Origin of the sequence: Acinetobacter sp. NBRC 100985 (assembly GCF_000241225.1) — a bacterium.
GTDB classification, from domain to species: Bacteria; Pseudomonadota; Gammaproteobacteria; order Pseudomonadales; family Moraxellaceae; genus Acinetobacter; species Acinetobacter venetianus.
The window spans coordinates 1-57,671 of record NZ_BAEB01000021.1 but is presented as its reverse complement, the minus strand read 5'-3'; the positions used below and the strand labels follow the sequence as shown (position 1 = coordinate 57,671).

Annotated in this window: 53 protein-coding genes and 4 tRNA genes (1 of these 57 running past the window's edge); 15 read left to right on the top strand and 42 right to left on the bottom strand. The window is 39.0% G+C overall.

Going from position 1 to position 57,671, the window contains the following annotated elements; all coding sequences use genetic code 11:
• Together ACT4_RS17265 and ACT4_RS06825 are read right to left on the bottom strand one after the other, a co-directional pair.
• Window positions 1-45: the beginning of a hypothetical protein gene (locus ACT4_RS17265; RefSeq protein WP_007480922.1), read on the bottom strand. It extends 126 nt beyond the left edge of the window; the window shows 45 of its 171 coding nt (coding positions 1-45); its start codon is at window positions 43-45; its stop codon lies off the left edge, out of view.
• A gap of 223 nt (window positions 46-268) precedes the next feature.
• On the bottom strand, window positions 269-1,309 hold the full coding sequence (locus tag ACT4_RS06825) for an AraC family transcriptional regulator (RefSeq protein WP_007480921.1): 1,041 nt from the start codon (window positions 1,307-1,309) through the stop codon (window positions 269-271).
• Window positions 1,310-1,491: 182 nt separating this feature from the next.
• On the opposite strand from ACT4_RS06825, the gene ACT4_RS06820 reads away from it, so the two are divergent.
• Both ACT4_RS06820 and ACT4_RS06815 read left to right on the top strand, forming a co-directional pair.
• A complete protein-coding gene (locus tag ACT4_RS06820; protein ID WP_007480919.1) occupies window positions 1,492-2,379 on the top strand; it encodes a hypothetical protein in 888 nt (295 codons plus the stop codon).
• Window positions 2,380-2,396: 17 nt separating this feature from the next.
• Window positions 2,397-3,293 (top strand): alpha/beta hydrolase, encoded by an 897-nt coding sequence (locus ACT4_RS06815; protein WP_007480917.1) that lies wholly within the window; start codon window positions 2,397-2,399, stop codon window positions 3,291-3,293.
• 644 nt (window positions 3,294-3,937) lie between these two features.
• Here the strand turns inward: ACT4_RS06815 and ACT4_RS06810 are convergent.
• A complete protein-coding gene (locus ACT4_RS06810) occupies window positions 3,938-4,486 on the bottom strand; it encodes a TetR/AcrR family transcriptional regulator (protein ID WP_007480916.1) in 549 nt (182 codons plus the stop codon).
• Window positions 4,487-5,524: 1,038 nt separating this feature from the next.
• On the opposite strand from ACT4_RS06810, the gene mqo reads away from it, so the two are divergent.
• The 3 genes from mqo to ACT4_RS06795 all read left to right on the top strand — a co-directional run bounded on the left by mqo (window position 5,525) and on the right by ACT4_RS06795 (window position 8,980).
• The gene (gene mqo, locus ACT4_RS06805) at window positions 5,525-7,165 is read left to right on the top strand and encodes a malate dehydrogenase (quinone) (RefSeq protein ID WP_007480914.1); all 1,641 of its coding nucleotides are present in this window, start codon (window positions 5,525-5,527) and stop codon (window positions 7,163-7,165) included.
• 80 nt (window positions 7,166-7,245) lie between these two features.
• Window positions 7,246-8,487 (top strand): MFS transporter, encoded by a 1,242-nt coding sequence (locus ACT4_RS06800; protein ID WP_007480912.1) that lies wholly within the window; start codon window positions 7,246-7,248, stop codon window positions 8,485-8,487.
• Window positions 8,488-8,524: 37 nt separating this feature from the next.
• The gene (locus ACT4_RS06795; protein WP_007480911.1) at window positions 8,525-8,980 is read left to right on the top strand and encodes a hypothetical protein; all 456 of its coding nucleotides are present in this window, start codon (window positions 8,525-8,527) and stop codon (window positions 8,978-8,980) included.
• 47 nt (window positions 8,981-9,027) lie between these two features.
• On the opposite strand, the gene ACT4_RS06790 is transcribed toward ACT4_RS06795, so the two are convergent.
• On the bottom strand, window positions 9,028-11,088 hold the full coding sequence (locus ACT4_RS06790; RefSeq protein WP_004881361.1) for a choline transporter: 2,061 nt from the start codon (window positions 11,086-11,088) through the stop codon (window positions 9,028-9,030).
• Window positions 11,089-11,507: 419 nt separating this feature from the next.
• Here ACT4_RS06790 and betI point away from each other — a divergent pair, with 419 nt between their 5' ends.
• The 4 genes from betI to ACT4_RS06770 all read left to right on the top strand — a co-directional run bounded on the left by betI (window position 11,508) and on the right by ACT4_RS06770 (window position 16,222).
• Window positions 11,508-12,134: a transcriptional regulator BetI gene (betI, locus tag ACT4_RS06785; protein WP_007480908.1), complete on the top strand. Its 627-nt coding sequence runs from the start codon at window positions 11,508-11,510 to the stop codon at window positions 12,132-12,134.
• Window positions 12,127-13,596, top strand: a complete 1,470-nt coding sequence (betB, locus tag ACT4_RS06780; RefSeq protein ID WP_007480907.1) for a betaine-aldehyde dehydrogenase — start codon at window positions 12,127-12,129, stop codon at window positions 13,594-13,596. Before betI ends, betB begins: the two co-directional genes overlap by 8 nt.
• A gap of 77 nt (window positions 13,597-13,673) precedes the next feature.
• Window positions 13,674-15,368, top strand: a complete 1,695-nt coding sequence (gene betA / locus ACT4_RS06775; RefSeq protein ID WP_007480906.1) for a choline dehydrogenase — start codon at window positions 13,674-13,676, stop codon at window positions 15,366-15,368.
• Between the two features lie 62 nt (window positions 15,369-15,430).
• Window positions 15,431-16,222, top strand: a complete 792-nt coding sequence (locus ACT4_RS06770) for a TorF family putative porin (RefSeq protein ID WP_007480905.1) — start codon at window positions 15,431-15,433, stop codon at window positions 16,220-16,222.
• 55 nt (window positions 16,223-16,277) lie between these two features.
• Here the strand turns inward: ACT4_RS06770 and ACT4_RS06765 are convergent, their stop codons facing one another.
• Together ACT4_RS06765 and ACT4_RS06760 are read right to left on the bottom strand one after the other, a co-directional pair.
• On the bottom strand, window positions 16,278-17,447 hold the full coding sequence (locus tag ACT4_RS06765) for a zinc-binding dehydrogenase (protein WP_007480903.1): 1,170 nt from the start codon (window positions 17,445-17,447) through the stop codon (window positions 16,278-16,280).
• A gap of 263 nt (window positions 17,448-17,710) precedes the next feature.
• Entirely contained in the window at window positions 17,711-19,315 is a 1,605-nt protein-coding gene (locus ACT4_RS06760) for a GMC family oxidoreductase (protein ID WP_007480901.1), read from the bottom strand.
• 385 nt (window positions 19,316-19,700) lie between these two features.
• On the opposite strand from ACT4_RS06760, the gene ACT4_RS06755 reads away from it, so the two are divergent.
• Window positions 19,701-20,870: a helix-turn-helix transcriptional regulator gene (locus ACT4_RS06755; protein WP_007480900.1), complete on the top strand. Its 1,170-nt coding sequence runs from the start codon at window positions 19,701-19,703 to the stop codon at window positions 20,868-20,870.
• A gap of 53 nt (window positions 20,871-20,923) precedes the next feature.
• Here ACT4_RS06755 and ACT4_RS06750 read toward each other — a convergent pair whose 3' ends face one another.
• The 15 genes from ACT4_RS06750 to rpe all read right to left on the bottom strand — a co-directional run bounded on the left by ACT4_RS06750 (window position 20,924) and on the right by rpe (window position 31,413).
• A complete protein-coding gene (locus ACT4_RS06750) occupies window positions 20,924-21,391 on the bottom strand; it encodes a DMT family transporter (protein WP_007480898.1) in 468 nt (155 codons plus the stop codon).
• Between the two features lie 330 nt (window positions 21,392-21,721).
• Window positions 21,722-21,798 (bottom strand) — tRNA-Pro (locus ACT4_RS06745).
• A gap of 4 nt (window positions 21,799-21,802) precedes the next feature.
• Window positions 21,803-21,878: transfer RNA gene (locus tag ACT4_RS06740), tRNA-His, on the bottom strand.
• A 35-nt stretch (window positions 21,879-21,913) separates the two neighbouring features.
• A tRNA-Arg gene (locus tag ACT4_RS06735) sits at window positions 21,914-21,990 on the bottom strand.
• A 70-nt stretch (window positions 21,991-22,060) separates the two neighbouring features.
• Window positions 22,061-22,137: transfer RNA gene (locus ACT4_RS06730), tRNA-Pro, on the bottom strand.
• 142 nt (window positions 22,138-22,279) lie between these two features.
• Window positions 22,280-23,344, bottom strand: coding sequence for a quinolinate synthase NadA (gene nadA / locus ACT4_RS06725; protein ID WP_004881386.1), 1,065 nt, complete (start codon window positions 23,342-23,344; stop codon window positions 22,280-22,282).
• A 142-nt stretch (window positions 23,345-23,486) separates the two neighbouring features.
• Window positions 23,487-24,707, bottom strand: a complete 1,221-nt coding sequence (argJ, locus tag ACT4_RS06720; RefSeq protein ID WP_007480896.1) for a bifunctional glutamate N-acetyltransferase/amino-acid acetyltransferase ArgJ — start codon at window positions 24,705-24,707, stop codon at window positions 23,487-23,489.
• Between the two features lie 355 nt (window positions 24,708-25,062).
• Entirely contained in the window at window positions 25,063-25,551 is a 489-nt protein-coding gene (locus tag ACT4_RS06715) for a methylated-DNA--[protein]-cysteine S-methyltransferase (protein ID WP_007480895.1), read from the bottom strand.
• Window positions 25,552-25,569: 18 nt separating this feature from the next.
• Window positions 25,570-25,887: a multidrug efflux SMR transporter gene (locus tag ACT4_RS06710; RefSeq protein ID WP_004881392.1), complete on the bottom strand. Its 318-nt coding sequence runs from the start codon at window positions 25,885-25,887 to the stop codon at window positions 25,570-25,572.
• A gap of 163 nt (window positions 25,888-26,050) precedes the next feature.
• Entirely contained in the window at window positions 26,051-26,596 is a 546-nt protein-coding gene (locus tag ACT4_RS06705; protein ID WP_007480892.1) for a hypothetical protein, read from the bottom strand.
• A gap of 4 nt (window positions 26,597-26,600) precedes the next feature.
• Window positions 26,601-27,104, bottom strand: a complete 504-nt coding sequence (locus ACT4_RS06700) for a hypothetical protein (RefSeq protein ID WP_007480891.1) — start codon at window positions 27,102-27,104, stop codon at window positions 26,601-26,603.
• An 82-nt stretch (window positions 27,105-27,186) separates the two neighbouring features.
• Complete coding sequence (locus ACT4_RS06695; RefSeq protein ID WP_007480889.1) at window positions 27,187-28,080, bottom strand: copper resistance protein B; 894 nt, start codon at window positions 28,078-28,080, stop codon at window positions 27,187-27,189.
• The gene (locus ACT4_RS06690) at window positions 28,067-29,845 is read right to left on the bottom strand and encodes a copper resistance system multicopper oxidase (RefSeq protein ID WP_007480886.1); all 1,779 of its coding nucleotides are present in this window, start codon (window positions 29,843-29,845) and stop codon (window positions 28,067-28,069) included. The genes ACT4_RS06695 and ACT4_RS06690 overlap by 14 nt, the downstream gene beginning before the upstream one ends.
• 88 nt (window positions 29,846-29,933) lie before the next feature.
• A complete protein-coding gene (locus ACT4_RS06685) occupies window positions 29,934-30,359 on the bottom strand; it encodes a hypothetical protein (RefSeq protein ID WP_007480884.1) in 426 nt (141 codons plus the stop codon).
• Window positions 30,360-30,726: 367 nt separating this feature from the next.
• Window positions 30,727-31,413, bottom strand: coding sequence for a ribulose-phosphate 3-epimerase (gene rpe, locus ACT4_RS06680; protein ID WP_004881404.1), 687 nt, complete (start codon window positions 31,411-31,413; stop codon window positions 30,727-30,729).
• 185 nt (window positions 31,414-31,598) lie between these two features.
• Here rpe and ACT4_RS06675 point away from each other — a divergent pair, with 185 nt between their 5' ends.
• A complete protein-coding gene (locus ACT4_RS06675; RefSeq protein WP_004881406.1) occupies window positions 31,599-31,874 on the top strand; it encodes a DUF2218 domain-containing protein in 276 nt (91 codons plus the stop codon).
• Window positions 31,875-31,903: 29 nt separating this feature from the next.
• On the opposite strand, the gene fghA is transcribed toward ACT4_RS06675, so the two are convergent.
• From fghA to ACT4_RS06640, 7 genes are all read right to left on the bottom strand, one after another.
• On the bottom strand, window positions 31,904-32,749 hold the full coding sequence (gene fghA / locus ACT4_RS06670; protein ID WP_007480882.1) for an S-formylglutathione hydrolase: 846 nt from the start codon (window positions 32,747-32,749) through the stop codon (window positions 31,904-31,906).
• The gene (locus tag ACT4_RS06665; RefSeq protein ID WP_007480880.1) at window positions 32,718-34,163 is read right to left on the bottom strand and encodes a C13 family peptidase; all 1,446 of its coding nucleotides are present in this window, start codon (window positions 34,161-34,163) and stop codon (window positions 32,718-32,720) included. Before ACT4_RS06665 ends, fghA begins: the two co-directional genes overlap by 32 nt.
• A 208-nt stretch (window positions 34,164-34,371) precedes the next feature.
• Complete coding sequence (locus ACT4_RS06660; RefSeq protein WP_007480879.1) at window positions 34,372-35,175, bottom strand: class I SAM-dependent methyltransferase; 804 nt, start codon at window positions 35,173-35,175, stop codon at window positions 34,372-34,374.
• Complete coding sequence (locus ACT4_RS06655; RefSeq protein ID WP_004881415.1) at window positions 35,175-35,996, bottom strand: undecaprenyl-diphosphate phosphatase; 822 nt, start codon at window positions 35,994-35,996, stop codon at window positions 35,175-35,177. Before ACT4_RS06655 ends, ACT4_RS06660 begins: the two co-directional genes overlap by 1 nt.
• Window positions 35,997-36,004: 8 nt before the next feature.
• Window positions 36,005-36,703, bottom strand: a complete 699-nt coding sequence (gene tsaB / locus ACT4_RS06650) for a tRNA (adenosine(37)-N6)-threonylcarbamoyltransferase complex dimerization subunit type 1 TsaB (protein WP_007480877.1) — start codon at window positions 36,701-36,703, stop codon at window positions 36,005-36,007.
• 143 nt (window positions 36,704-36,846) lie between these two features.
• On the bottom strand, window positions 36,847-37,374 hold the full coding sequence (locus tag ACT4_RS06645) for a gamma carbonic anhydrase family protein (protein WP_171054785.1): 528 nt from the start codon (window positions 37,372-37,374) through the stop codon (window positions 36,847-36,849).
• A 32-nt stretch (window positions 37,375-37,406) separates the two neighbouring features.
• Complete coding sequence (locus ACT4_RS06640; RefSeq protein WP_034604782.1) at window positions 37,407-38,012, bottom strand: CoA pyrophosphatase; 606 nt, start codon at window positions 38,010-38,012, stop codon at window positions 37,407-37,409.
• A gap of 131 nt (window positions 38,013-38,143) precedes the next feature.
• On the opposite strand from ACT4_RS06640, the gene ACT4_RS06635 reads away from it, so the two are divergent.
• Window positions 38,144-38,692, top strand: coding sequence for an NUDIX hydrolase (locus tag ACT4_RS06635; protein ID WP_007480873.1), 549 nt, complete (start codon window positions 38,144-38,146; stop codon window positions 38,690-38,692).
• A gap of 44 nt (window positions 38,693-38,736) precedes the next feature.
• Here ACT4_RS06635 and ACT4_RS06630 read toward each other — a convergent pair whose 3' ends face one another.
• The 6 genes from ACT4_RS06630 to ACT4_RS06605 all read right to left on the bottom strand — a co-directional run bounded on the left by ACT4_RS06630 (window position 38,737) and on the right by ACT4_RS06605 (window position 46,843).
• Window positions 38,737-40,710: a hypothetical protein gene (locus ACT4_RS06630; RefSeq protein WP_007480871.1), complete on the bottom strand. Its 1,974-nt coding sequence runs from the start codon at window positions 40,708-40,710 to the stop codon at window positions 38,737-38,739.
• Window positions 40,711-40,729: 19 nt separating this feature from the next.
• Entirely contained in the window at window positions 40,730-41,917 is a 1,188-nt protein-coding gene (filE, locus tag ACT4_RS06625; RefSeq protein WP_007480869.1) for a putative pilus assembly protein FilE, read from the bottom strand.
• Entirely contained in the window at window positions 41,917-43,581 is a 1,665-nt protein-coding gene (locus tag ACT4_RS06620; protein WP_171054784.1) for an OmpP1/FadL family transporter, read from the bottom strand. Before ACT4_RS06620 ends, filE begins: the two co-directional genes overlap by 1 nt.
• 12 nt (window positions 43,582-43,593) lie before the next feature.
• Window positions 43,594-44,730: a transporter gene (locus ACT4_RS06615; RefSeq protein WP_004881427.1), complete on the bottom strand. Its 1,137-nt coding sequence runs from the start codon at window positions 44,728-44,730 to the stop codon at window positions 43,594-43,596.
• 43 nt (window positions 44,731-44,773) lie between these two features.
• Entirely contained in the window at window positions 44,774-45,607 is an 834-nt protein-coding gene (locus tag ACT4_RS06610; protein WP_004881430.1) for a C39 family peptidase, read from the bottom strand.
• 267 nt (window positions 45,608-45,874) lie between these two features.
• Window positions 45,875-46,843, bottom strand: coding sequence for a DUF6160 family protein (locus ACT4_RS06605; protein ID WP_007480867.1), 969 nt, complete (start codon window positions 46,841-46,843; stop codon window positions 45,875-45,877).
• A gap of 504 nt (window positions 46,844-47,347) precedes the next feature.
• Between ACT4_RS06605 and ACT4_RS06600 the strand changes: the two genes are divergently transcribed.
• Window positions 47,348-48,697 (top strand): anthranilate synthase component I family protein, encoded by a 1,350-nt coding sequence (locus ACT4_RS06600; RefSeq protein ID WP_007480865.1) that lies wholly within the window; start codon window positions 47,348-47,350, stop codon window positions 48,695-48,697.
• Between the two features lie 8 nt (window positions 48,698-48,705).
• Here ACT4_RS06600 and hisC read toward each other — a convergent pair whose 3' ends face one another.
• Window positions 48,706-49,791 (bottom strand): histidinol-phosphate transaminase, encoded by a 1,086-nt coding sequence (hisC, locus tag ACT4_RS06595; RefSeq protein WP_007480863.1) that lies wholly within the window; start codon window positions 49,789-49,791, stop codon window positions 48,706-48,708.
• Window positions 49,792-49,854: 63 nt separating this feature from the next.
• A complete protein-coding gene (hisD, locus tag ACT4_RS06590) occupies window positions 49,855-51,144 on the bottom strand; it encodes a histidinol dehydrogenase (protein WP_007480862.1) in 1,290 nt (429 codons plus the stop codon).
• 269 nt (window positions 51,145-51,413) lie between these two features.
• Here hisD and ACT4_RS06585 point away from each other — a divergent pair, with 269 nt between their 5' ends.
• Window positions 51,414-51,845: a carboxymuconolactone decarboxylase family protein gene (locus tag ACT4_RS06585; protein ID WP_007480860.1), complete on the top strand. Its 432-nt coding sequence runs from the start codon at window positions 51,414-51,416 to the stop codon at window positions 51,843-51,845.
• 6 nt (window positions 51,846-51,851) lie between these two features.
• Window positions 51,852-52,721 carry a sigma-70 family RNA polymerase sigma factor gene (locus ACT4_RS06580; protein WP_007480857.1) on the top strand — a complete coding sequence of 290 codons (870 nt, stop codon included), beginning with the start codon at window positions 51,852-51,854 and terminating at the stop codon, window positions 52,719-52,721.
• 42 nt (window positions 52,722-52,763) lie between these two features.
• On the opposite strand, the gene hisG is transcribed toward ACT4_RS06580, so the two are convergent.
• From hisG to ACT4_RS06550, 6 genes are all read right to left on the bottom strand, one after another.
• Entirely contained in the window at window positions 52,764-53,447 is a 684-nt protein-coding gene (gene hisG, locus ACT4_RS06575) for an ATP phosphoribosyltransferase (RefSeq protein ID WP_004881446.1), read from the bottom strand.
• The gene (gene murA, locus ACT4_RS06570; RefSeq protein WP_007480855.1) at window positions 53,444-54,703 is read right to left on the bottom strand and encodes a UDP-N-acetylglucosamine 1-carboxyvinyltransferase; all 1,260 of its coding nucleotides are present in this window, start codon (window positions 54,701-54,703) and stop codon (window positions 53,444-53,446) included. The genes hisG and murA overlap by 4 nt, the downstream gene beginning before the upstream one ends.
• Before the next feature lie 6 nt (window positions 54,704-54,709).
• Entirely contained in the window at window positions 54,710-54,961 is a 252-nt protein-coding gene (gene ibaG, locus ACT4_RS06565; protein WP_004881449.1) for a BolA family iron metabolism protein IbaG, read from the bottom strand.
• Window positions 54,962-55,098: 137 nt separating this feature from the next.
• Complete coding sequence (gene hpf / locus ACT4_RS06560) at window positions 55,099-55,440, bottom strand: ribosome hibernation-promoting factor, HPF/YfiA family (protein WP_004881451.1); 342 nt, start codon at window positions 55,438-55,440, stop codon at window positions 55,099-55,101.
• 167 nt (window positions 55,441-55,607) lie between these two features.
• The gene (locus tag ACT4_RS06555) at window positions 55,608-57,056 is read right to left on the bottom strand and encodes an RNA polymerase factor sigma-54 (RefSeq protein WP_007480851.1); all 1,449 of its coding nucleotides are present in this window, start codon (window positions 57,054-57,056) and stop codon (window positions 55,608-55,610) included.
• Window positions 57,057-57,245: 189 nt separating this feature from the next.
• Entirely contained in the window at window positions 57,246-57,581 is a 336-nt protein-coding gene (locus tag ACT4_RS06550) for a hypothetical protein (protein WP_007480850.1), read from the bottom strand.
• Window positions 57,582-57,671 lie beyond the last annotated feature (90 nt).

Genomic DNA, 57,671 nt, shown 5'->3' with positions numbered 1-57,671 from the left:
ATTGCTTAATAGAAGCTCGCTTGAGTAAACAGTATTATCAAGCATCTCTATAATTTCTTTATATTTAAATCATAAACTTTCATGCACCTTACTTATTAATATAGCAATATCTTTCGTGATTTCTCTTTGCAAGCCACAATATAGAAACCAAGTATTTACAGTTTTTGTGGGTAAACTATAGCCCTGTCTTGCTACAAGATCTAAAACTTTCTGCTTTACTTACTTCAATAGAGAGTAGCTACACTCTATATCACCAGAAATATCCCTTTTATCTATCCTTATCTTGTTCAACATGCCTACGCCACTGACCTGGAGTTATGCCTTTCCAACGTTTGAAAGCTTGAGAAAATGCTGAGTCATCACTGTACCCAGTCCGTACTGCGATTTCATTGATTGATAGTTCGCTATCCTGTAAAAGTTCGCAGGCGAGTTGTTGTTGTACCGAAGCAAATATTTTACGGAAAGATGTTCCTTCTGCTTGGAGACGACGCTTGAGTGTGCGTTCAGAGGTATACAGTAATTTCGCCAGATGCGGTAAATCTGGTACAAGATTTCCAGTTGGAAGGAGTAATTGGGAACGTACCAATTCGACTATACCATAACGAACTCTACGACGCTCTTGTAATGCCGCACACATCTGCTCTCCCAAAGAGGCTGCTAAGGGATTTGCATTTGGAAGACTCAAATTAAGGTCGTGAGCATTCAGCGTCAGAGTATTTCCCTCTGCACCTAATTGCACAGGGCAACGTGCCCAATTCATAAACTCATCACATACTGGATCAACCGTTGAACGTGGAATAGTAAGTTCGACCAAACTTAGTACACAGGTCGCACCTGCTACTTCCGAAATTAGGCGGACTGTACCTGCCAAGTCACGATGAGCTAGAAAGGATCGAACTGGTTCATCTACAGGCGGTGGTTGGAAATTTGCGACAATGTATTGCTCATTTTGATGAATGTCGAACTTGGTAAATGCGGAGGTTAGTTTCTGAAATCGCAATGCTAAGGATAGTGCGTCTCCGACAGTTGCACTACTCATTAGTGCAAGCCCCCAAACACCATATGTGGTAAAGCCGTAACGAAGACCAACTTCCAGACCAAGAAGAGGAGGATTTTTTAATGCCTTGATCAAGTTATTGATCACAAGTAATTCTTGCTCAGCCTGAATCTCGACATTAGGATCAACTAGGTGCTCATGAGCAAGTCCAGTTTTGCGAAGTAATACTTCAGATTGAACCCCATGCTCTTCTCCAAATTTAACCAGTAAATTAACACTGGATGGATCACGAACTGTCAGCCAGTAGTCCATCTCTACCTCTCTTTTGAGCCATGTGGCCTAAATTATAAACTCATTTGGCCTATCTCAACATAGTCGATATCCCCATATTCATTGGTAAGATTATAAGCACAACTTCTAAGGTTTAAGCCATTAAAACCAATATCTTTGACCTCGGAGTAATAGCCTATACATGTGAATGAGCGGAGATTTTAATGAGCATTGCGAAAGAATTAATGAAACGGGCACTGTTTACACGTCTTCCTGAGAATCCAAATCGGGTTAAACCAGTGGAGTCTCGCAATACAACTATTTTTATTATGCTAAAACGGCAGCCTAATTTATCCCAGAGTGAGTTTTTTCAGCAACTATTAACTACAGTGGCTTCTCAAATCTCTAATACGCAAAAAAAACTTGGGTATATGTCTTTTCGACAATTTCACGATGTCAGCATGGGTGGCGTCCTGATGGCTCCCTTTATTTTTGCGAGAAGCTCCGCAGTATCTCATTTCCTGTGCACAATCAGTGGTGTAACTCCAGCAGCACCTTTTTCCGTTAATTATAAACCGCATTTCGATGCGCTGTTAGAGTTGCAATTCGATACCAAGCTTTCATCTCAGCAAATTGAAACACTTAAGAATATAAGTGATTCACTCCATGCTATCGCATCCAGTGTGATATTGAATGAAAGTGATCGACGCTTCACTGTATATGAAAACGGCAGAAGCGACATTGAGAACCCTGTTCATATTACAGTTTTGACCCGATGCCCACTAGGTAAGACGAGACAGCAGGCACAAGACTATTGGATTGATCAACACGCTAAGCTTGTAGTAGATAACGTTAGTTTAATTTCTATGATTGGCTATGATCAGATTCATACCGTCAGAGAACCGTCACTAAATTTTGAAAATCCTTACGACGGTGTAGCATTTATTACCTATAAAGATATCAAACACTTCCTATCGAACTATACCGCGGGTACGGAAACTCTCAGATTCAACAATACGTTGGTGGTTGATGAAATTCAACTAACCGTAAATTCTGATGTTTTGCTATTACGCGAATATCAGATGAATAACTCAACAACACTTTCAAACTGAATAGAGAGTTTACCAATATGACAACCCTACCAAATCGCCGTGATGTCTATTTTTATTCTCATGGCCTCAAATGCCACGGTTGGTTATACCTGCCTGATAGCAAAAAGCCAGCACCAGTTATCGTAATGGGGCATGGTCTAGGTTCTGTAAAAACTATGCGCCTTCCGGCATATGCCGAACGCTTTTGCGAAGCAGGCTATGCTTGTTTACTATTTGACTACCGTCATTTTGGTGACAGTGAAGGGCAGCCTCGTCAGCTATTAGATATTCAAAAACAGCTTGAAGATTGGCAATCAGCCATTGACTTTGTTCGGGACAGTGAGGACGTTGACGGAAATAGAATCGTTTTGTGGGGCACTTCATTTGGAGGTGGTCACGCAATAGCTGCGGCTGCGGCCGACAAACGAGTTTCTGGCGTTATATCACAATGCCCATTCACCGATGGTTGGGCATCAAGTATGGCCATAAACCCTATCTCCTCTATGAAAATCATGCCACTCGCTATTGCCGATCAGATTGGCGCTTGGTTAGGTGCCGAACCCAAATACATAGCAACCAGCGGAAAGCCTCTCTCAAGAGCTCTCATGACTGCGCCAGACGCTCTTTCGGGCTATTTTAGTCTTATGCCCAAAGATAACTCCGTAAAAAACTATGTAGCCGCCCGCATCGCATTAAACATCATGCGTTATTATCCGGGTAGGGATGCTGCCAAGCTCAATTGCCCTGCTTTCTTTGCTGTGTGTTCTACAGATTCGGTAGCTCCGTCGAAGGCAACCCTGCGCCACGTACGCAAGGCACCTCAGGGTGAAATCCATATATACGAGGAAGGTCACTTCGACATTTATCTTGGTGAAGCTTTTGAAAAGGTAGTCACAGATCAACTTAAGTTTCTGCTTCGTATAATGCCAGTGTAGTATGTTTAAAAGCAGTCTTTTTTTGATTGTTCTAGTACAAATCTGCGCAGCCATACATCTATATTGGATAATAATGTGCGCAGATTTTTGTTCAATAATGATGCATTTCGTAGAATTTAATCATACTTACTATTTTCCCACATTAAAAACTTTTTATTAGATTCTTAATTAAAAGAATTCCATGATATGGGAAAATCTTAACTTATGTGACACAAATTCTTAAAAAATCCTAACTTATGGGGCAAAATCAGTTAAGATTATCTGTCACAAAAAACTTAAAGCATTTGATTTATTTAACTAATTTTATCTCAAACTATCTGTCATTTAACGTCTGCTATAAAAAACCGCCGTAAATGGCGGTTTCTTTATAAAAAGTCGACTAATAGAATTTATCAATATTAAGTCCATTAACCATATTTCCAAGATTAATCTTTAATTCCTCCCGGATATGTATCTGAAAGAATTAGTTTATGGATAGATAACAATCAATGGAGTCAGATTTATTGGTTACTGACTAAAAATCCTAGTAAACCACAAAATAAATCGGAAAGACTCATTTAAGTCTCGTGCTGATATTCTTGATAAGAATCCTTACCTAGAAATTTTATCCTAATTATTTAAAGTACGCGGTTGGTTAAGGCTACCTATACAACTAACCTCAACTCCTCTAATAACTTCCCTATACCCACCTCACCTCCTCCCAACAACTGCACCACCGCCCCATCCACTACAAACAGGAACATCTCTGCATCAATTTTAGAGGCATTCAGATTAGCCACTAAAAGCAATTGATAAACCTCTTCCACCAACCATTCTCGATATTCAATCACGACTTGATAAGCCTGAAGATATAGTTTTTCAATCTCAAAAATAGCTTTGAACAAAAGATGGTAAGAACTATTCAGGTCTGCATGTAAAAGATAAATTTCCCTGAGTTTATCGGCTGCCGTGAGGTGTTGGCATGAATAAATAATTGCAAGCACCTCTTGTTTCAGCCACTCTTTTTGTACAGTCATACATATTTCTATAAATCGTTCTTTAGACTGAAAATTATTATAAAACGTCATCTTAGCGATTTTGGTTTGCTGCAAAATAAAGTCTATGCCTGCCCTATGAAAACCATAACTATTAAATAACTGGATTGAAGTCTGAACAACCTGCAATGCTCTTGGTGATAACTCTCGATTTGACATACAAATTCCCATCTACTCATCATTTTTTGTTGTACTTGAATGAGATAAAAATGCCTTTGCTCTCATGCTGAGCAAAAAAGGCATACAAAAGCCCTTAAAGATGGCTTTAGCGCATCTCAATTTTTATTGTCGATATGTTTTTTAGTCGCAACGAACTAAAACTTGAAAGCCAAAAGCAATCAAACCGAATGAAAAACTAATCAGGAAGTGTGAGAATAAAATACATGGCCAACTCCTAAACGATTCGGAACTCTGCCATTGCATTTAAAATTATGGTGGCAGGACGAAAGTGGGTTGACGGACTGGTTGGACCCCAGCACACTCGAAAGTGTCCCACTCCCGTCCTACCGCTACGGGAGGGGACGAGAAGTTTACATGCAAAACTATTCCTCAGAAGAAATAATCCTGATGTAGTCCAAAAACGGTCCGTCAAAACCGACTGGCGATGTAGGCCAGCACTCAAAGAATAATCTCAGAGTTTATGAGTGTCAATCTTGGGTAAATGCTAAGGTCTGAAATTTATTATTATTTTTCCAAAATGATTATATAAAAAATATTTTTTGAAACGCTAAATCAACGAGATTTAATTTTTTAAAACTCTCGACTAATGACATTAAACATGATTCAAATCAGATTTTTAATCATGTAATTTTTCATGTATATATAAATCGATTATTTATGTAGATGGATATATTCGTTGTTTCTCCAGACTTTCTTTAAAAACTACTATATACCTCGTATAGATCGCCCATAAAATAGACAAAAAACCTTATTATCAATAATTTAAACCCAAGCACCATTAGAATATGAAACAATAATATCTATAAGAAACTATTTAAAATGACTTGTAAATCACATATTTTAACATTTGGTAAACAAAAACACTGCCTATTTTAAAGTAAAATTCACAAACTATTTTCTCTAACATCAGTACGGGCAACCCCCTATTTTGATGTGCCTTTGCGCTCACTCATCATTTAAATCTCTTCTCTCTATATCATCCATATAGGGAGTCATTTAATTTTTAAGGTAAATTGAATGAAAAAATTTTGGAAGTACTTATTGGTACTACTCTTAGTACTGATAGTTATTGCTATTGCCTTTCTTTTTAGACCAATTACGTCTAAGGCAATAAAAACTAAAAGCGATGAACCTGTTGTTGATGTTGTACTCATCGGCGGCGGTATCATGAGTGCCACACTTGGTACTTATCTCAACGAATTACAACCTGACTGGAATATCCGCATGTATGAACGTCTTGATGCAGTTGCTCAAGAAAGTTCAAATGGTTTCAACAATGCGGGAACAGGTCATTCAGGCTTTATGGAAATGAACTATACCTCTGAAAAAGACGGTAAAATGGACATTTCTAAAGCAGTGAAAGTTGCAGGTCAATTCGAAATTGCCAAGCAATTCTGGTCGTATCAAGTTAAACAAGGCGTTTTAAATACACCAAACACATTCATCAACCCAGTACCGCACATCGCGTTCGTTTGGGGTGACAATGTAGATTTCATGGAAAAGCGCTATGCAGCCATGATTCAAGATCCTCTATTTGCTGGAATGAAGATTAGCGAAGATGCATCTGAAATTAAGCAATGGGCTCCATTGGTGATGGATGGTCGTGATCCTCAACAGAAGATTGCAGCAACACGTATGGCTGTCGGTTCTGACGTAAACTACGGTGCGATCACAACTCAATTGGTAAATCACCTTGAGAAAAGTCCAAACTTTAAACTCAGAACCTCTACTGAAGTGACTGGCATCAGCAAAAATGATGACAACACTTGGTCTGTCGCTTTCAAAGATTTGAAGTCTGGTGAAGTCAACCATGTGAAAACACGCTTTGTATTTATTGGTGCAGGTGGTGCAGCCATTAAATTATTGCAAATGACTGGCTTACCTGAAGCGAAACAATATGCAGGCTTCCCTGTTGGTGGTGAATTCCTTGTAACTGACAATCCAGCAATCACAGCAAAACATACTGCAAAAGTGTATGGTCGTGCTGATCTTGGTGCGCCTCCAATGTCTGTTCCACATATCGATACTCGTTATATCGACGGTAAAAAATATGTGTTGTTTGGGCCATTTGCAACGTATTCAAACAAGTTCCTTAAACATGGTTCACAGTTAGATTTGCTTGCATCTACCAACAAAAACAACGTTTTACCAATGGCTGCAATTGGTCTACAAAATGCTGATCTTGTTCAGTATCTCGTAAGCCAAGTGTTAATGTCTGATGAAGATCGCTTCAATGAGTTAAGAAAATACTACCCTGAAGCAGACCCTAAAGATTGGCACTTACAGCAAGGTGGTCAGCGTGTTCAGATCATCAAGAAAGAACCGGGTAAACCAGCTAAATTGCAATTTGGTACAGAAATCTTCGCATCGCAAGATAAATCTGTAACTGCGTTGCTTGGTGCTTCTCCTGGTGCTTCAACTTCACCATACATCATGTTGAACTTGATTGAACAAGCATTCCCAGAAAAAGCGAATGGCGAATGGAATAAGAAGTTGCATGAAATCGTGCGTTCTTATGGTCAAGATCTTTCTGCAAATCCAGCATTACTTGATCAAATCCGTCATTACACCAGTTCTACTTTAGGTTTGAACTATACAACTCCTGCAAATTTAACACCTGCGAATAAGGCTGCTAAAGCAGAAGCTGTAGCCCAATAGACCTCTCATAATCCAACTTAAAAAGGGATGAGTTTCGACTCTTCCCTTTTTGTTCTTTTATCGCTTAATTTTTTTTGATCATGTCTCCTACTTCTGCTCAGTCTGCTTTTGCTGCATTTATTAGTCGCGACTTTAGGTTATTGACGCTGAACCAATGCTGTCTTACTTTTGCAGTGCTGATCCAAGAAGTTCTTGTAGCATTTCATTTATATCAAATCACCAAAAATCCACTGATGCTTGGTCTAGTCGGGTTCATGGATTTTCTGCCCTTTCTAGCACTGTCATTGTGGGGCGGCTATATTGCTGATCGTTTTAATCGCCAACGTATCCTACAAATCAGTTTTAGTCTTTCGATTCCATTATCACTCGCACTTTGGCTCAGCTTTGATTCATTCCAAGCACAGCACATCAGCTCAAATGTTCTATTGATTACAACTTTTTCAATCTTATTTTTATTTGGTTGTATTCGTGGAATTTATAGCCCTTGTTTTAATTCTTTACGACCTTTTATCGTTCCAGAACATCTTTATACCAATGCAGCAACATGGACTAGCATGTGCTGGCAAGCAAGCGGTATCCTTGCACCTGTACTCGGTGGATTACTACTGGCACATCTCAACTTGAACATTACCTTTGCTGTGATTTGCAGTTTATTTACTGCTGGAAGTATTGCACTATGGTGTATGCAGCCGAGAGACTTTCCTCAACTCAAAACTGAATCAATCTCCAACAGTCTGAAAGAAGCACTACAATTTATTTTTAAAACAAAAATTATCTTTTGGGTAATGTTCCTCGATTTAAGTTCCGTATTTTTTGCGGGAATCATCACCCTATTGCCTATTTTTGCTCAAGATATTTTACATATCGGCGCAGATGGTTTTGGTGTGTTACGTGCAGCTCCTGCCGTTGGTAGTCTGGTGATGATGGCACTTTTAGTACGCTTTCCTCCTCAGTATCAGCCTTGGCGTATCATGCTAATTGCAATTACGGGCTTCTCTTTATGTACGCTGTTATTTGCTGTTACTAGACACCTCTATTTTTCTGCTGTAGTTCTCATTATTATGGGAGCTTGTGACAGCATCAACATTGTCATTCGTCAAACGATACTGCAACTTATTCCACCCAAAGACATGCTTGGTCGTGTAGCTGCCATTAACGGTATCTTCGTCACCTCTAGCAACGAGCTGGGTGCTGTTCAGTCGAGCGTGATGGCACGTCTTTTTAGCGTGATTCCTGCAATGTTAATTGGTGGTTCACTTTCTTTGGTCTGTGTTTTTCTCGTGAAAAGTAAAACCAAAGCTTTATTTAATTTTCGTTTTTAAATTTCACCTTATTGGCTATTTTAAAATTTAATTCAATATGAAACACACTTTGCCCGCTTCTTTAGGCTCGTCTAAATTTATTATTTTTTCTGTCTTTGTATGGCTCATCTTATTGTGGGCACAAGCAACCTATATCGTCATTATCGGTGGCAATGGCTATTTATTTTGGACTGCATTCGGCTTATTGGCACTGACTATTTTGAGTTTACGTCCTAGTGTTTTGAAAAATCGAACTGCTTTTGTTTTAACCGCAGCACTACTGATTTATTTGATCTTCAACTCATTGTTTTGTACTTATTTGATCTTGGCATTTTACTGTATTTTTTATTTATATTCAGGCAATTATAAACATAAACGTCTAATTAAGTTAGTTAGCCTATTTTTAATTATGATCATCTTTGCACTTTATCAAAGCCAGTCTCTACATGAGCTCAAAACTCATTATTCACATTACAATACTGGCGAAACATGGCAGCAGTACGGCGCTTTATAATCCATAAGCGATAAAAAAACCTCACATTGCAGTGAGGTTTTTATTTGTTAATCCTGAGAATCAGGATACAACGGACGATTTCCCGGACTAATGCGGTTGATATGCAAGAAAGTCATATGGCGTTCATACTTATCTAAAATGTCATTAATCACTTGTTCTTTGGTGTAACCAACTAAATCGTTATCTTGAGAGCCTTCGTATAAGAAGGTTTCCAAACGATAATAATGTTGCTTACCACGTTTACCACGCTCACTAAATGTAGGCGCAATATAACGTACAGGCCAAATTTGATAGACAAAGTTATGTTCTTCTTCGATATTGATTGTTAAATCAAGATGATAGAGCATATCGCTATCTTCAAGCTCGCCTTGTGTAACTTCGACATTCATTCCACGCTTAATCAATTCATCTGCAACAGTCTTCACAGCTGGCGCACAGACGTTATCCAACATCCGTTTCGTTTCACTGCTTCCTGGGTGATGCATTACTCGTGACAAACGTTGCTTCCAATTTAGAATATCGACGTTCCCCACAACAGGCGCGGCGTTCAGGCTTCGACTGGCTTTACGATAATCCTCAAGGCGTAATGACTTGTACAAACCAGCCATTACCAACAGCATTACAAAGCTAAATGGCAAGCCCATAATCACGGTAGCACTTTGTAAAGCAGTAATACCATTTGCCATCAACATCGCAAGGGTTAATAAACCAATCGCAACTGCCCAGAATACGCGTAACCAACGTGGCGCATCATTATCGACATTGGAGAATTTAGTGGTGAAATTACCCAATACCAGTGCGCCAGAATCGGCTGATGTCACATAAAACAGTAAGCCTGTAATTGTCGCGACACCAGCAACAAATGGGAACCATGGATACTGTGCAAGTAAGTCATAGAAACCATGTGCAGGATCAGTCAATACGGTTTGTGCCAATGCGGTATTGCCGTCAAAAATAACGTTATATAACGCACTATTACCGAAAATAGATAACCACGTAATCGTGAATAATAACGGGATAATCAATGTCCCACATACAAACTCACGAATGGTACGACCTTTAGAAATTCGCGCAAGGAATAGACCCACAAATGGAGACCATGCAACCCACCAAGCCCAGAAGAATAGTGTCCAACTACTCATCCACTCTTTCGGTTGCTGGAAAGCAAAACTTTCTAAAGCCAAACTTGGGAATCGACTGATATAGTCACCAAAGTTCTGAACTAAGGCATTGAGTAAAAATTCAGTATTACCGAGTAATAAAATAAACAACATCAAACCAATAGCGGCATAAATGTTGATTTCCGATAAGACTTTAATTCCTTTGTTGACCCCTGCCGTGACCGAGATAATCGTCACGATGACCGCAACCAAGATCAGACCCGACTGCACCCATAAACTTTCAGGCGTATTGAATAGAACATGCAAACCATAGTTAATTTGTACGACGGCAATACCGCAAGTTGTGGCAATACCAAAAATCGTACCAATCACTGCAGCCGTATCTACGGTATGACCAATCGGACCATCAATCTTTTTACCAAAGATTGGGTAAAGCGCTGAACGAATCGTCAACGGCAGATTGTAACGATAGCTGAAATAACCTAAAGCCATTCCGACTAAGGCATACATCCCCCAACCTGTTAAGCCATAGTGAAATAATGTCCAAACCATCCCTTGGCGAGCAGCTTCATAGGTTTGCCCCTCACCCACAGGTGGATTCATATAATGCGACAGTGGTTCAGCCACCGAGAAAAACATTAAATCCGTACCAATCCCTGCGGCGAATAGCATCGCCGACCAACTCAGCAAACTAAACTCAGGTTTGGAATGTTTTGGCCCTAATTTGATATCGCCATAACGAGAGCAAGCGATAAAGACGACAAAGATTAAGTAAAGCGTAGCAGCTAATAAATAGTACCAACTAAACTTATCACTAACCCAAGCGAGCACCACATTTAACATGTGATTGGCGAAGTCATTGAATAAAATCGTAGTGAGTGAAAATATTAAAATAATGAGCGCTGAAACATAAAAGACCACACGATTTAACTGATCTTTTGTTTGAATAGATGAATCATCAACTGCTCTTGGATTATCTGTTACCATACAATCCTCAAGTAAAATTAAATTATAAAAATGTTGTTTTTCTCAATAACTCAACCACGATTTATTGACGAAAACAACGAGAAGGCACAGCAGCGAACAGTCATTTGGTGAATAACCTATCGCGAGTGAAGCTGTATTTTTGTAATCAACAGTATTGTAAAAAATGATTTCCCTTTGATGATCAGACCATTGATCCGAACACAAAATTCAATCAATTAAACCTACAATTCTGACACCTTAACAGGTATCTCCGATGATACCTTTAAGAGTTGTGTAAAACGACCCTGTTGCAAATATGATACTTTTTATTGATTGAACGTTCAATCAATAAAAAGTATCATTATATTGTGTTATAATTTTTGTGCATCCAGTGTTTTATATAACGCCTTAATTTTTATAGGCATTTATGGCATATACACATGACTAAACGCAGAGTTAAACCAGAGCATGAGCGGCGTGAAGAAATCGTAAACGCTGCATTTGAAGTGATTTATGAGGTCGGTTTATCGCAAACCACCATCGCTCAAATTGCCAAAAAAGCCCAAGTTTCGACAGGTATCGTGAGTCACTATTTTGGTGACAAACAGGGCTTGATCAACAACTGTATGAGAGAAATGTTGAAGCGCTTGCATCTTATTTCTCTGCAATACAAGGCTGCCACAATAGATTCACAGCCTGAAAACCAGATTAAGGCAATTATTGACTCAAACTTCGACATTAGTCAGGTCAACAAAATCGCAATGCGCGTTTGGTTAGATTTTTGGTCTGCCAGTATGCATATTCCAGAACTTGCTCGTTTACAACGGATTAATGATCGACGTTTGTATTCCAATTTGAAGCACCAATTCTTGCAATTGATGCCAGAAGACAGAGCAAATATTGCCGCAAGCGGTCTTGCTGCACTGATTGATGGATTATGGTTACGTGGTGGTCTAATTGAAGATGACGGATTTGATCGTCAGGCTGCGCGAAGCATTGCATATGATTATTTAGATACGCAACTTGAACTTGCAAAACCAAAATTACAGGAGAGACAAAATGAATGATGTGCAGATTCATCCATTGTATATCCACGGTCAATACGTCAATGCCACCAGTGGTGTGAGCTTTGACAGCATCAACCCTGCCAATGGCAAAGTCATTGCCACAATTCAACAAGCCTCTCAACAAGACATTGAAAAAGCAGTTCAAAGCGCTCAAGACGGTCAAAAAGTCTGGGCAGCAATGACTGCCATGGAACGCTCACGCATTTTACGCCGCGCAGTAGATATTTTACGTGAACGTAATGATGAGCTTGCTGAACTTGAAACTTTAGATACAGGTAAGGCTTATAGCGAAACCTCTACTGTTGATATCGTGACGGGTGCAGATGTTCTTGAATATTACGCAGGTTTGGCGACAGCGATTCAAGGTGAGCAAGTTCCCCTGCGTGAAACAAGCTTTTTCTACACCCGCCGTGAACCTTTAGGTGTCGTAGCAGGTATCGGCGCTTGGAACTATCCAATCCAAATCGCTTTATGGAAATCAGCTCCTGCGCTTGCAGCAGGCAATGCCATGATTTTCAAACCAAGTGAAATCACGCCTTTAACTGCATTCAAACTTGCAGAAATTTATACCGAAGCAGGCGTACCAAATGGTGTGTTTAACGTCGTGCAAGGTGTTGGTCGTGACATCGGTCAATGGCTTACAGAACATCCAGTGATTGAAAAAATCTCCTTTACCGGTGGCGTTGAAACAGGCAAAAAAGTGATGGCAAGTGCTGCCGCTTCAAGCCTGAAAGAAGTAACCATGGAACTTGGTGGTAAATCGCCCTTGATCATTTGTGAAGATGCAGATATCAACAAAGCCGCTGATATTGCTGTGATGGCAAACTTCTTTAGTTCAGGTCAAGTCTGTACCAATGGCACGCGCGTCTTTGTTCCAGCAACTTTGAAAGTTGCATTTGAAGCTGCGATTTTGGAACGTGTGCAACGTATCCGTATCGGCGACCCAATGAACGCAGATACCAATTTCGGCCCACTGACCAGTTTCCCTCATATGGAAAAGGTTCTTTCCTACATCAATGCAGGTAAACAACAAGGTGCAAAACTGCTGATCGGCGGTGATAGAGCATCTGGTGAATTGGCCGAAGGTGCATATGTGTTACCAACGGTATTTACAGATTGTACTGATGACATGCGCATTGTACAGGACGAAATCTTTGGCCCTGTGATGAGTATCCTAAGTTATCAAACTGAAGATGAAGTGATTCGTCGTGCCAATAACACGACTTTTGGTTTAGCTGCTGGTGTGGTGACACCGGACATCAACAAAGCACATCGTATTATTCATCAAATCGAAGCTGGTATTTGTTGGATCAATACATGGGGCGAATCCCCTGCTGAGATGCCAGTCGGTGGTTATAAACAATCAGGTGTAGGCCGTGAAAATGGTATTTCTACACTGTCTCATTACACACGCATCAAATCCGTTCAAGTTGAGCTTGGTGATTACCAAAGCATTTTCTAAAAGCATTGCGCTTTATCTTATCTTGATCAACTGAATCTCAAACATTCAGTTGATCTTGCAACAAATAAAGGCAGATTATGAATAAGCAAGAATACGATTATATTATTATTGGTGCAGGTTCTGCGGGTAATGTCCTCGCTGCACGTTTAACTGAAGATTCAGATGTTTCGGTTTTATTATTAGAAGCTGGCGGCCCAGATTATCGCCTTGATTTCCGTACGCAAATGCCCGCTGCATTGGCTTTTCCATTACAAGGTCGTCGCTACAATTGGGCATATTTGACTGACCCTGAACCACATATGAATAATCGCCGTATGGAATGCGGTCGTGGTAAAGGTTTAGGTGGTTCATCACTGATCAATGGCATGTGCTATATCCGTGGGAATGCGATGGATTTAGACCAATGGTCAACCCATAAAGGGCTTGAAGATTGGGCTTATGCAGACTGTTTACCTTATTACAGAAAAGCAGAAACACGTGACATTGGCGCGAACGATTATCACGGCAGTGAAGGCCCTGTTTCAGTCGCAACACCCAAACAAGGCAATAATGTACTATTTAATGCAATGGTCGAAGCAGGCGTACAAGCAGGCTATCCACGCACAGATGATTTAAACGGTTATCAGCAAGAAGGTTTCGGTCCAATGGATCGCACGGTCACACCTCAAGGCCGCCGTTCAAGTACTGCTCGTGGTTATTTGGATATGGCAAAAGGTCGTCCAAATCTCACCATCATCACACATGCTATGACCAATAAAATCTTGTTTAGCAATAAGCAAGCTGTTGGTGTTGAATATATTATTGGTTCAGATCAAGCCAATATGAAACAAGCGCATGCAAAGCGTGAAGTCTTACTCTGTGCAGGTGCAATCGCATCACCACAAATTTTACAACGCTCAGGTGTTGGACAAAGCACCTTCCTCAAATCAATGGATATTGAGGTGGTACAAGACTTACCGGGTGTAGGTGAAAATCTGCAAGATCATTTGGAAATGTATCTTCAGTACAAATGTAAAAAGCCCGTCTCACTCTACCCTGCTTTGAAATGGTATAACCAACCTGCAATTGGCGCGGAGTGGTTATTCCTCGGCAAAGGGATTGGCGCAAGCAATCAATTTGAAGCAGGTGGATTCATTCGTTCATCTGATGAGTTTGAATGGCCAAATATTCAATATCACTTCTTGCCTGTTGCGATTAACTACAACGGTAGTAATGCTGTGAATGAACATGGCTTCCAAGCCCATGTTGGTTCAATGCGTTCACCTTCTCGTGGTCGGATCAAACTCAAATCCAAAGATCCATTTGAGCATCCAAGCATCTTGTTCAATTACATGTCAACGGAACAAGACTGGCGCGAATTCCGCGATGGCATTCGTATCACGCGTGAAATCATGCATCAACCTGCGCTCGATCCTTATCGTGGCGAGGAAATTAGCCCAAGCATGCAGTTAAAAACTGATGCTGAACTGGATTCATTTGTACGTGAACATGCTGAAACTGCATACCACCCATCATGTAGCTGCAAAATGGGTGAAGACGATATGGCTGTCGTCGATGGACAAGGTCGTGTGCATGGCGTGCAAGGCCTACGAGTGATTGATGCGTCAATCATGCCAATCATTATCACAGGTAACTTAAATGCCACCACGATTATGATGGCAGAAAAAATTGCGGATCAAATTCGTGGGCAAAAATTACCACGCTCACAAGCAGGTTATTACAAGGCTGGAACAGCACCTGTTCGACAACCGCCAGTACGTCCATTTTATTAAAACAAATTATTTTGATCAGCACTTCGCATAATGCGGAGTGCTGAAAACTTAAGGGGAAGGAAATGAAAAAACTTTTACTCGCTCTACCTTTAGGGTTATGTTTCAACACAGCAAATGCAACAGACCTCGCAGCTGAAACGGCATCTCCTTTCAGCGCCAATGTTACTGTTGCCAGCCAATATGTTTCGCGCGGCTTCCAACAAACTTGGGGCAAACCAGCGATCCAAGGTGGCCTAGACTATAACCATGATAGCGGTTTTTATGCGGGAACATGGGCATCCACTGTAAGTGACCATTTTATCCGTGATGCGTCTGTCGAATGGGATGTTTATACAGGTTATAGCCGTAGCTTTGGTGATTTAACTGTAGGCACCAAAGTTGCTTACTATTATTATCCGGGTGCTGAAACGACCGCTGATACAGGTCATACAAGCTTTAACTATGGTGAAATTATCCCAGAAGTTACTTATGGGCCGCTAACCGTTCGATATGCAGTGACTTATACCCAAGACTATTTCGGCAATAACTCAGACACCCTAGGTGTAGGTAACAATAAGCATTCACGTGGTTCAGGTTATTTAGATGTGAATTGGCATCAACCGATTACACAAGGCTGGTCTGTCGATGCCCACTACGGCAATCAAAGAATTAAAAACTTCTCTGATGCAAACTTTCAGGATGCAAGTTTCTCTGTGAATAAAGAGTTACCTTACAATCTTGCAGCAAGTTTGATCTACAGCAAAGCATGGGATAAAGACGATTATTACAAGCAATACAGCAATGGTAATCCAAACGCAAAAGTATCTGATCCTATTGATTCAACTGTGACCTTCTCTCTCACCAAGAGCTTTTAATCTTGGTAATAAAAAAGCTGCATTATCGCAGCTTTTTTATGATTCAAACTTAAAATTAAATCAACTGAATATCTGAGCCTGATTTTTTAGGATCAATCAAAATTTTTGCGTGCTGTTCAGGATCACGTAAGGCATCAAAAGCATTCCCAACCCCTTCTAAGCCAACGACACCTGTAATCAGTGGCGAGCAATCAATCTTACCTTCCGCTATCATATGTAGCGTGTCACGGAACTCAAGCGGCGTATAGCCCAGTACATATTGGATTTCCAACTCTTTGTTGATTGCCAATGCAGGTTCGATTTTATCGCTTTGCATACAGACACCAACGCCGACAATACGCGAGAACAATGGTGCACCTTCTAAAATTTGCTGCATGATGCCAGCCACGCCAACACACTCAAAAATTACAGGGCGTTTCGGTAATAAACCGAGCTTATCACCCACACGCATCGCATTGACCCAAGGTAATGAGTAGGTCTGAACTTTATCAAAAATTCCCATCCCCATATTGATTGCTTCAGAGACGTTACCCAATAAGCCAAGCTCTTTCCAACTGCTAAATGGAGATTGTTGTTTAGGGTCAATCAAGATATCTGCGCCACACTGTTCAGCCAAACGACGTCGATTCGGTGAAAAATCGCTAGCAACGACAGTTTTAACGCCCGCTGCTTTGAGCATAATAATCACACCCAAACCAACAGGGCCACAGCCAATAACGATTGCAGGCTCATTTTTCTTGATTCGACTACGACGTACCGCATGCAAAGCAACAGCCATTGGCTCAGTCAACGCTGCACTATCGGCATCTAAACCATTTGGAACTTCAAACATCAAACTCGATTGAACCAAGACTTGTTCTGCATATCCGCCTGATGCACTCGCTGAAAGTCCTGTAGGCATATAACCTTGTAAATCAACATTTAAGAGTGGCATTGCACAAACTAAAGTATCTGCTTTTAATTTACGGCGTGTTTTTGGACCATAATCCAAAACTTTGCCACAGAACTCATGCCCGAAAACCAATTTATCCGAGGATTTTGCAACCCCATCGAAACCCACACGTGCTGCCAAATCATGCATGTGATCACAGTGATGTTGCATGTGTAAATCTGAACCACAGATACCACAACGTACCACCTCTAGTAATACCTGTCCTTTCGTCGGAATGAGTTCAAGTGAATCTTCAAGTTGTAGCTGTGCATTATGACAAACTAGAGATTTCATAGGATGCTTTCCTTTTTTGTTTTATTCCCATTGTTCAACTGTAGCACTTTGATCTATTACAAAGGCAAGTAAACAACACATGACTCAATCCTGACAAGGATAATTGTCAAAAACTATGACCTAAATATCTATATATCGCAGCAATTAAGTCAGCACTGCAAGATTATAATTTCACCTTTCCGCGTATGCTGGAAACGCCTCGTAACAGCACTGAAAATGAAAAGAGCTAAGATATTTCTACCTTAGCTCCAGTGAGTTATAGTTTACTTCCAAGTTTGACGAATCAAGTCTACCGCTTTCTCAGCGATCATCACCGTTGGCGCATTGGTATTACCATTTACAACGGTTGGCATAATTGACGCGTCAACCACTCGCAAACCTTCGACACCATACACTTTCAGTTCAGGATCAACCACGGCCATATCATCCACGCCCATTTTACAACTGCCGACTGGGTGATACACCGTGTCAACACGTTGGCGTAAAATCTCACGAATTTCATCATCAGACTGCACATTGGCTGTAAACATATCTTCTTTAATTTTTTCACTTAAAGCAGGTGCATTCATTAACTTTTGCGTGACTTTATAACCATCAACCATATCCTGAAGATCTTGTTCATCCTCTAAGAATTTAAAATCAATGAGCAATGGATCATCGGCATTTTTACCACTGAGTTTAACTGAACCACGTGCACGCGGATTCAACAAACACACATGGCATGAAATACCATGACCTGTATGCATGGTTCGCGCATGATTATCCACCACCGCAATCACAAAGTGTAATTGTAAATTTGGCTTATCTAGCTCAGGGCGGCTTTTTAAGAAACCACCGCATTCTGCATAATTGGTCGTGATCAATCCACGGCGCTCTTTACGATAACGACCAATCTGCTTAACCAAATCTAAACTACCACCAACAGAAACACCAAAGGTTCCATCTATGTGCTTAGTTTTATACGCGAAAATAAAATCTGGATGGTCATGCAAGTTTTCACCAACACCCGCTAAATCTTTAACAACAGGAATCCCATGTTTTTCTAATTCTTGGCGTGGTCCAATACCTGAAAGCATTAATATTTGCGGTGACTGAAAAGCACCAGCAGAGAGTAAAACTTCTTTATTTACCTGAATCGTTAAACGTTGACCTTTGTGTTTATATTCAACACCGACAGCCCGATCATTTTCAATCACGATTTTTGATACGCTTGCTTGAGTCACGACATGTAAATTTGGGCGCTTACCTAGATGCGGAACTAAGTAGCCTCGCGCCGTACTCCAGCGCTCACCATTCTTTTGAGTAACTTGATAAACACCTAAGCCTTCTTGCTCAGCACCATTAAAGTCATCATTCAATGGATAACCCACCTGCTTAGCGGCCTCAATAAAGGTTTTTTGGTATGGATTATCTGAACGTAGCTCACTGACATTTAACGGGCCATGTTGTCCATGATATTCATTTTTAATTCTTTCATTATGCTCAGATTTTTTAAAATAAGGCAGTACTTCATCGTAGGACCATCCTGTATTGCCTAAAGCTGCCCAATGATCATAATCATCACGATGACCACGAACATAGACCATCGCATTGATGGCTGAACTCCCCCCCAAACATTTACCTCGTGGTTGATATCCTTTACGTCCATTTAGTCCTTTTTGCGGAATTGTTTCTAAAGCCCAATTATTTATTTTTGTTGGAATACTAATTACGGCAGCGGCAGGTGTATTTACCAGCCAACTATTTCCATCACCACCAGCTTCCAAAAGGCAAACTGAAACATTTGGGTTTTCAGACAATCGCCCAGCCAGTACACAACCAGCTGAGCCGCCACCAATCACTACAAAATCAAATGCTGTTTGTGTCATTTCTTTCCCTGTTATTTTCTTTATAAAAGTTAAAGCATTATGCCTAAGATATCTTATAAACAAACGATCGCCTGTCTAACAGATGTAAATAATTAAAATTAGCTTTTGCAACTCAAAATCTCAATAGCTAAATGCAGCATCCCCTTTGCCATAATTCATCAATCTACAAAAATATCCAAAACTTTTATATGGATTCATTTATTAAATCTAAATACGATTCTTCAAATTATAGAAAATCGTTTTGGTCATCTCAGCAAAATATAAATTATTCTAATTGCATTAAGATCCATTCAATTATTTTTAGTGAAAAATCCACCTTTGTTAAATATTGTTAATTTGATACATATCAGTTACATTTAAGTCATGTATAGATTCAGCAAGAAAGATGTCTCAATCAACTCTAAATCAGTACTACGATGAATTAATTGATTTAATTTATAAAATTCTAGATACACCTGACAACTGGGTTCATTTTGGACAACGTTTAACTCAGATTTTGGATGCGACCTATATTCAAGTTCAAGCACTAGATGTCTGTAATCAAGCGATTTCCTTTAGTGCAGGTGGCGGTCGCTTAAATGATGTAGACCGTGTAGCATCTGATCTTGCTTATTTACATTATCCAGTTGATTCAGATCCTCGCTGGGAATATTTCTTACAACTTAGCTTAGAAGATCAGCATAAATGGTATCAATGTCATCACCATATTGATCATGCCTTTGTTGAACAGTCCAAGCTATATCAGCAAGTGTTACTGCCTTTTGATTTACGCTATGTTGCCGTGAAAGCATTGGTATTAGATGAGCAGCTTTGTATTGCCTTCATTATTCATACATCAGAAAAACAACAGCCCCTACAAAATGAAAAAATTGAGTTCTTAAATCGCTTGCTTCCGCATTTGGAACGCGTCCTCAAAACTCAACGCCAGCTATATAAATTTTCTACCGATAGTATTGTGGGTTATTCATTGATAAATAAGCTGCATCAGCCGATCGTATTGCTTAACTTATCTGGAGGTGTGGTTCATTACAATACTGCGGTTTCAACACTATTAGAAAAAACCAATCTCATTCAACTGCAGAATAATCAAATCTACTTAGATCAACCTTATCAACAGCAATTAAAAGATAATCTCCGCGAAATCGAAGCACTTTTTAGGCAACAAACATTTGATAATGAATTACTTCAAGACGGCGGTCTAAAAATACAGTCAGAAAGTGGTGAAACACTGTATATCTTTGCCAGCCTACTTGCGACTGAGCAAGAGTTAAAAGCTTTTGGCATCCGTCCTCTAGTGATGCTCACTTTATTTCATCCTGAACATTCAATCTCTGTAGATATTCAACTATTAAGCTCTGTGTTCAAATTTACACCTGCCGAGTGTAAAGTCGCACTAAGCCTCTTAGACGGTTTTTCAACCAAAGAAATTGCACAGAAAAATAAAGTGCGTGCAGATACTGTCAAAAAGCAAATACAGTCAATTTATAGAAAAACATCAACACACAAACAATCTGAACTGGTGAAGATTCTTCTTAACTTCCCGAAAGCGATCTAGTTTTATTACTGATAAATAAGTTCCATTACGGAGAAAATTTAACAAAAATATGCTTAAGCATTCATATTTCTATATTCGTTAAAAATCATGATTAAACCGCCAATCAAGATAAACATAAGTCCCAATAGTTTTAAACCATCTACTTTTTTTACTTGCATTCCAAGAAAGCCTGTACTGTCGACAAGTGTGGCAAATAGCATCTGACCTAGAAACACCCAGAGTAAGGTATTGGTTGCACCAATTTTAGGAGCAGCAAGAAACATACATAAAATATAAAGTGAACCTAAAAGACCAGGCAACCACATCCACCAAGAGGCTTGCTGATATAAAGGCGGCTTAATGCTTCCATCAATCATCAATGCAATGATCAATGAAGCCACCGCTCCACCCACATAAAGCACAAGTGTTGATTGTATTTGTGAAGCACCACTGGCATTACGAAAGGCACTCACCATTGCCAATTGTAGAGGAACGATTAAACCACCTAAAATACTAATCAATACATAGCTGATATTATGCATTCGTGACCTCTCTTTTTATTGCTTAAATCAACTGTTTGAATCTTTATTAAAGTTTTCTACTCCTATACTTATCACTTAAAACCGCTGAAATGCAAACGACCTATTTTCTTATATTTTTGATAGAAATATATTTAATAGCTAAAAATTAAAATTTAATCATAATTTTTTATTAAATCATTCAAATATTTAACTTAGTAACCCTTAATATAAAATTAGATAAAATAAAGAGTATGAATAGAACTTTTTAAATGAATATAGCTATGAGAATATTAAAATTTAGACATAAAAAAACCGCTAACTTAGCGGTAATTTATCTCATCTTTAAGATGATGGTCGGAGCAGTAGGATTCGAACCTACGACCCCCTGGTCCCAAACCAGGTGCACTACCAGGCTGTGCTATGCTCCGTTTGTGGGGTGAATGACGGGATTCGAACCCGCGACAACCGGAATCACAATCCGGGGCTCTACCAACTGAGCTACATCCACCATCAACATTTAGTTCTATGTACCAAGCGACCAAATGGCGCGCCTGACAGGATTCGAACCTGTGACCATCCGCTTAGAAGGCGGATGCTCTATCCAACTGAGCTACAGGCGCATAACGATGATATTAATATCAAGCGATACTTCGCCGATCTTAAAACAATGTTTTGCAACATTATTTTAAATGGTCGGAGCAGTAGGATTCGAACCTACGACCCCCTGGTCCCAAACCAGGTGCACTACCAGGCTGTGCTATGCTCCGATTTTTCTCAGCTTTTATTGTATCGCACATCGTGCGGTACGGTGTGCATTCTAGGCGCGACGCCCTAGAACGTCAACACCTATTTTTCAAAAATGTAATAAATCCTTATCAAATGTATATTTAACAAACACCTTGGCGTTTTTTAACGCTTTAATGAAGCACTAAAGTTCAACATTCGATCTAATGGTAATTTAGCTCGCTCAGCTAAAGCAGGATCAACGTGTATTTCTTGATCACTATGTTGTAATACATGCAAAATACCATCGAGTTCGTTCATTGCCATCCACGGACAATGTGCGCATGAACGACAGGTTGCCCCTTCACCTGCAGTTGGAGCTTCAAATAATTCTTTATCCGGCGCTGCTTGCTGCATTTTGTAGAAAATACCACGATCAGTTGCCACAATCATTTGTTTATGCGGCAAGGTCTGTGCTGCTTTAATCAGCTGCGATGTGCTTCCCACCGCATCAGCAATATCAACTACAGATTCAGGTGACTCTGGATGTACCAAAACAGCTGCATCTGGATAAAGTGCCTTCATTTGTGCAATACCACGGGCACGGAATTCTTCATGCACGATACAAGCACCATCCCACAGCAACATGTCAGCGCCTGTTTTCTTTTGAATATAGCGACCTAAGTGTTGATCTGGTGCCCAAATAATTTTCTCACCTAAGCTATCCAGATGCTCAATGATTTCTACAGCACAGCTAGACGTGACCACCCAATCTGCACGAGCTTTTACAGCAGCAGAGGTATTTGCATAAACCACAACAGTATGATCTGGATGCTGATCACAAAATGCTGTGAACTCATCGACTGGACAGCCTAAATCCAAAGAACAGGTTGCCTCTAATGTCGGCATTAATACTGTTTTCTCAGGAGATAAAATTTTTGCAGTTTCGCCCATAAACTTTACTCCAGCAACCACAAGGGTTGAAGCAGCATGATCACGACCAAAACGTGCCATCTCTAATGAATCAGAAACACAACCACCCGTAAGCTCTGCAAGCTCTTGCACATCAGGATCACAGTAATAGTGCGCCACAAGTACAGCATCTCGTTTTTTGAGCTCTGCTGCGATCTGGGCAAACTTCTCTTGTTTCACTTCTGGGCTAAGGCTATTGTCCTTAGGCTCGCCCAAACGATCTAAATGCGCTTGCACAATATTTTTGGCTTCGTTCGCAATTAAATTCGCATCATTCATAAAACGTCTTCTCTATCCTGCGTGCTTGCATAGCTGCAAACTTATAACGTGGGTATGGTGATCATTCGAGGTCAATCACATCGTCCACAAATAGGCAATATAAAAAAAGCCCCACTGTGGAGGCTTTTATTATAACGCAAATTTACGAGCGATAATCGGCATTAATTTTGACGTAGTCGTAAGAAAAGTCACAGGTATAGACCGTATCCGTTGCTGAACCGCGACCAAGGTCTATACGGATGTTAATTTCTTTCTCAGCCATTACCGCTGCACCCGCCTCTTCGGTATAGTCAGGGTTGGCACCACCATCCAGACAGATTTGCACATCACCAATCCAGACCTGTACCTTGCTACTGTCCAGATTCGGTACACCAGCCTTTCCAATCGCCATGACGATACGGCCCCAGTTTGGATCTGACGCAAATAATGCCGTTTTGATGAGTGGAGACTCTGCAACACTATAAGCCACATCACAACATTCTTGCGTATTTGCACCACCGTCAACCTGTACGGTAATGAATTTTGTTGCCCCCTCACCATCACGTACGATCAACTGTGCAAGACGATCCATAATACGCGCCAACACTTCAAGCACTTTTTGATAACGTGCGTCATCTTGATGCTGAATTTCCGTACCGCCAGCTAAACCAGTCGCAATGAAGATACACGAGTCATTTGTCGATGTATCTCCATCAATAGTGATGCGGTTGAATGAATGCTCAACGGTTGTTTTTAAAAGTTGCTCAACCATATCTTTCGCAACTGGTGCATCTGTTGCTACAAAACTCAACATGGTCGCCATATTCGGGCGAATCATGCCAGCCCCTTTACTAATACCAGTCATAGTATAAGTCACACCATCCAGTTCAAACTGTTCAGATGCACCTTTTGGTGTGGTATCTGTGGTCATGATGCCTGATGCAGCGTCCGCCCAACGATCAGCATTTAAATCATTTAACGCAGGTTGAATGCCTTGTACTAAACGATCAATTGGTAATTGCTCACCAATCACACCTGTTGAAAAAGGTAAAATCTGATTGGCTTGAACACCAGTTAACTCAGCTAACTTCGCACAAGTCGCTTCTGCATTTTGATAGCCTATAGCACCAGTCGCCGCATTGGCATTGCCTGTATTAATGATCAAGTAACGTGGCGTGTTCTCAGTTAAATGTTTCTTACTAAGTAAAACAGGCGCAGCAGCAAATGCGCTTTGGGTAAATACCCCTGCTACATTTGAACCTTCAGCAAATTCAAAAATAACTAAATCTCGTCGATTTGGATAACGCACATACGCCTCAGTTGAGCCAATTTTTACACCCTGCACCACATGCATAAGTGGCATTGTTACGTCACCAACAGCCATTTTTAAACTTCCTTTCAACTTGTTATGAAAAAGAAAATGAATATATACCATACCCTACATATGAGACTCGGACAGGTCATCTACAACCTGCGTAGTATCTGTAATATCTCGTTTCTGCGATAGATAAAAACAAATGCCACAAGTGAACAGGTTTTGTAGATGAGAATGCCTTTGGTTACTTTGGGCGAAACCAAAGTAACTCGAACCGAAGGTTATTCCTATAATTGAATTACGCTAGACAAGATACGGCCTTTTCAGTAATTTATTTACAGTTCAAGTCATAAAATATGTTATTCATATCTGATTTGGTAGCTTATTCCAAAAAGAAGTGAAAATCGAGTATTAACAATACAGATTACAGAGTTTGGCTTTGCTCCAAACTCAATAAAATCTGCTTCTTATCCAAACCACCTGCAAAACCCACCAACGCCCCAGTCGAACCAATCACCCGATGACACGGCGCAATAATCGAAATCGGATTCTTCCCATTGGCAGCACCCACCGCACGCACTGCTTTTTGATTCCCCAACTGAACGGCAATCTCTTTATAACTACGCGTTTCCCCAAAAGGAATCGTCAATAGTGCCCGCCAAACCTGTTGCTGAAATGCTGTGCCTTGAAAATCCAATGGCAAATCAAATTGCTGACGCTGTCCTAAAAAATATTCTTCAAGTTGTTGTTTTACCTTTAACAATATTGGATGCTGAACATTCTCAACCAACTCAGCAAGCCGAACACGCTTATGATCTTCATTGTCCCACATCACAGCAACCAAGGCTTGATCATGTGCAACCAGTTTTAATGCACCCACAGGAGAATCCATGTACATATATACCAGTTGCATCACACTCTCCTTAGAACATTAATTTGATGACAATTTCATCAGCATTAAACCCGATACGATCAAAACTGCTGCGATCATTCGCATTGCCGTCATCGGCTCATTCAGTACCACGATTCCGACAATAAACGATCCAATTGCACCGATCCCTGTCCAAATGGTATACGCTGTTCCAAGAGGTAAAGTCCGCATGGAAATCGACAAAAGAACGACACTCAATATCATGAAAATGATCGTGATAATACTTGGTGTTAAACGAGTGAAGCCTTCGGATAGCTTCATCGAATATGCCCAAATGACTTCAAACACACCTGCTAAAATTAAAATCGCCCAAGCCATTTTCTACTCACACTTTAAATGGTTGGGTCGTCCCAACATCAAACCAATCAAAGGGGTCGTCCCCTTCGGCTTCAAAGTGTAATTCAAATCTTTTTAAATATGTGAATTGTTATGTATCCAAACAATCTAACCCACTGAAAATAAAATATATTGATCAATTGTATTATTGCCAAACAATGCTATCTACACGCATTAATTCACATGCACCATTTCCCGTATCTTCTCTTGATAAAGAACTTTTCCAACGCCAACCATCTTTTGCCTGAATTTCAATTAAAGAACCTTTGAGATACACGAGATCATCTTTCTTTAATTTCTTCATTTGTTTAGCAATAGAAGCATCGGCGGGTACTAAATGCATATTGGCACTATGCGTTGCAATTTCCCGTAATGGAATCGGAGGTTCATGATCCACACGCCAATAATACCAACGGTTGCTCTGTGAAATGTCAATTTCTTTATACACTTGGGGATTCGCCATATCATCCCATCCAACAGCGATATCCATTGGTGAATACTCAGCTTCTCGCCCAAAGTTATAATCTTCTCTCGAAAGCACTCTAAATGAACCTTCATAACTTTGTAAATTAACAACTTGAACATCTTGATGGGTCGTAAGTTGACTGATATCTGGCGTTGGTTTAATCAGTTTTGTCCAAACTAACCAAGCGAGAGCCAAACCTAACACACCATACATCCATCTCGGCATTCCATTAATCCTTTTTCTTTTGCAAAGCTTCTATCCTGAGCCTAAACCACGTAAAAATAGCGTAAAAAAACTTCTGAAAAACATGAAGCAAATGATAATGAGAACCCTCATGTTGCGGCATGGAATCAAATGAATCCGACTTTTGGATAAACACTTCCACAGGTTCATAATGAGGCATCGTTTGCTGCAACTCAGCACCTAAACTCAAATACTCCAATGCTACAGTCACATTTTCTATCTCTTGCTGATGATATAACACCAAATGGCGGGCATCTAAATCGATACTATGTTCAATCAACAGATCAGAAAATGGTAACAATGCCTTCCTGACTCTTTGTACTTCCACCATACTGCTCATATGTGGAATGTAATAAAAACTGACATTCATACTGCCATCAGTTGGTATCAGCTCTAACTGGGAAGAAGTTACGGCTTGAGACTTTTCTCTTGGCTTAGCCGTTTGGATTGATTTTTCTGTTATTTGATTGTCTTGTTGTTCTAAAGCCATTTATGCACCATGAATGACTCAAAAAAGATACTGCTAGTATAAACTAACAGTATCTCAGAAACGTGACATTTTAGACAAAGTATCAGAACTTTAGCGTAAAGCCTGCGCCGTATAGCCAACCTTTTTCACTGTCAGAACCTTCCTGCCAAAGCGTTTTATCAGCGCCTTTATGGTATGCATAAGCAATATCAATAAATGGCATGATCTTTTTATTGATTTCATAGCGTGTTTGCACGCCAGCCTGAAGCTTTGATAGACCTGTTTTCTGTGCGTATTTTGATTTATCACTCAGCACAAGATCAGCTTGCAAATATGGCTGAGCAATCAACTTTTGCGTAAATAAAAAATCACGACTGGTATCCAAACTTAATTGCCAACGTTGATCTTGGCCAGCATACAAATAAGCTTCTGTCTCAAAGAAATAAGGTGCTAGACCATGTAAGCCAAATACTGCGCTCCACTGATTTTTATCTAAACTTTGCTCAGGCATATATTGATAACGAACACCTGCTTGTACATCCCAGAAGTCTGCAATATTACGGCTGTATAATGCCATCGTTTCTGTATCTGCTTTTTCAGATTCAGCTTTTTCTACATGTGCCTTAATGAAAATCTTATTTTCATCTGAGCCAATCCATGTTTTAAGCTCGGTACTCGCTCTACCTCGTCCATGCTCATCTAAAGTCCAAGCATTTTCTAAAGTCGTGGCTTGATAAATCTGACCACCATGCTCACGGCGGTGATCATGTGCATGATGTACGGCATCCGTTGGAGCTACCTTTGCTGTTTGATGTTGTGAATGATCTATTAGTGATGCTTCATTCATTGATGTCATCTGATGAGCTGAATGATCCATTTCCGTCATTTGATGTGATTCATTAGCAAAGGTGATTGCGCTTGATGTAGACACAACACTACTAATCAATAACAACTTTAGCATTTTATTCATCTCAGGAGATTGCTTAGTGATGTGCATGGTTTGCTCCTTCTGATGGTGCTGTTGCATTGGGTTGATTCACTGTTTTTGAATCATCCACATTTGCCACGATCAATTTATTCATCATGCCTGCGGACATGTGATACAACAAATGACAATGGATTGCCCATTCACCTAACTCATCAGCGGTTAACAATGCAGTCACCGTTTGTCCCGGTGGAACGACAACAGTGTGTTTATTTGGCATATCAATCGCAGCTTGACCATTTTCTAACTGCATAAACATGCCGTGTAAATGCATCGGATGCGCCATCATACTGTCATTGATAAATTTCAGTCGAATACGCTCTCCATATTTGACTTGTAATGGCTCAGCATCACTAAACTTTTTACCATTCATGGTCCACATATAGCGTTCCATATTCCCACCAAGACGAATGACCAATTCTCTTTCTGCTGGACGTGTATCAGGCTGCGGTGTTAATGATTTTAGATCAGCATATTGCAATGCTTTATGGCCTGTTGGCGTGGATGCATTCGCCCAACCTTGAACAGATTCAGACTTCACATTTTCATGCTGAGATGTCATCTGTTGTTGATGCATTTCATTCATGTTGCCCATCTTCATGGAATCATGAGTAGAGTGATCCATGTCTGACATATTCATTGCAGTATGGGCTGAATGATTCATATCTTTCATATCCATCTGTGCATGTGTACCATGATCCATGCCCATATCTTGCATGGTCAATAATGCACGTGGACGCACTTTTGGCATCTCAATCTGAGCTGGTGGGGCGACTGTATCACGCTGTAGTGACGCAATTGCAAAACCACTACGATCAATCGACTCTGCTTCAATTTGATAATGTGCTTGCTTTGGCTCAACGATTACATCGTATGTTTCAGCGGCACCAATGCGGAATTCATCTACAGCAACAGGTTTTACAGGCTGACCATCTGCACTCACCACCGTCATTTTCAAATTCGGGATACGTACATCAAAAAATGACATTGCAGATGCATTAATAAAACGTAAACGAACTTTTTCACCTGCACTAAATGCACCTGTCCAATTTTGCTGCGGAGTTTTTCCATTAACTAGAAAGGTATAACCCGTGACATCCGATAAATCGGTTTTGAGCATCCGCATCTGATTCCACATCGAACGATCTTGCCACGTTGCTTTCAAACCTTTTTGTTTGACTTGTTGCCAAACATCACCCACCGTTTCACGTTGATTTTGATAGTATTCGGCAGATTTTTTCAAATTCGCCATAATTTGATCACTATTAGTTTCATGAAAGTCGGACAGCATCACTACATAGTCGCGATCTGCTTTTTCATGTTGAGCGACAGGCTGCTTACCCTTCGGATAAATGACTAAAGCGCCATATAAACCATCTTGTTCTTGACCTTTACTGTGTGCGTGATACCAATAGGTTCCGTTTTGACGGACTTTAAAACGATATTCAAAGCTACCATTTGGTTGAATGCCTTTGAAACCATTAAAACCAGGCACACCATCCATCAATCCAGGTAACAGCAGACCATGCCAGTGCAATGAGGTATCTTGATCTTTTAATTGATTATGAACATGAATAACCGCCTCATCCCCCTCTTCAAACTCAAGTAATGGAGCAATGAATTTGCCATTCACCGTCATGCGTTTGAGAGATTTCCCTGTGATATTGACCATGCCCTGATCAATATTCAAATGATATTCTTTAATCGCAGCCCAACTGGCAGGCGCAAACAATAAGCTGAAGCTAGCAATTACACCAGCATAGATTTTTGCAGACATTTTATTTTCCCAATCTGTATGAATTGATTTTAGGAGAGAACAATCTCTCCTAGCCCCTCTTATCTAAAAGAGGTAACTCAAATGCAGATTAGGCTTTAGGCGGGCGTAAAATTTCTTGCCAATATCCAGCAAGATGACGAGCTTGGTAATCCGTATTTGTACGATGATTTAACTCAAAAATAGAAGTCAAAGATAAAATCGGCACCTGTTGATCTAGTGCTAAATTAACATTTTGACAATGCGATGGCTGATTACAATCTTGACAATGCTTATCATCTGAGATGTTGTCACCATGACATTTCACCATCATTTGAGCATCTACATGAGACATTTGCATGTGCTGATGTTGATCTGTCTTTGCTTGATCATGGCAAGGCATCTGCTGTGGCATGATCTCCATTTGCTCATCAGCTTGAATGGCATGAACTGCTGCAACAGCCGCACTACTTCCCCCGATGAAAATTATCATCAGGAATACAAACCATACATGTTTGTACTTTGGTTGAAGTTGCACGAGGTGTTCCTTATTCACAATAAACAGATCAATTTAATGCTCATAGCATAATTTCTTTTCAAGTTATGCACAATCCACATTATGTTGTTCACAGGTTCTGTTGCTCTATTTTAGTTCAAAGCTGCTGTTTAAATATTCAAAATTAACTTTTATAAAAAATGAGTAAAATAAGAGCAAAATAAATAATTTAGCGCACAAAAAAAGGACATTTTGCTGTCCTTTTTTCATCAATATGCTGCCAATATAAACAACTGAAATCATTTTGTTTAATTTAACAACACCTTATCCACCTGCTTATCAACACGGTTATCCACGCAGTTATAAACAAAGTTATCCACAACCTTGTGTGAAAAATAGGATAAAGAGACTAAATTTGTTTTGCACCAACTTTGGCTAGCTCTGCACGCATTTGGTCAATTACAGTTTTATAATCAGGTTGACCAAAAATCGCAGATCCTGCAACAAACATATCTGCACCAGCTTCAGCAATTTCCCTAATATTCGCTGGCCCGACACCACCATCAACTTCTAAACGAATATCACGACCACTTGCATCAATAATTTGACGTGCTTGACGCAGCTTTTCTAAGGTCATTGGAATAAATTTTTGACCGCCAAACCCAGGGTTTACACTCATCAATAAAATTTGATCAACTTTATCAAGTACATAGTCAAGATAATGTAATGGTGTCGCAGGGTTAAAGACTAAACCCGCTTTTGCACCACCAGACTTGATCAACTGAAGCGAGCGATCAATATGATCTGTTGCTTCTGGATGAAAAGTAATAATGTCAGCCCCAGCTTCCAAGAAATCACCTATCATACGGTCAACAGGCGACACCATTAAGTGCACATCAATCGGTGCTTTGATACCATAATTTTTAAGCGCCTTACATATGCCTGCACCAAAGGTTAAATTCGGTACGTAATGATTATCCATCACATCAAAATGTACAACGTCTGCACCTGCATCTAAAACCTTTTCTACATCTTCACCTAAACGAGCAAAATCAGCAGATAAAATAGAAGGAGCAATTAAATAAGGCTTGGACATGGAAGACCTGGCAAACTTTGAAAAAATGATAAATGAATTATAGCAAATTCATTCACTTTAGGGCTGTTACAAAGACACTATTACCACATTGCAAACTTGCAACAGCTCGTTGCATGAATGCTGTTTTTAACCCTGACTGATTTTGCTATTTTTAATCGGTGAAAATCAGAAGATGAAGTTTAGATATGAATAGTACGACACAGATTACAACTCAAGAAGGTAAGCGCATTAGCAAACGGCTCATCAATCATTGGAAGCACAAATTCGAAGTTGCTGAGACCGAAACTGACTCAAAAATTTTTATGCCTACAGCAACCGTTACATTGACACCACAACAGCAATATCTAGGTGTATTGATTGAAAATCAGCAAGATGATGTTCAACACCTAGAGCAAGTCGTGATTGATCATTTAAACCGCATGGCTCAACAAGAGTTCAATGTTGAATGGACACACAATTAAAAAGAAGCTCATAAGAGCTTCTTTTTCTTTTAAGCATTCACTTTTTCTAATTGAATGGCATGAAATTGCAAGTGATCATCTACAAAACTTTGGATAAAGTAGTAGCCGTGATCATAACCTTTATGTAAACGCAAGGTGAGTGGCTGACCAGCATCTAAGCAGGCTTGCTTGAATTTTTCAGGATTAAGTTGACTATAGAACTGATCATCGACACCTTGATCAATTAAAATTTCTTCAAAAATGCGACCTTTCTGTTGAACTAATGACAATGCATCATGCGCTAACCATTGCTGCTGATCATTCCCCAAATACTGACCAAATGCTTTCTCCCCCCAAGGACAAATACCCGGTGCACAGATTGGAGCAAACGCAGATACAGATTTAAATTGTTCAGGATATTTAAATGCTAACGTTAATGCGCCATGACCACCCATCGAATGACCAAAGATCCCGATTTGATTTTCAATAATTGGGAGTTCTTGCAAGACATGGGAATATAGCTCATCAACAATATAAGACTCCATTTGGTAATGTTCAGCCCAAGGTTGTTGAATTGCATTGATATAAAAGCCTGCACCCTGCCCGATATCCCAATGATCACCCTGTGCAACCCCCTCTCCACGCGGAGAAGTATCAGGGGTAATCAGAATAAGGCTAAGACGAGCAGCCATACGTTGCGCATGTGCTTTGATTGCAAACGTTTCCTCTGTACAAGTCAAACCTGCAAGATAAAACAATGCTGAACACGGTTTTCCTTCTAAAGCAGCAGGAGGTAAATAAACACCGACTTTACTCGCCCCTTTAAGATGCTGAGAGTCAATTTGATAAATTCGTTGTTCTCCCTCAAAACAACGATTTTTTTGCAGTAGTTGCATGCTCATTATCCTGTGGTTTTGTAATATCTGTTGTTGTCATATTTTGTTGTGGAAATAAATATGGCTCAAGTTGTGGCAACATCAACTCCATATTTCGTCCGATTGACCATTGTGGTTCTGAAGGCTCAAAGCCTTGTGATGTTTCCCATTTAGTGACCGTCTGCTTCGCTTGATCGAATGCTGTTTTCATTGAAGACTGTTCACGCATTGCTAAATCAAAGAAAGCACGACCAAAATAGGTATAATCCGCTTCATTATTACAACCAAAAGACGTCTTATCTGCTGCAGAAGCTGTAATAATCAGAGTTTCAGGCGACTGTAATGCAGGAATGAAACTTCCCGAATAACATGCAGAGATCACAATAACACGCCAACGGATACCTGACTTATCCAACGTCTCCCGTAGCCATTTCGGATCAACTTGACCGAGGTTTAGCGGAGCATTTTCAATTTCAAAATGATTTCGCTCGCCATGTGATGTCATATAGAGGAATAAAACATCACTGTCTCGATTCATCTGCTGGCCAATACGTCGTAATGCCAGTTCTATACTGGTTTTTGAAGCAATTGGCACTTCCAAACGAGTCGCAGGATTATTGATCAACATGATAGAACGACCAAACGTTCCAAAACGCGTATCAAATTGCTCTCTTATACGCTCAATTTCAGATTTAAATACATCCACATAACTATCACCTGCGACACCAAGGAAATACCAATGACTTTGTGCAATATCGCCATATTGAACTTGATCTAATGCTTTATCGAGCAAATAGCTTTGTGCATAAAAAGCATCTTCTGCAAATGTTGGTGGTGTTTCTTCTACCTTCCAAATCGGCTGGTCTTTTACCGAAAGCTGCCAAACCACCATGGTTGCGATCGTTGCGACAAAGACTAAAGCACGTTCCCACCAAGGCCAATTCAAAGCACGGGAAAAAACCCAAATAACCGCTAAACTTTGCCAAACAAAAAGTCCGACAAAGAGTGGTGGTAGAAAACCATTGTAGATACTATCAGGGATAAAATTGAGGTAACCATTCGATCCTAAATACTGGATCAAACATTGTAGTAAGAGAATATTTGTATCGAGGACCAACCATAACAATGCAGGTACAAGCATTAATCTTGGCTGGTTCATACGTTGAGATAAGAAAATCCCAACAATCAAAGCAATAAAAGGCCAAAGCGCATAACCGATCAGACCTTGGGAGTTAAAGTCTCCCATTTGTCCTGCAACCAACCAACTATAAAGTGAGTTAGTACAGCCTCCCCAAATACCCCACAAAATCAGCTGGGTAATCGAAGGATGAACAACTTGCAAGGAACGACGAGACCCTAGAAACAACCACATTCCAGCAATTTGGTTACTTTTAAAATCATGCCAGATATTAATGGAGGGTTTGAGGTCTATCATAAAATTCTTCGGGAGTTTCTCTTTTCAAGCCTAAACTGAAAATATGCCAAACGTTACAGAATGAACATCACTTTTCCAAAAACATGCTATGCGCTGCGCTAGTGTAAACTTGACAAGAATTTTTTAGCAATCATGCTTTTGCACTATATCACAAATCTTTACCGAGCATTGACCTAAGCTAAACAATCACTTGCGTGCGATTTCAGATTTAACCTTTTGGAAAATATGCATCAAAACGACAAGCGTCTCCTAACCACTGATGATCAGGTGCTTGCCCAGCCAAATAAACTGCATGTCGTGGGCGCTTAACAATTACTCTTTTGGCTATTTGTTTAGCTAAATCAAGTAACTGATCTCCCAAATCCATTTCTCCATCTTCGGGAAGCAACATATGCAATAGCTGCATTTGTTTTTTGACCTGTGCTTGCTTCTTAACCGCTTGTTGGTTTTGATCACGCTGAGGAAACATTGGATCTAAATAAACGACATCGACTTGTTCATTTTGCTCGATCAATTGACTTAGATAGCGATTAGAGTCCGCAAAAATAAGCTGAATTCGTTGCGCTGTGGATTGCAAGAAAGAATCTTGTTCAGCCTGAACTTTGCTATATTCCAATAAAACAAACAAAATTGGATGGCGCTCGACTAATCGGACATCAGCCCCAAGATGAGCCATCAACAAACTATCATGACCCAATCCAGCGGTAGCATCAATTAATGTTGGCTTTTCACCTAACTGACATGCTCTTGCAATCATTTCTGATTTTAAACTTGCACGTTTAAGTCTAGGAATTTCTGCGCGCCAATCAGGTTGCATTTTCATTCCATTGGCTGCAAGGCTTAAACCATCACTATCCAATACCAAAGTCATTTCTGGGTTAAGACGTAAAAACCGAGCGTTAATTTTCTCGACAGTTTGTCCTTCAAGCTGAACATTTAACTCTGTAAAACGAGCCTGTAGTTGCTGAAACTGTACTTCATATTCAGCTTGATATCGACAAATCATTTGCATTACCAATGCACCCAACCAGTCCACCAAGTCGCTAGAATAAATAAACCAAAAATGATTCGATAATAAGCAAATGCAGTAAAGTCATGCTTCGACACATAACGAATCAAGGCACGGATCACGATTAAAGCAGAAATAAAGGCAACAATAATACCGACTGCTAACACCAGCATGTCATTGCTATGTAGCTCATGACGCATCTTATACATGTCGAGCAAACCAGCACCCATCAGCACAGGAATACCCAAGAAGAATGAGAACTCTGCTGCCGCTTTACGCGAAACGCCCAAAAACAACGATCCAATAATGGTAGAGCCCGAACGAGATGTTCCCGGAAACAAAGCTAAACATTGAATCAAACCAATTAAGGTTGCTTGTTTAAAAGTTAGATCATCGACTTCTTGAGTTACAATCTGATGCTGACGGCGTTCAGCCCACAGAATAATAAAACCACCCACAATCAAAGCAATTGCAACTGTAATCGCATTAAATAAATATGCCTTAACCACATCACCGAAAGTCAAACCAATGATCACAATTGGAATCGATGCAATGATCAAATTCAGACTTAAACGACGACCTTGCTCCTGCCCTTTTAATGCACCAATCAAAGCACCCCAAAGCTTTCCCCAGTACTCATAAATAACCGCAGCAATTGCACCAATCTGTACAGCTACAGCAAACATATCTCGTTTTTCTACTGTCCAAAAATCGAGAAGTTGTCCAGCTAAAATCAAATGCCCTGTACTTGAAATTGGAAGAAATTCTGTAATCCCTTCAACCAACCCCATAATCGCTGCTTTAAAAAGCAATAAAAGATCCATAGTTAACCTTAATTTGACTTACCTTGTTCTGGAATTTTTTTCCACGCATCATCACGCAAATAAACTGGCAAAGCATGCTCCGCATTTACCCAATCTTGTTGAACTGCGCGCATACGTGCAATCGTCGCAATATCTTGGGCTGTTGCCTGAATTTTTATTACAGATGATATTTGAGTGGAAATATTTGGAGAGTCTATGTGCTCAGGCTTAATTAATTCTGAACCAGATCCAACTGGTTTATACTTGCAATAAGCAGTCGCTTGTTCATAATTTAATAATTTTTCTTCATCTATAGCCTGCATGATGCCATGGTCATCCATGCAAAAGTTAGCGATATAAACTTCTTGCATACGCGCATCTAAAACTGCCGTTACCTGCTGCAAACCTGTTAAACGATATGCCGCTTGTGCCAAGGCTTGTAAACTTGAAACTGGTATCACAGGTAAGTCTTGCGACCATGCTAGCGCCTGTGTAACCGCGGCATTAATACGAACACCACTAAATGAACCAGGGCCACGACTAAAAGCAATTGCTGTTAAATCTGCGAGTTGAGTCGCTGTCTGTAACAATGCTTGTTCAGTTAAAGGTAATATCGTTTGCGTTTGGGCTTTTGCTCGCTCATCTAACTGAAAATAGAGTTCTTGAGAATCATCAATTAATGAAACAGAACACTGCTCATTTGCAGATTCCAATGCAAGCAACTTCATGCAAAAACCTTAACTAAAAAGAGAGAAAAATCGTCGAGTATCATACTCCACTCAAAGCTGATAGGCGAGTTGTTCTGTTTTTATAGATACAAAAAAGCCAAGTACAGACTTGGCAATCCGAACATCTTTTATGAGATGGCTAGTTAGAAGCTAAATGTTTCTAACTCTAAGAAGTTTTTGTAGTGTTCAGCATAATGCAGAGCACTCAATCGCAATCTTGCAGCGCCTTGTTCATCTAAAGTTTTAATAACTTTACCTGGTGATCCCATAACCACAGAATTATCCGGAATCACCTTCCCTTCAGGAATTAAAGCGTTTGCGCCAATAATACAGTTCTTTCCAATGACCGCATTATTCAAAATAACGGCATTCATCCCAATAAGTGAATTATCCCCAATCGTACAACCGTGTAACATCACTTTATGGCCAACGGTGACATATTCACCAATATTGAGCTCAATACCTGCGTCTGTATGTAAAACAGCATTCTCTTGAATATTAGAAAAATCACCAATACGAATCACACAATTATCTGCACGGACCACAGCACCAAACCAAATACTCACTTGTCGACCCAGTTCAACTTGTCCAATGACCGTTGCGGTAGGCGCAACCCACCCATCCCATGGTTCATGTAAAGCTTTAGGACTCAATCCTTTGTATTTATACATCATGTCAATAACTCTATATCTAAATAAAACATTTAAAACTTAGCTAAACCAAAATTAGGAGGATTGACCAAAAAAGGCCATTTTTTCTGATATCCCAACCCATACTGAAATAAAGACACTAACATCCGTGCAGTTAAGCCCCAAACAATTTCACTTTCAACTTGCATACTCGGAAAATAAATCGATTGACGAGCGAGTCGTACCTCATAGGGTAATGGCGGTGCATCAATCAGCTCTTGCAAAGGAACAAAGAATATCCGATCTATTTCGGTTGGCTGCGCAATCAAGTCAACTTGAGCTGGTATCAAGCCAACAATCGGCTTCACGGAAAGCCCACTTCGAGCACGTTGAATAGGCAAATCACCTAAAAGCTTCACATCAAAAGGATTCAATGCTGTTTCCTCTTGTGCTTCACGCAAAGCGACCACAATGTTACTGGTATCACTTGGATCTCGCTTCCCGCCAGGAAATGATACCTCACCAGCATGTTGTGATAGATGAATAGAGCGGCGTGTAAGTAAAACTTTGGGTTTCTGTTCTTGTGTAATTGCAATTAAAACTGCGGCATCTGCTTGTTGGATTCGTTTGGAAAAACGCAACCGTTGTTGTAAAAGTTCGATTAACGATTGTTCATCCATATCAAGCATCACTCTTTTTCTATTTCCCTTAATTAAACATCATAGCCGAAATTTGAACCACAATCATAGATCATGATGCGAAGTCAGAAAAATTCAGTTATGCTGAGTTATCTCTGTCGCTGATGATAATTATGAGCTTTTGCGTTGCGTGTGGACATGAAACTGAAGCAAAAATCCCATTAGGTGATCATAAAACCCGACTTGTTTGCACCAACTGCGGCAATATTCATTATGAGAATCCTAAGGTTATTTGCGGTGCGCTGGCACTTTGGGATGATAAGGTTTTACTTTGCCGCAGAGCAATCGAGCCACGTTATGGGTTGTGGACTTTACCCGCAGGCTATATGGAACTGTTCGAAACGATGGAGCAAGGTGCCGCTCGCGAAACAAGAGAGGAAGCCGAAGCTGAAGTTGAAATCGAACAACTCTACTGTACCTACAATATCCCTCGCATTGGACAAATTTATGTTCTTTTTAAAGCAAAAATTAAGGACGGTATCTTCGGAGCAGGTGAAGAAAGCCTCGAATGCCGACTTTTTGAAGAGGATGAAATTCCTTGGACTGAGCTTGCATTTCCAAGTGTAGAGCAAACATTGAAACATTACTTTGCAGATCGTAAAGATGGACTATTTCCAGCTCATTTAGAAACCATTGGAACACGACTTGATCATACTGGATAAATAAAAAAGACCGCTTGATGCGGTCTTTTTTATTTCATTTTAGATTATGATTTCGTTCTAATCGCTTTACATGCAGGAATAGTCTGATCAGCAATTTTAATACTGACTGTACCAGAGTAACGTTTAGCTAGCTCACGCTCGGCATCAGTTGGCTTTACATACTTATTCTTTTCTTCTGTAGTTAAATCATCATAAAGACGATTATATACATCAGTATAATAAGCATAAGTATTCGACCAGCTTACAGTGCTATTTGTAAAGTTTGTTAGGTTGATACCTGTCGCTTGACCACTTAAGAGATTGTGAACATTAATTTTGGCGCCAGTTCCTGTTGTTAAATTTAAACCAAACATAACACCATTAATCAATCCAAATTTTGAATTAGAGAGGATCATTCTCACAGAGATCGACTTATCATTTGACGAAAATAATGTAGCACCAACTGTACCAATACGATACTGTATTTGATCATTACTATCAGTGATTGTACCATCAGTGTTCACTGATTTAACTGTGCCACAAATACCACTCATATCCGTCGAACTAGAATTCGCTTTAATATCTGTACGTATATCACCATTTTCATCAACTACGATTCCCACGTTTACAGGAGCTAAATTGGCTTCATTATTAAAATTGAAAGTCAATGTAGCATAAAGCGGAAATACATACGGCTGTTGCGAAGAAACATTCTTCTCTGTTTTAAAGATATCTTTAGATAAGTAACTCGATGGATTTGCCTTAACTATATCAATTGTTCCATTATAATTTACGTTATCTACATTCTGTTTCCAAATACCCAAATGTGATGTATCAATAACATCACTATCTTTTGCTTTGATTAATTGTCGATATATATTCTCTGTACCCGCGATTGTGTTTCGATTGACTAACTTACCTTGATTGATAAATAAATCTTCATCTGAATTATTCTCAGTAACATTCAAACGCAAAGGAGTAGCTGTATTAACTTGTTGGGTAATTGGATTTAACCATTCATTTTGAGCATTAATTTGCAACTTAGTTGGTTTAACTTTAGTAATCAAGGCTATTGGAGCCACAACTAGATTATTACTAATAGTCGCAGGTCCTTTCCATTGCTGGCCATATCCAATTGTATAGCCTTGACGATCTGATAATAGAAAAAAGGTACCCATAGAATGCAATAAGTCACTTGCTGCATCAATACATTTTGAACTAGGTGTTTTATTACAACCGAAAAAGCCATCTGGTCTAAGATTATTATTAGTTGATGTACTTTCACCACCTGCTTTGTATGTCGGTAAATCAGACTGCCATATACCTGTATTTACTAAATTTAATAGCTGAACAACCATATTAAATGCTTGATCATCAGAAATCTCACTAACATCTAGCCATGGCTTTAAAATAGTTGCATATTCACCAGATAGAAGCTCATTAACTCCAATATCTTTAGTCAGAGAAACTAATTGATCTTTTTTCTCTTCAGTAAACTCTGTAGGCTGTAAATCCCCCACAACATTATCTTTTCTCTCGATTCCCATGGCTTGCAAAATTTTTACAATTGCCATTGCAACACGAATTGTCTCATCATTTACATCAAGTGAACTTGGAGTCTTCCCAGTTAAAGCGATTGCAAAATCAATAACTCGAAGATGAGGGATTGTCGTTGTTTTTAACTTAGAAATATTATCAAGCTTTACTGTACCTAAATTAATTCTTCGCGCATCAATTCCTTGAATAAAAAAGGTTGCATTATCACCTACCTTACAGGCACCAGTAACAATATTGCCTTCTAACTTAGTTGCAAAATGATTAAATGTATCAGTACTGCAATCAAAATTTATACCTGCCGCAGGATAATCAAGTACAAATCTCAAGCAATCTGTGTCATTTATATTACAACTTGTATTTGAAGTTACTCCATCAACTCCTTGTGTTGGATCTTCATTTATTTTTGCACTTTCACCACCACAACCAGTTAAGAGAGCCGCAAATGTAGATAAAGCGAAAGGTAATATTATTTTCTTATTCATACAAAACTCATCCTAATAGTTACTGTAAAACAGAGAGATTTATCTGTCCTTGATTCGAAAGTTCTTTTTCTGGCACATCAACTGCGGAGGCCAATGGTGTCATCATTAAATAGCGAGTATTTGAAGGTATACGAAGAGTTCCTTGAATTGCAGCATGCTTAAATAAAGATGTATTTACTGTAGCATTTTTAAAACCACTTACTCCTTCATTTATACATCCTTTCTCATCTAAAAATACAACTAAAGGCCAATAATAAGCTGGGCTTTCAATACTAGAAGCAAATGAATCCATTTGCACATATCTTATTGAGCTATCCAACTCAATTAACTCATATTCAAATTTTTCTTTAAGTGGTTTTCTTGGCCAAATACCGATTTCTTTTTTCGGTGTCAACTTTTTAATTGACTTAGAATAACCTTCAAGAAAGCAACGGTCATTTTCAAATGCGAGAGCTAAATCTTGTGCTGATAAACGCATGTAACTTTCAGCTAATGTAATTGGTTTATTTGAGTCTAATGATCGATTCATAATACGATCAAGCATAGAGCGACTTACACCCTTTTTACGCTCAATGGTTTCAAAACGTCCACTACCATCAGGCATCGTATAAAAGCGTTTTTTTCCTTCTAAATTAAACTCCTGATCTTCCAAATATTCATTATTAACGTATTTAACACCATCGATATCTGTGAACGGTTTATTATTACCGTCTTGTATCTCACTCGACATTTTTTTTGTAACCACAGGTACAGTATTACCTTTAAGCTTTTCTGCAGATTCGGCAATCGGCTTGTCACTTTTAATTGAAGTATTTGGTAACTCAAGTGTTTTTATAACTTGGTTTTTAGCAGGCGTAATATCCTGATTTTTATTCGTATGTTCGGCTGGCTGTATCAAACCTTTATCTATTGTCGTGGGAATGGCATTTTGTTGTAATGGCTGTATTGGGGTAACTTCAAACCTTTTTTCCTTAGCAGTCACATCTTTTTTAGAAATAGGATCGATAGAAGGAGTTAATCCCTCAACCGACTCTTTCACGGGTATCTTTAGCACTTTTTCTTGGTCTTTTTTTGGCACAATCATTGGTCGACCATCTGGACCAATGATTGTATAGAAACCATCTGCATATAGATTGGATCCACTCACAAAACCAATGAATATAATTAGTATTGGGAGTTTTGATCGTTGATTTCTGTTCTTTTGCATTACCATCTAGTTCTATAGTTGATACCAAGTAAAGTGACTTTGGTATTGGTTTTAACATTCAGTCCGGCATAAGGGTTTAATAAAATATTATCTACCCCTGTCTTATTTGATAGACTACTTGTATTTGCTGGAATATCATCACGACTGCGCAAAAAACCGACAGATAAATCTAAATCTGTATCTTGATCAAAACGATAACCAAGACCTAGACCAAATAATTGTGCATTGTTAATCGGCACCATCGTATTGCGCTTATCGTCAGGAATAGAACTCGTACGTGGTTCATATCCAATTCTCAATTTCAAACGATCCGTTGCCGAATATTCGAAACCTATTCCCCAACGCCAAGAAGACTGAAATTTTAAAGGTAAAGCTAATGAGCGATCAGTTACATCTGCAGATAATAACTTTGCTACTTTTAATAGTGAGATTTGTCGATCAAATTCGAATTTAAACTTATCCCATGCGGAGAAATCAGTCCATCCAACATCAAAATTCATTTGTAAATCAGGGAAAATTTTATATTTTATTCCAGCCTTAAAATGCTGTGGATATTTGAAATCCATAGCGACTAAGCCAGATTCAATATTCGGTACATATCCAGGTAAACCCAAAATTGCAGCAAGAATCTGACCCGTAGCAGAAGAGTTCAAACCAGCAATCAGTTGCTGAGGAGCATTCGCATTATTAATTAAATACTTACCCCGTAAACGCATTTTTGCTTCACTTTGATAAACCATGCCGAAACTAAAGTCATCAGTTGGCTCCCACAGTAAGCCTAAGTTATAGCTAGGACTTAATGATTGTTCTAATGAAACATCTAATGCTCCCATTTTATTAAATGGGTTCATCCCTTCTTTCGCGTTACACATACCAAAAAGAAGTAGATCAGTGATGATATCTCCATTGTCCTTGAATGGACCACAGACAACCTCATCAACCATTCGCAGAACACCAATCATCTCATTAGGAAATCGTAAATCAGTTTTCATAGCGATCGCTTGATAAGACATACCAAATGATGCACCAAGAGATAAATGATCATTAACCTGATAACCAAATGAAGGAGATAAGTAAGTAATACGCTCTAAAGCAACTTGTTGTCCCATATAATTACTAGGGTTACCATCTTCTGCACCAAAACCAGCAACTAACGGAGCATAAACTGCTGTAGCATAAGTCACTTTTGATCCTGGCGGCTTATAAGCTATACCAGCAGTTGGTGCTGCTAAAGGAGAGTTAGGACCCAAATCTACAATTTTTTTAAGAATAGGAACATAAATACTAGCATATTCAACATCACCGGATACCGTACCTTTAAAATCAGTACAGATACCCGTGTCCACTTCTGGCCCATCATTACAGACTAATGGATCATCTGAATATCCAAAAACATTATAACCCGCAGGAGCGGCATAATCTCGTTTGATGGCAAAGTTAGCTAAAATGCCCTGAACATCTGTTTGTAATCCATCAATCTTCGTCAATGCTGCGGGATTAAAATGTACTGCACTAATCCCTGGAGGGTCAGCCGTAACAGCATTACCTAAAGATAAGGAGCGTAAATCCACTGATAAATCTTGCCCTAATTGGGCATTAGTTATATTCGAAAGTCCTGCAACGAAAATACCAAACGCTAAAGGACATAACTTAGGATATTTCACCATCATGTCTCCTTAACGTAGTTTTTTTCCAAAACCAATAATATCTAGTGGGAATGACAAGCCTAGAGATACATCTGGTGCATCTTCTGTCAAACCAATTCCAACAGTTCCATTCACAATTGTTTCTGGTGAAACACGAACCCCTAATGCAAAAGATAACATTGAGCTACTTTGATCAGCAGACTTATAGCTTTCATCATTCTCAAAATAGAATTTTGCACCTGTATTAAAACTTTGTTGATATGACATAGTCAAAGACACATCATAGTTAAATGAGTATGCGAATCCGAATGAAAAACCTCCGCTCAGACCTGGATCAAAACTTTCTAGCGTACGAGTCCCGCGCAGCTGATTTAATCCCGACTCTTTCAAACCATAATTCGCAGAAACAGATGTAAATAAAACAACAGGATCAATATACTTACGTGTACTTGCGCCAACACCTACCGAGTAATATCCCTTACCTGTCGATAACTCATCAATACCAATCTCATAAGGACTGTCACCAGTTTTTGTTGATAAACTACCAAAGAGAACTAACGGTAAACGTCCTTGTTTTAATGGGAACGGCTCCCAACGTGCACCAAAAGAAATATCCCCCAAACCAGCAGCAGTCTTATCTTGCAATAAATCTTTTTTAGCCATAAAGGGAAGCGTTGCAGATAACGTAACATTATCTAAGACGCCATATTGAACAGTAAAAGAGTTCGTTAATGTATGGTTTGCATCCTCTTCAACCCTTAACCGCGCCAAAGTACTTGTACTATCCCCTGTTGCTAGATCAAGTCGACTGTCTCTGTAATATGTGTAATCAATATCATAATAAGATGAAAATACACCTTTTTTTATCAGAGAATATTGTCTCTCATTTGATGTAAACACTTCTTGTAAATTAGTTTCTTTCGTGGCATCACCATCTTGTTTTTGTAATGCATTCGCGGCTTGATTAGCATCACTTCCAGTTGTAACAATCGCATCATTTCCAGACTCACCTACGTCTTGACTAGAATCTACTGCTGACTCAGTTGCTTGAACTTGTTCCTGCTGTTCAACTATTGGCGTTTGAGGCTGTTCTTCTGCATAAAGAGTTGACGTGATAGCACTTAAACTCAATGCTAACACACTCATATTCATCCATTGATTATTCATTGTGACATCCTACTAATTCATTTTATTTACTAAAATCTGTTGTTTATTTACGCTTGTAATACATCCGCATAAAAGTCGTAATTGGCTTGTTGTAATTTTCTGAATTAGGATCAGCGTCCAATACTCTACGCATTGTTGAGGCCTTATCAGCAATTTTTTCAAATCTTTGGGTTGGAAATTGAATTTCCGCTAATGCATATCTATTAATTGTTGCATCATCAACATGCCGCATATCTGCATCTTGTAATGCTAAGAAGTTTTTACGATATTGCTCAGGTATATCTATAATGAATAAAGTATTATTATCCCATATCTCTTTAAATCGAGACTCATCAAAACTGATATTCCCAAGAGATGGATCTGCAACATATACCCTACCATCTTTATACGCTTTATATACTACAAAATGCTTAAAGCCTGCATAAGTAATTGGCACTATAGCAGGCTGTTTTAATGCCGTTAAATCAGAAAACTCTCCACGATAGCCACCACTATTTAACCCCAACGCGCTGACAAATCTTTTCATATCGAGTAAAGAAAAGCTACGACGTTCGATGATACGCTGATATTCACCGTATTGAAGCAAACCTGTCATAGTTTGTTGTTCTGTAAGCTTTAATCCACCGTAACCATTTAAAAGAGTCGTTAAAGCTGCCGAGCCACAACTATAATCATAGGCTTGACGTACGATACCTCGGAATTGGTCTTCAACTGCTGGCTTAATTACAACGGCTTCACGATGATTTCGTGTAAACGAAGGATTTCTTGAGTCCAAGGTCTCTGTGTAATACACAGTTCCCTCAGGCTTTTTTTCTATTTCGAAGGCCTGCGTTGTAAAGTAATACATCAATGCAGAGCCTAAAGCTATCTCTAACATAAGTCTCTTTTCTTAACAGCGGCATACTTGCCTTATTCATTTTATTCTCAGTGCTCTAGACACCTCTTCCCTGTTTGTTGAAGATACATTCTTTTATAAAAAAAACAGCATTTTTTAGTTTTTTTGACGAAATGTAGCAAAACTATGTTTTAGGTAAATTTATATAATAAATAAGTGACATCCATTACATATTTTTCAAAAGATAGTGTATTAATAATCTTTTGAAAAATAAAAAAAGCGCACAATGTGCGCTTTTTTAACAACAACTTAGTGACCAGAAATAGTAATTACTGCACCAGCTGTAGGAGTTAAACCATGGTAAGCTTGCATACCTTGAACTTCAACATCACCAATTGACGCTGCAGTTGAGCTACCTAAACGTACACCAGAGATGTAAACATCTGTTGGAGTTCCACCAGCAGTGATTTTAAGGTAACCATCATTTGCACCAGCTACACTTTCACCAACAACACCAACTTGCGCATTAACAGTTAAATTCGCACCTGAAGCATCAGCAACTTTGATACTGTCTAAGTGAATTTCACCAGCTAAAGTACTAGTAGCACCACTTAAAGTAGTCTGACCGATAGTTGAACTATCAAGAATACCTAGATCTGTAATCTCCAAACCACCAGTCATTGTTGTATTTAAAACAATCATAGCACCTTGAGGAGCTGCACCCAACTGAATATTTGCACTAGTTACGCCTGTTTTAAGCGTTAAACCAGATAAAATTGCGTTATAGTTAGAAGCATCATTACCACGACGAATACCAGGACCAGTACCTGCAGCATTAGAAGCAGAAACACCAATTTCGCCAATTGCTATATCTAAACCAGATACTTGTGCTGCAATGTTAAGAAATGCTGTGTTACCACCGCCTGCACCAGCATCAGTATCGATCGCAAGATCCATTAAGTTATGGCTAGGTAAAAGAGCTGCGGTGTTAGCACCAATAACAATACCCTTAGTTGCTGTAGCACCAGTACCATTTGCTTGAATAACGATCGCACCTGCTGTATCTGTACCACCAACAGCAGTACCAGTACTAGACAAACCATCATTATCATGAATTAAAACTTTTTCAATATCTAAACGAGAAACACCGATACCGATATTGATCCCATCTTGACCTGTTGCAGCGCTGAGTGCAGCATCATCCATTGCCTGCATAGCCATTGCATTTGCGCTAATCGCCATTGAAGAAACTAAAGCTAGTTTAGTAAACATTTTCATTGAGCACTCTCCCAAGAGCATTTATTTTTTGACTTACACTACTCTAAACTGTCCACTGTTGTTTTATTCTTAAATGACAACTTGAACTTCCAATCCTTGAGTAGTTCGCTTAGCAAGTACTAAATTACCTGTTTGTTATTTTATGTTCAACTCCTGTTAACTCCTTTTTATAGACAACCCGACAAACGGCATAAAAATTAAACGTACTATTTGCATCTATAGTTAAAAAACAACTAATTGAACTTATTTGATATTTTCCCAACCAAATTTTCAAAAATATGTTTATTTTTCTCTTTACTTTCCATTTATCTGAACAGTGCGACTTAGTCTTAATTGTTAACAAAAACACTTAATTTATTTTTTCTGCTAATAAGTATTCAAACCATCTTTTTTAAGGGCTACAAATCTCTTATTTGTGAGATCGACTTATGTTAAACATAACTAGATTTTTCGAAGCTGTAGTACAATTTGTACTTCTATGAATAGTTCTCCCTCTTTCAATTTATGTCTCATTTTCAGCAAAAACTTGAAACTCAGCATATTTCAGCATTCGACCTTATCACTCGACTTAAAGAATTGACTGGTTTAGTTTATTTGCATGATCACAACCATCCTGTTATTGCATTTTTACCAAATAGATTTTTAGTTGGTCAAAGCTCCGATATTCAAGAATTTTATCATGAGAATTTTAATCACTATTCACAAGAAATGAACCCAACATCAATTTTAGAATTTTCCACTTTTGATAATAACCCCGTTCTCAGACATCATACCAATCAAGGATTTCAAGGTGGTTATATAGGATTCTTTAGTTATGACTATAGTGCAAATTTGTCTGTAAATATTAAATCCCATCCTCAACCGAGCTTTTTTTTAGGTCAATATTCAACTTTTTTAAAATTCCACGATCAAGCTTGGTATTTTTATAGTCATGATGAAAATGCAGAAGAAATTTTCCAAGATATATCTCATTTGATTCATCAAGAGACCAATATTGACGTACTCTCGTTAAGTGAGAAATGCCATCCACGTTGGTCTAAAGATCAATATTTAAATGCTTTCAATCAAGTCCAAGAGTACATTAAGGCTGGAGATTGTTACCAGATTAATCTTACGCAAGAATTTATCGCTCAAGCGAGTGGTTCTTTATTGAATCAAGCTGAAAAACTTTGGGAGCTAACACATGCCCCCTACTCAGGTTATTTGAAAGTTGATGAATTTGAACTACTCAGCTGTTCTCCAGAATTATTCATAGAATTTCAACATGACAGACAGGTAAAAACCCGTCCAATTAAAGGAACTATGCCGCGTTTTGACGATCCAGCAGCGGATCAACTTTCTAAAGAGAAGCTAAGTCAGTCACAGAAAGATCAAGCTGAAAATGTCATGATCGTTGATTTACTCAGAAATGATTTGAGTCTGTACGCCGAAACTGGTTCTGTTCAAACCACTAAATTATTTGAAATTGAGAGCTTCAACCAAGTTCATCACATGGTAAGCGAAATTACAGCAACATTAAAACCAGATATTCATCCTATGGAGATGCTTTTATCAGCACTTCCTGGTGGTTCAATTACAGGCGCACCAAAAATTCGAGCGATGCAAATCATTGAAGAACTTGAAGGAGCGCCACGCGGTGCTTACTGTGGAAGTCTTGGTTATTTCAATTTTGATGGAACAGGTTGTTGGAATATCTTGATTCGTAGTATTCAAAAATATCAAAATCAACTTTCAATGTGGGCTGGCGGAGGAATTACCATTGCATCTGGTGCTGAAGCAGAATATCAAGAATGCTTCGATAAGATTTCTGCCATGCTTGATTTAATCAATACACAACAGAAACCTAAAAACTAAAGCACGATTCATAAAATTTGCGTTTTAAGTGTCTCGACTAAACGCTGATTTTGTTCATCTGTACCAATTGTGATACGTAGGAATTGATTAATTCTCGGCTTATTGAAATAACGCACTATAATTCCCTGCTCACGCAACTGTTGAGCAAGCTGCACTGCATCATGCTGAGGATGCGTCGCAAATATAAAATTAGCTTTGGATGGCAAGATATTAAAGCCAAGCGCAGTCAAATCATTCAAAATAAGTTCACGACTTTCGATGACTTTTTGGCATTGCTGCACAAAATAAGCTTGATCTTCAAATGATGCAACCGCTGCTGCAATAGCAAAACGATCAATTGGATAAGAGTTAAAACTATTTTTCACAGCTTCAAGTGCTGCAATTAAATGTGGCTGTGCAATCGCAAAGCCGACACGTAAGCCAGCCAGTGAACGTGATTTTGAAGTTGTTTGACACACCACTAAATTGTCATATCGATTAACAAGTTGAACAGCTGATTCCGCTCCAAAATCAACATAAGCCTCATCAATCACAACCACTTGATCTGGATTCGCTTGTAACACTTGCTCGATCTCAGCTAACCCCAAAGCTATACTGGTCGGTGCATTTGGATTCGTAATAATAATGCCGCCATTTTCTTGCTGATAATCTGCAACATTGATTTCAAATTTATCATTTAATGGAATTTGTTTAGTTTCAATTCCAAAAAACTGGCTATAAACAGGATAAAAGCTGTAGGTAATATCTGGATATAGGATAGGTTGTTTTTGAATAAAGAAAGCTTTGAAAATATGAGCTAAAACCTCGTCTGAGCCGTTACCTACAAAAACTTGAGCAATATCGACGTGTTGCTGATTAGCAATTGCTTGTTTTAAAGCAGTCGCATCAGGATCAGGGTATAAACGTAAGGCATCAGCTTGATTAGCCAAAACAGCCTGAACGGCTTCCACAACTTTTGGTGATGGTGGATATGGATTTTCGTTGGTATTGAGTTTGAGTAAATTCTGAATTTTAGGTTGCTCGCCCGGCACATAAGGTTCTAACTCACGAACTTCTGGACTCCAAAAACGCATTTGCTCTGTTGTAAACGTCATTTTTCTACTCTCTTTGTGTCTCAAAAAAGGGGCTTATCAGCCCCTATCTATTTCTCGAATCGGTTATTGATAACGGTAACGTGCTGAGCGAGCATGGGCATCCAAATTTTCTTGCACTGCAAGAACATCGGCGGTCTTCGCTAAAGTTTTAACACCTTCCTGTGAGCACATAATCAAACTTGAGCGTTTTTGGAAATCATAAACACCGAGTGGCGATGAAAACCGTGCTGTACCTGAAGTCGGTAACACATGGTTTGGACCAGCACAATAATCGCCAATTGCTTCAGGAGTATAACGCCCCATAAAGATTGCACCTGCATGACGTATTTCTTGGCTCATCAACTCAGCATCGTCTAGGCACAGTTCTAAATGCTCAGGCGCAACTTGATTAATGAGATCGATCGCTTCTGCACGATCCTTTACCAGTACTAATGCACCACGATTTTGAATCGATGTTTTCGCAATTTCAGCTTTTGGTAATTCACTTAAATGCTTTTCGATAGCCGCTTCAACTGCATTTAAGAGCACTTCATCAGGTGTAATAAAAATAGCCTGCGCCACAGTGTCATGCTCAGCTTGAGACAATACGTCCATTGCCAACCATTCAGCATTATTTTCCCCTTCAGCATAAACCAAAATTTCTGAAGGGCCTGCAATCATATCAATACCGACCTGACCGAATACCGCGCGCTTTGCAGCTGCGACAAAACGATTGCCAGGTCCTGTAATTTTATCTACAGCTGGAACTGTTTGAGTTCCATAGGCTAATGCTGCAACCGCTTGTGCACCACCAATAGTAAACACACGACTCACACCAGCTAAATAGGCAGCCGCCAATACAAGTGGATTCAACTCACCATTTGGTGCCGGTACGACCATAATAATTTCTGGCACGCCAGCCACATGTGCAGGTAAAGCATTCATCAAAACTGATGATGGATATGAGGCTAATCCCCCTGGCACATAAATCCCAACGCGATCAAGCGGTGTAACCTTTTGACCTAGCGTATTACCTAACTCATCGACATAAGTCCAGCCGTCTTGCTTTTGTGCCTCATGGAATGAACGGATACGTTTAGCAGCAAGTTCAAGTGCTTCGCGTATTTCAGAACTTAAGCCATCAAATGCAGATTTGAGTTGTACTTGAGTTAACTCTAAATCAGAGAATTGATGCGCTGGATGTCGATCGAACTGCTGTGTTAATTTAAGTACATGATCATCACCATGCTGACGAACATCAGCAATAATTTGATCTACGGTTTGTACTAATTGAGGATCATTCACAGTTTCAAATGCTAAAAGTTCAGCAAAAGCCTGTTTAAAGTTCTGATCCTGAGTCGATAAACGTCGCATCAATTTACCCACAAGGCGAATAATAGAGTGCTAAGTTTACTCTTTTTCATTAGGCTTGTGGGTGCAATCTCCGCCTAAAAAATCAATCGTGTAGAAAGATAAGCTCGATGAATGATTAATTTTCAATGAAAAATAATAAATACCATAAAGAAACTAAAAAATTTTATAAAAAATACAATTGTTTATAATTAAATGTATTTTTAACTGTCACAATTTATATTCCTGAATCGTCAGTTTATTAGCAAATCCGCTGTAATTAGGAAATAAAAATGACGACTCATAATATCCACCCGCAAAAACATCTACCAAATGCAATTCACTATTTACAACAAGTTCATCAATATATTGAGCAATCAACACTCATCGAACGTTCACTGTATCATCTTGTCTTACTCAGAGCCTCCCAAATCAATCAATGCGCATTTTGCGTCAAAATGCACATTGCTGAAGCACTCGCAGATGGTGAAACACAAACACGATTGGATCGATTAATTGTTTGGCGACACTGCTCAGATTTCAGTGTACAAGAAAAAGCTGCATTTGCTTGGGTAGAAGCTTTAACAACATTACAAGTTCAAACAGACTATGAACCTCTTCGTGTTGAGTTACTCCAATATTTCAGTGAAGCGCAAATATCTGCTTTAACTTTACTCATTGGTATGATTAATTTATGGAATCGTATTGGTATCGCTCAACACTAAAATCAAATGAATACGACCACAAATTTCAGTAATGAAGATTTAAAACTATTTCAGGCAAGCCGAACATTTTTGTTTGGCCTTGCCTATCGACTTTTAGGATCAGTACATGAAACTGAAGATGTTTTACAAGAAATTTTTATCAAATGGCAGCAACAACCTAAACAAGATATTATCAATCCACAAGCTTGGCTAACGTCCGTATGCACTCGCCACTGTATTGATCTTCTACGTTCGCATCATAAATCTCGGACTGAATATATTGGAACTTGGCTACCTGAGCCGTATGATCAATCAGAAGACTTACTCATTGAATCCGACTACACGCTCTCTACCGCTTTTCTTTTAGTATTAGAAAAACTTTCCGCCAAAGAACGAGCAGCCTATTTACTGCATGATATTTTCAATTTTGATTACATTGAAATTTCAGAATTTCTACAAGAGACACAAAGCTATTGTCGACAATTAGTGACTCGTGGGCGAAAACATATTAAAACAGAACCCAAAATGCTTTCAACGCTTCCTACCTCACGACAACTTGTTCTGCTTGATGCTTTTAAAGATGCTGTTCATTCTCAGAATATTAGACAACTCAAAGAGTTACTGAGTGAGGATATTCAGTTTGCAGCAGATGGTGGCGGCAAGGTATCAGCAATTCGACATCCATTTATAGGTCAATCTAATGTATTACGCTTCTTTGAACGTTTGCTCTTTATTGCGTGGAATGAGTTATCTTGGAAAATATGTCTCTTGAATGGCAATCTTGGTTTCAAACTGTACGACCACAACCAGACCTATGTAACTGCAATCACTTTTAATTTCAATCAATCACAAATCTCTGATATCTACGTTCTACGCAATCCAGAAAAACTTAAATAAAAAGGCCAACCTTAGTTGACCTTTTTAATTTTAAAAATACGATTAGCGATTTTTGATCGCCTCTTCAAGCTGAGTCAAAATTGGATTTAAGATCGCTTGTTTACGTTTAAAACTCGCCTTATTCACAATTAAGCGTGAAGACACTTTGCAAATTTCTTCTAATGGTTCTAAACCATTGGCACGTAAGGTATTGCCAGTATCAACAACATCGACAATATAATCACCTAAACCAACCAATGGCGCTAATTCCATTGATCCATATAGTTTGATGACATCAACTTGCTCACCTAAGCTTGCATAATATTGACGAGTTAAATTGACATATTTGGTCGCAATTTTTAAACGACCTTTTGGTCGTTCCATTCCCACTTTACCAGCAGTCATCAACTTACAATTGGCAATCTTTAGATCAAGCAATTCATAAACATGTTGCGCACCATGTTCCATCAATACATCTTTACCCGCCACACCAAAATCCGCCGCACCATTTTCAACATAAGTAGGTACATCAGAAGCACGCAAAATTAAAATGCGCACTTTTTTGTGTGTCGTTGGGAAAATCAATTTACGTGACTTATCTGGATCTTCAAGTAAATTGATGCCTGCATTTTCAAGTAACGGCAATGTTTCTTTTAAAATACGACCTTTACTGAGTGCTAAAGTTAAACCATGATCAAAATTACCCATTACATCAAAATTTGGATCATCGTTTCTTAAGTCATTCATCCTTTTACTCGCTTAATTTGAGCGCCTAAACTTTGTAATTTATCTTCAACATGTTCATAGCCACGATCGATATGATAAATACGATCAACCAGCGTCTCACCTTCTGCAACTAATGCAGCAAGAACAAGTGAGAATGAAGCACGTAAATCTGTTGCCATAACTGGTGCCGCTTGGAGCTTATCAACACCAGTTACAACTGCATCATGACCTTCAACTTGGATATTCGCACCCATACGTGAAAGTTCAGGGACATGCATAAAACGATTTTCAAAAATTGTTTCTGAAATCGTTGCAAATCCACGGCCAATTGCATTCACTGCCATGATCTGTGCTTGCATATCAGTTGGAAACTCTGGATGCGGCAATGTTCTAAAGCTTACTGCTTTTGGACGCTTACCTTGCATATCAAGCTCAATCCAGTTATCACCACGAGTGACTTCAGCACCCATTTCTTCAAACTTATCCAAAACTGCTTCTAATAAAGCTGGATCAGTATGCGTGGTTTTTACTCGGCCACCAGTAATAGCAGCAGCAGCTAAATATGAACCCGTTTCAATACGGTCAGCAACCACAGCATATTCACAGCCATGTAAGCTTTCAACACCTGTCACCACTAAAGTATCTGTATCAAGCCCTTCAATTTTTGCACCCATCTTAATGAGCATTTGAGCAAGATCAGTAATCTCAGGTTCACGAGCAGCATTGCGAATCGTGGTCACACCATCCGCGAGTGCAGCAGCCATCAAGATATTTTCGGTACCGCCAACAGTGACCATATCGAATACAACTTCACCGCCTTTTAAACGACCATCAACAGAAGCATGCACATAACCATTTTCTACTTCAATCTGCGCACCCAAAGCTTCTAAAGCTTTTAAATGCTGATCAACAGGACGAGAACCAATTGCACAACCACCAGGTAATGAAACTTTTGCATTGCCATAACGTGCTAGCAGTGGACCAAGTACTAAAATTGATGCTCGCATGGTTTTAACGAGCTCATAAGGCGCAAATTGATTATCTAATGTTGATGTATCAGCACGAACGGTTTCCCCTTCATAGCTCATCGTCACGCCTAAACCAGCAATTAATTTAACAAGCGTATTTACATCTTTTAAATTTGGTACATTAGTTAACGTAATAGGAGAGTCAGCAAGGATCATTGCAGCAAGTAAAGGCAAAGCGGCATTTTTAGCACCAGAAATGCGTACTTCACCTTCGAGCTTAACACCGCCCGTAATTAAAAATTTATCCATTAATATTTAAGCTCCGAAAAGGCTTGCTTTGCGCCATTCGTCTTTTGTCATTGCGCGAATTGTTACTGCGTGAACTTCACCACTCGCGATATAAGAATTTAGAGGTGCATAAACCGCTTGCTGACGTGTTACCGTTCTTTTACCTTCAAACTGATCATCAACAATGCGAAGGTCAAATTTTCCAGCTTGTCCACTCACTGCTACTTCTGCTTCAGGGAAGGCTTCTTTTAAAATTTGCGTGAGCTGCTCACTATTCATTTCAAGACCTCTTATACAACCATTGGTGTAAAACGAGTTATTTTACTATAACTTTTTCACATAATTCAGTACGCAGTTTCTTTTTTTATCAATAAAAAAAGAGGCTCATAAAAAGCCTCTTTTATAAATACAAAAAATTAACTCAAAAGTGCCAATTCATGTTGATATGAACACTGCATTTTTCTATGTTTTGCAAGTTGTCTTTTTAATTTTTCTGTTAACTTTTTAATCGAAGTATACATATCATCAGCAGTTGCTTGAGCAAACAGCTCAATCCCCGGCAAACGTATAATTGCTTCAGCAATATGGTTTGCACTGCCTTTATGCGAACGTTTATCAATTTGATGATCTTTAGCCAATTTGATTTGCATACTATTTACTTGATCTAGATGCTTAGTCATCTGACTAAATTTTTCTTTTATATTTTTTTCAATTGCTGGCGTAATTGTTAAATGGTGTCCACGAATCGTTATTTGCATAATTCTATCCCTCACCTTTTTCTCAGGAATCAAGAAAATCGCTCAAGTAAATTTAATGCATATCAATTATCTAACATCCATTAAACCATTGCAGCGATTCCTCTAGTGATTATTAAAGATTCATTATTTCGTAATAATGAACACCTAGAATAGTCACACCTTGAATTTTAGATCAAGACTTTTCTTTCAGAAGATGATGGAATATGTAACGATTCACGATATTTCGCTACAGTCCTTCTAGCAACTTCAATACCTTCATTTTTCAACATCTCAGCAATTGTATTATCAGACAAAGGCTTGCGAGGATTCTCATTGGAAACTAGCTTTTTGATCATTGCGCGAATCGCAGTTGATGAAGCTTCGCCTCCTGTTGTCGTTCCAACATGACTTGAAAAAAAGTATTTCAATTCAAATAAACCACGTGGCGTCAGCATATATTTATTAGTCGTCACACGCGATACAGTCGATTCATGTAATTCGACCTCTTCAGCTACATCACGTAAAACCAATGGCTTCATTGCCTCTGCACCTTGCTCAAGAAAAGCACGTTGGTGCTCGACTATACAAGTTGCAACTTTTAAAAGTGTTTTATGTCTTTCATCAATACTTTTTATAAAATTTTTAGCTTCAAGCATTTGATTTCGCAAATAAACATTATCATCACTTTGATCTGCTCGGCGAATCATATTTGAATAAAATGAATTAATGCGTAGTTTTGGCATCACATCTGGATTGAGTTGCACTTGCCAATGTTGATCTTTTTTTGCCACAACAACATCTGGAACCTGATATTCAGATTCTTGTTGATCAAACTCTAAACCAGGATAAGGCTTTAATGTTTTTAATAAATCAACAGCACTTTTTAGCTGTTCTTTAGATAAACCTGTTTGCTTTAATAATTTATTTAAATCATTAGAGATCAATAATTCATAATATTTTAGTAAACTCTTTGCTTCTGAAATATAAGGAACTTTGTCATGTAAGCCTTCTAACTGAATTTTCAAACACTCAGCCAAATTTCGAGAACCCACACCAATTGGATCTAAATGTTGAATATGTTTTAAGACAACGATAACTTCATCTTCTTCAACCTCTTCATCATTTTCCATTTCTTGTAATAACCGATTAACAGCTAATAAAATATCGTCCAACTCTGCATCTAGAAATCCTTTATCATCTAAAGAATCAACAATGCAGTAGGCAATTAATTTATCAATTAAAGAAAAATGTAACAGATTAACCTGCTCTAAAATATGTTCTTTTAAACCTAAATGAACTTGACGATTATCTTCTCGCTCTTCATATTCCGGGGTCCCTAAGGCTGTTGATTGATGGGTATAAATATCATCCCACTCTGTATCTACAGGTAAATCATTAGGTAAATGATCAGCATTAAGCTCAGTTGTTAAATCACCTGTTTCTTGCGACTCAAGTGTAGATAAACTTTCTGTAGAACTATTTTCCTCAACTTTTTCAAGTAATGGATTACTATCTAATTGAATTTGTATTTCTTGTTCTAATTCTAGACTCGATAATTGTAAAAGACGAATAGCCTGTTGCAATTGAGGAGTTAACGAGAGATTGTTCGCAACTTTCAACCCAACAGATAATTTCATGGTATTCCCCTTTTATATTAAGCAAAAAACATGCCTATTAAAATATTTATAACATAAAGCAATGTTTCCGCCTATAAGCAAAGCTCTTTTCCACTGACTAATCTGTTCAAAAAAATAGCAAAGGGCAAATATTTATTGTAGTGGAAAGCTTAGCCCTCTCATTTAACAAGCATGCAAAACTGCATAGAATTATTTTAGATTTTGCTGCTTAAGACATTCAAGCATTTCTTCAAGCACTTCCTGTCCCATCGTTGTTCGTACAAGCTCATTTAAATCTCCTGCTAAAAAGCCAGACCAAGTTGTGCTCTTTGAACCAGAAGATATTGCATATCTCCCACAAGCAGACGACACCTTTTGATCTGATGTAATAGAAGCTACATACAGCTCACCATCAGGATCATCCAATATCCATTTGTGAATAACTCTAGGTGCTTGATATTGTTGCTTAGGTTTTTCTAACCACTTCCATACTAAAACACCTAAATAAACAATTCCAACAGCAGATAAAAGTTCATAGAGAATCATATCGGTCCTAATAGCATTTCTTATTTAGCATCTAATTAGAATAAAAATAGCACGACTCTTTCAATATTGACTCGTATTTTAATTATGCAC

Excerpts from the sequence above, each read along its gene's own strand:
- ACT4_RS06810 (WP_007480916.1), bottom strand. The coding sequence starts at position 4,486 with ATGTCAAATCGAGAGTTATCACCAAGAGCATTGCAGGTTGTTCAGACT.
- hisG (WP_004881446.1), bottom strand. The coding sequence starts at position 53,447 with ATGAATGACTTAAGAAACGATGATCCAAATTTTGATGTAATGGGTAAT.
- ACT4_RS06655 (WP_004881415.1), bottom strand. The coding sequence starts at position 35,996 with ATGGATCTTTTATTGCTTTTTAAAGCAGCGATTATGGGGTTGGTTGAA.
- ACT4_RS06600 (WP_007480865.1), top strand. The coding sequence starts at position 47,348 with ATGTCTCATTTTCAGCAAAAACTTGAAACTCAGCATATTTCAGCATTC.
- ACT4_RS06795 (WP_007480911.1), top strand. The coding sequence starts at position 8,525 with ATGAAACACACTTTGCCCGCTTCTTTAGGCTCGTCTAAATTTATTATT.
- ACT4_RS06630 (WP_007480871.1), bottom strand. The coding sequence starts at position 40,710 with ATGAATAAGAAAATAATATTACCTTTCGCTTTATCTACATTTGCGGCT.
- ACT4_RS06550 (WP_007480850.1), bottom strand. The coding sequence starts at position 57,581 with ATGATTCTCTATGAACTTTTATCTGCTGTTGGAATTGTTTATTTAGGT.
- ACT4_RS06815 (WP_007480917.1), top strand. The coding sequence starts at position 2,397 with ATGACAACCCTACCAAATCGCCGTGATGTCTATTTTTATTCTCATGGC.
- ibaG (WP_004881449.1), bottom strand. The coding sequence starts at position 54,961 with ATGAATAGTGAGCAGCTCACGCAAATTTTAAAAGAAGCCTTCCCTGAA.
- rpe (WP_004881404.1), bottom strand. The coding sequence starts at position 31,413 with ATGTCCAAGCCTTATTTAATTGCTCCTTCTATTTTATCTGCTGATTTT.
- ACT4_RS06770 (WP_007480905.1), top strand. The coding sequence starts at position 15,431 with ATGAAAAAACTTTTACTCGCTCTACCTTTAGGGTTATGTTTCAACACA.
- betB (WP_007480907.1), top strand. The coding sequence starts at position 12,127 with ATGAATGATGTGCAGATTCATCCATTGTATATCCACGGTCAATACGTC.
- ACT4_RS06580 (WP_007480857.1), top strand. The coding sequence starts at position 51,852 with ATGAATACGACCACAAATTTCAGTAATGAAGATTTAAAACTATTTCAG.
- ACT4_RS06755 (WP_007480900.1), top strand. The coding sequence starts at position 19,701 with ATGTCTCAATCAACTCTAAATCAGTACTACGATGAATTAATTGATTTA.
- fghA (WP_007480882.1), bottom strand. The coding sequence starts at position 32,749 with ATGCAACTACTGCAAAAAAATCGTTGTTTTGAGGGAGAACAACGAATT.
- ACT4_RS06705 (WP_007480892.1), bottom strand. The coding sequence starts at position 26,596 with ATGCCGAGATGGATGTATGGTGTGTTAGGTTTGGCTCTCGCTTGGTTA.
- ACT4_RS06645 (WP_171054785.1), bottom strand. The coding sequence starts at position 37,374 with ATGTATAAATACAAAGGATTGAGTCCTAAAGCTTTACATGAACCATGG.
- ACT4_RS06605 (WP_007480867.1), bottom strand. The coding sequence starts at position 46,843 with ATGAAAATGTTTACTAAACTAGCTTTAGTTTCTTCAATGGCGATTAGC.
- hisC (WP_007480863.1), bottom strand. The coding sequence starts at position 49,791 with ATGACGTTTACAACAGAGCAAATGCGTTTTTGGAGTCCAGAAGTTCGT.
- ACT4_RS06555 (WP_007480851.1), bottom strand. The coding sequence starts at position 57,056 with ATGAAATTATCTGTTGGGTTGAAAGTTGCGAACAATCTCTCGTTAACT.
- ACT4_RS06820 (WP_007480919.1), top strand. The coding sequence starts at position 1,492 with ATGAGCATTGCGAAAGAATTAATGAAACGGGCACTGTTTACACGTCTT.
- ACT4_RS06790 (WP_004881361.1), bottom strand. The coding sequence starts at position 11,088 with ATGGTAACAGATAATCCAAGAGCAGTTGATGATTCATCTATTCAAACA.
- murA (WP_007480855.1), bottom strand. The coding sequence starts at position 54,703 with ATGGATAAATTTTTAATTACGGGCGGTGTTAAGCTCGAAGGTGAAGTA.
- ACT4_RS06690 (WP_007480886.1), bottom strand. The coding sequence starts at position 29,845 with ATGTCTGCAAAAATCTATGCTGGTGTAATTGCTAGCTTCAGCTTATTG.
- argJ (WP_007480896.1), bottom strand. The coding sequence starts at position 24,707 with ATGGCTGTTGGTGACGTAACAATGCCACTTATGCATGTGGTGCAGGGT.
- ACT4_RS06635 (WP_007480873.1), top strand. The coding sequence starts at position 38,144 with ATGAGCTTTTGCGTTGCGTGTGGACATGAAACTGAAGCAAAAATCCCA.
- ACT4_RS06800 (WP_007480912.1), top strand. The coding sequence starts at position 7,246 with ATGTCTCCTACTTCTGCTCAGTCTGCTTTTGCTGCATTTATTAGTCGC.
- betI (WP_007480908.1), top strand. The coding sequence starts at position 11,508 with ATGACTAAACGCAGAGTTAAACCAGAGCATGAGCGGCGTGAAGAAATC.
- hpf (WP_004881451.1), bottom strand. The coding sequence starts at position 55,440 with ATGCAAATAACGATTCGTGGACACCATTTAACAATTACGCCAGCAATT.
- filE (WP_007480869.1), bottom strand. The coding sequence starts at position 41,917 with ATGCAAAAGAACAGAAATCAACGATCAAAACTCCCAATACTAATTATA.
- mqo (WP_007480914.1), top strand. The coding sequence starts at position 5,525 with ATGAAAAAATTTTGGAAGTACTTATTGGTACTACTCTTAGTACTGATA.
- nadA (WP_004881386.1), bottom strand. The coding sequence starts at position 23,344 with ATGAATGATGCGAATTTAATTGCGAACGAAGCCAAAAATATTGTGCAA.
- ACT4_RS06710 (WP_004881392.1), bottom strand. The coding sequence starts at position 25,887 with ATGGCTTGGGCGATTTTAATTTTAGCAGGTGTGTTTGAAGTCATTTGG.
- ACT4_RS06765 (WP_007480903.1), bottom strand. The coding sequence starts at position 17,447 with ATGAAATCTCTAGTTTGTCATAATGCACAGCTACAACTTGAAGATTCA.
- betA (WP_007480906.1), top strand. The coding sequence starts at position 13,674 with ATGAATAAGCAAGAATACGATTATATTATTATTGGTGCAGGTTCTGCG.
- ACT4_RS06640 (WP_034604782.1), bottom strand. The coding sequence starts at position 38,012 with ATGGATGAACAATCGTTAATCGAACTTTTACAACAACGGTTGCGTTTT.
- tsaB (WP_007480877.1), bottom strand. The coding sequence starts at position 36,703 with ATGAAGTTGCTTGCATTGGAATCTGCAAATGAGCAGTGTTCTGTTTCA.
- ACT4_RS06715 (WP_007480895.1), bottom strand. The coding sequence starts at position 25,551 with ATGCAACTGGTATATATGTACATGGATTCTCCTGTGGGTGCATTAAAA.
- ACT4_RS06825 (WP_007480921.1), bottom strand. The coding sequence starts at position 1,309 with ATGGACTACTGGCTGACAGTTCGTGATCCATCCAGTGTTAATTTACTG.
- ACT4_RS06760 (WP_007480901.1), bottom strand. The coding sequence starts at position 19,315 with ATGACACAAACAGCATTTGATTTTGTAGTGATTGGTGGCGGCTCAGCT.
- ACT4_RS06585 (WP_007480860.1), top strand. The coding sequence starts at position 51,414 with ATGACGACTCATAATATCCACCCGCAAAAACATCTACCAAATGCAATT.
- ACT4_RS06610 (WP_004881430.1), bottom strand. The coding sequence starts at position 45,607 with ATGTTAGAGATAGCTTTAGGCTCTGCATTGATGTATTACTTTACAACG.
- ACT4_RS06675 (WP_004881406.1), top strand. The coding sequence starts at position 31,599 with ATGAATAGTACGACACAGATTACAACTCAAGAAGGTAAGCGCATTAGC.
- ACT4_RS06695 (WP_007480889.1), bottom strand. The coding sequence starts at position 28,080 with ATGCACATCACTAAGCAATCTCCTGAGATGAATAAAATGCTAAAGTTG.
- ACT4_RS06660 (WP_007480879.1), bottom strand. The coding sequence starts at position 35,175 with ATGCAAATGATTTGTCGATATCAAGCTGAATATGAAGTACAGTTTCAG.
- ACT4_RS06750 (WP_007480898.1), bottom strand. The coding sequence starts at position 21,391 with ATGCATAATATCAGCTATGTATTGATTAGTATTTTAGGTGGTTTAATC.
- hisD (WP_007480862.1), bottom strand. The coding sequence starts at position 51,144 with ATGCGACGTTTATCGACTCAGGATCAGAACTTTAAACAGGCTTTTGCT.
- ACT4_RS06615 (WP_004881427.1), bottom strand. The coding sequence starts at position 44,730 with ATGAATAATCAATGGATGAATATGAGTGTGTTAGCATTGAGTTTAAGT.
- ACT4_RS06665 (WP_007480880.1), bottom strand. The coding sequence starts at position 34,163 with ATGATAGACCTCAAACCCTCCATTAATATCTGGCATGATTTTAAAAGT.
- ACT4_RS06700 (WP_007480891.1), bottom strand. The coding sequence starts at position 27,104 with ATGGCTTTAGAACAACAAGACAATCAAATAACAGAAAAATCAATCCAA.